Here is a 56,880-nt window from a genome sequence, read left to right as displayed (position 1 = left end):
CTCCAACGCCTGGTCCAGGGTGGAGAGCACGCCCCGGTCCGCGCAGTAGATCGGGTGCATGGGCTCCAGTGCGAGCCGGACGCCCGCGTCGCCGGCGTACATGGCCAGCTCCGCGACCCCCTCGGCGACCCGCCCCCGGGCCCCGGCCAGGTCCCGCGATCCGGTCGGTAGCCCGCCGACGACCAGCACCAACGTGTCGGTGCCGAGCGCCGCGGCCTCGTCGACCGCGCGCCGGTTGTCGTCCCGGTTGGCCGCCCGGTCGGCGGCGGTGAAGAACCCGCCACGGCAGAGCGACGACACGCGTAGCCCGGCGTCCCGCACCAGCTTCGCGCCACGCTCGACGCCGACGTCGGCCAGTGGCTCGCGCCAGACGCCGATGGCCTCGATCCCGGCGCGCGCGCACGCGTCGACGGCCTCGGCCAGCGACGCCCGGTTGATCGTCTTCTGGTTCAACGACAGGCTCATGCAGCCACCTCCAGGGTGCGACGGATCGCTGCGGCGCTGTCCGCGCAGGCGCTCATAGGCCGTGCACCGCGAGGAACGCACGCATCCGGGCGGCGGCGAGGTCCGGATCGGGCAGCAGCCCGGCCCGGTCGGCCAGCCGGAACGTCTCGACGAGGTGCGGGAGGCTGCGGTTGGTCGTCGCCCCGTTGACCATCCCGAACGCGGGCTGGTGCCCGGCCAGCCAGGCCAGGAACACGATCCCGGTCTTGTACGCCGACGTCGGTGCACCGAACAGGTGCCGGGCCAGCGGCACGGTCGGCGCGAGCGCCGCGTCGAAGCCCGCCACGTCCCCGGCGTCCAACGCCTGCAGAGCGGCCGATGCGGCCGGCGCGATCGGGTCCAGGATGCCGAGCAACGCGTGCGAGTAGCCGGACGGGTCACCCCGGATCAGCTCCGGATAGTGGAAGTCGTCCCCGGTGTAGAGCTTCACCCCAGCCGGGAGCCGCCGCCGCAACGACACCTCGTGCGAAGCGTCGAGCAGTGACACCTTCACCCCGTCCACCGCCCCCGGCGACGAGCGGATGATCTCCAGCAGCGTCTCGGTCGCGTCGTCCACCGAGGAGCTGCCCCAGTAACCGGCGAGGAACGGGTCGAACATGTCCCCGAGCCAGTGCAGTATCACCGGTCGCGCGACCTGTTTCAGCAGGCCGGAGTAGACCGAGTGATAGTCATCCGGCCCGGTGGCGACCGCGGCCAGCTGCCGCGACGCCATCAGGATCACCTGCGCGCCGGTGCTCTCGACGTAGGCGACCTGCTCCTCGTAGGCGGACACGACCTCGGCCACCGTGGTGAGCGGACCGGCGTGGTCGGTCCCGGCGCCGCACGCCAGCGGCCCGTCGGCCTCCGCTGCCGACCGGGCGATCAGCTCCCGGGTCGCCGACCAGTCGAGGCCCGCGTTGCGCTGGGCGGTGTCCATCGCGTCGGCGACGCCGAGCCCCCAGGACCACAGGTGGCGCCGGAACGCCAGGGTCGCGTCCCAGTCCAGGACGGCGGGGGAGCCGGGCGTGTTCTCGGCGAACGGATCGGCGACGACGTGGGCCGCCGCGAACACGGTCCGGGAGGCCGGCGGTGTTGCCGGAACCGACCAGGCCCCTGGCGTCCCCAGCACGTAGTTCTCCCCACCGGGGAGGCGCAGCGAGGGCATGTCAGCCGCCCAGCACGACCCGGCGGCCCTCGGCCGCCGATCGCAGGCCGGCCTCGGCGAGCGCGACGCCGCGGGCTCCGGCGGAGAAGTCGTGCGGGAACGGCGTGCCGGCGCAGACGTGCCGCAGGAAGGCCTCCCACTGCACCTTGAAACCGTTCTCGGTCACGCCGTTGTCGGGCACCTCCTGCCACTGGTCGCGGAAGCGCTCGGTGGTCGGCGCGTCCGGGTCCCAGGTCGGCATCGGAGTGGCGGCGCGGTGCTGGATCCGGCAGCGGTGCAGACCGGCTACCGCGCTGCCCTCGACGCCGTCGACCTGGAACTCGACCAGCTCGTCGCGGTTGACCCGGGTGCACCAGGAGGAGTTGATCTGCGCGATGACGCCGCCGGCGAGCTCGAAGATGCCGTAGGCGGCGTCGTCGGCGGTCGCCCGGTACTCGCCGTCGGAGTCCCAGCGGGTGGGGATGTGGGTGGCGATCCGGGCGGTCACCGCCTCGACCGGCCCGAACAGCTGCTCCAGCAGGTAGGACCAGTGGCAGAACATGTCCAGCGTGATGCCGCCGCCGTCCTCGGTCCGGTAGTTCCAACTCGGACGCTGGGCGGGCTGCCAGTCGCCTTCGAAGACCCAGTAGCCGAACTCGCCACGGACCGAGAGCACCCGGCCGAAGAACCCGGCGTCGAGTAACCGGCGCAGCTTGAGCAGGCCGGGCAGGAACAGCTTGTCCTGCACGACACCGTGCCGGACGCCGGCCTGCTCGGCGAGGTGCGTCAGGTCCAGGGCGCCGTCGAGGGTCTCGGCGAGCGGCTTCTCGGTGTAGACGTGTTTGCCCGCGGCGAGCGCGGCCTTGATCGCTTTCTCGCGGGCCTGGGTGACCTGGGCGTCGAAGTAGACGTCGCACGAGTCGAGGGCTTCGGACAGGTCGGTCGTCCACCGTTCGATGCCGTGCCGTTCGGCCAGCGTCCGGAGCTTCTGTTCGTTGCGGCCCACCAGGAGAGGCTCGGGGAGCACACGGGAGCCGTCCGGCAACAGGACGCCCCCCTCGTCCCGGATCGCCAGGATCGACCGGACCAGGTGCTGGCGATATCCCATCCGGCCGGTCACGCCGTTCATGGCGATGCCGAGCGTGCGTTGGTGCATGCTGCCTCTCTTCCGTCCGCGGCGGGCGGAGCCCGCGGGGAGAACCGCGCCCGGCGCAGGGGCCGCTCCGCACTACTGAGTGCGGGGGCGCGGAACGGCGCCGGCTGCGGTGCCGGGCTGCTGGAAATCGCTTTCCACGGTGGACCGCCCGATCGCCGGTTGTCAACCGTCGAAACCCTCGGGAAATGGACCGTTGACAGTGGGCGATGGCGGGCCTATGGTCCGTCGGCAAGCGCTTTCCCAGACCCGCCGACCGCACCGACGGCGGGCTATCCCAGCGCGCCTCCCCGTTCGTCGCGGGCACCTCCCGCGGGAAGGGACGACCACCCCCATGGCTGTCATCAACCCAGCCCGATCCGGCTCCCGGTTACGCGCTCTATTCGCGACCCTCGCTGCCGGCGCACTGCTCGCCACCGCCGCGTGTGGTGGCGGCGGCGGCGACTCCAGCGAGGACCCCGACGCGAAGGTGACCCTGCGATTCTCCTGGTGGGGAAGCGCCGACCGGGCCAAGAGCACGCAGGAAGCCCTCGACCTCTTCACGAAGAAGAACCCGAACATCACGATCAAGACCTCGTACTCGGCGTTCAAGCCGTATTGGGAGAAGCTCGCCACCGAGACCGCCGGCGGCAATGCGCCGGACGTCTTCCAGATGGACCGCGCCTACCTCCGCGAGTACGCCGACCGCAACGTGCTCGCCGAACTCGACAAGGGCGTCACCGACCAGGTCGCCGACTCGGTCAAGGAGTCCGGCGTCGTCGAGGACAAGCTCTACGCGGTCCCGATGGGACAGACGACGTTCGTCATGGTCTACGACCCGGCCGCGTACCAGAAGGCGGGCGTGAAGCCGCCGGCCAAGGGCTGGACCTGGCAGGACTACCTCAACAACGGGAAGAAGCTGACCCAGAGCTCCGGCGGCAAGGCCAGCGGCCTCACCGACCTGGGCTGGCAGTGGGAGTCGTTCGAGACCTACCTCCTGCAGAGCGACACGCAGCTCTACACCGAGGAAGGCAAGCTCGGGTTCACCAAGGACGACTTGAAGAAGTACCTGACGATGATCGACAACCTGCGCAAGCAGAAGGCGTCGACGCCGGCCAAGGTCACCGCCACGATCGACGGCTCGATCGAGAACATGCCGATGGGCAAGCGGCTCTCGTACACCGAGAACAGCTGGGACTCGACGGTCGCGTCCTACTACGAGGTGCTCGGCAAGCCGGTGGGGCTCGCACCGTATCCGACGGACACCGGCAAGCTCGGCGCCTACGCCAAGCCGTCGATGTTCCTCTCGATCTCCGAGAAGACGAAGGTGCGGAGCGCCGCCGACAAGCTCGTCGAATTCCTGGTCAACGACCCGGAAGCGGCCGCGATCCTCGGCGTCGACCGTGGGCTGCCGCCGAACACCGCCAACCGTGACAAGGTCGGCGCGACGCTGACCGGTGCGCAGAAGGCGGTCTACGAGTACGAGAAGAGCATCGAGTCCGACCTGGTTCCCGCGCCGCCGGCGCCCCCGAAGGGCAACAGTGCGCTGAAGGACTACTGGCAGCAGATGAACGAAGAGATCGCGTTCGGCAAGCTGACGGTCGACAAGGCGGTCGACGAGTTCTTCACCCGCGCCGAGCAGGAACTCTCCGCCTGATGGTGGTCGCTACCCCCGTCCGTTCCGCGTCGCCCGCCGGCGGCGCGGAACGGCCGGTGCGTCGACGCCGTCCCGGCGGCGGGATCGCGTACCTGTTCCTCTCGCCCTGGATCGCCGGCGCGCTGCTGCTGACGATCGGGCCGATGGTCGCGTCGCTCTACCTCTCGTTCACCGACTACGACCTGTTCTCCAGCCCGTCCTGGGTGGGCCTGGAGAACTATCGGCGGATGTTCACCGAGGACGGCCGGTTCCTCACCTCGGTGTGGGTCACGCTCAAGTACGTCCTGATCGCCGTTCCGCTGAAGCTGGCCCTGGCGCTCGCGGTGGCCCTGCTGCTCAATCGCCGCGGGACCCGCCGGGGTCAGGGGCTGTACCGGTCGGCGTTCTACGCGCCGTCGCTGCTCGGGGCGAGCGTGAGCATCGCGCTGGTATGGCGCACGCTGTTCGGCGACGGTGCCGCGTTCGAGCGGGGTCTGGCGGCCCTGGGCTGGGAGACCGGCGGTTGGGTCGGCCAGCCGCAGTACGCGCTGTTCACGCTGATCTTCCTGGCCGCCTGGCAGTTCGGTGCGCCGATGGTGATCTTCCTGGCCGGGCTCAAGCAGATCCCGTCCGATCTGTACGACGCGGTCGCGGTGGACGGCGCCGGACGCTGGCAGACGTTCCGCACGATCACGCTGCCGATGCTCTCCCCGGTGATCTTCTTCAACCTGGTGCTGGAGACGATCCACGCGTTCCAGGCGTTCACACCCGCCTACGTGGTGAGCGGCGGCCGCGGCGGTCCGTCGGACGCGACGCTGTTCTACACGCTCTACCTCTACCAGCGCGGCTTCACCGACTTCCGGATGGGTTACGCGTCCGCGATGGCCTGGGTGCTGCTGATCGCGATCGCGATCGTCACGGCGGTGATCTTCCGGTCCGCGCGGCTCTGGGTCTTCTACACCGATGACAAGGGGAAGTCATGACGGTGTTGGCGGTGCCTCGGCGCGCACGGCGGCTGGGGTGGCACGTGGCGTGTGTGGCGCTGCTCGCGCTGCTGCTGTACCCGATCGTCTGGCTCCTGGGGACGTCGTTCAAGCCGCCGGAGGAGGTGACGTCGAGCCTGTCGCTGCTGCCGGAGAACTGGGAGTGGTCGAACTACACCGACGCGCTGGCGGGCATCGGCGGCACCAGCTTCTGGCGGTTCCTGACGAACTCCGTCGTGGTCGCCGGTGGAGCGGTGATCGGCAACGTGATCTCGTGCTCGCTGGCGGCGTTCGCGTTCGCCCGGCTGCGGTTCCGGCTCTCCGGCCCGCTGTTCGGTTTCATGATCGCCACGATCATGCTGCCGCACCACGTCGTGATCATCCCGCAATACGCGATCTTCCAGCAGATGGGCATGGTCGACACGTTCTGGCCGCTGATCCTGCCGAAGTTCCTCGCGACCGACGCGTTCTTCGTGTTCCTCATCGTCCAGTTCATGCGGGGAATCCCCGGCGAGCTGGACGAGGCCGCCCGGATCGACGGGTGCGGGCCGATCCGCACGTTCTGGTACGTGATGCTCCCGCTGATCCGGCCGGCGCTGATCACCACGACGATCTTCACGTTCATCTGGACCTGGAACGACTTCTTCAGCCAGCTGCTCTACCTCAACAGCCCGGAGAACTACACGCTGCCGCTGGCGCTGCGTCTGTTCATCGACCAGACCGGGACGTCGCAGTACGGGCCGATGTTCGCGATGTCGGTGCTCACGCTGGTGCCGATCGGACTGTTCTTCCTGGCGTTCCAGCGGTTCCTGGTCGAGGGCGTCAGTACGTCCGGGTTGAAGGGGTGATCCCATGTTCGGGCCTCGGTTCACACTATTCGCCGACGTGCTCCTGGTCGGGGTGCTGACGTTCCTGGCCGCGCTGCCGGTGGTGACGGTGTTCGCGGCGCTCACCGCGGCCTGCCGGGTGCTGTCGTCCCGGGTCGACGACGACGCGACCGTGACCGTCGGTGGGTACCTGCGCGAGTTCGCCGGGGTGCTCCGGTCGCACCCCGGGGTGCTCGGCATTCCCTTCCTCCTCGTGCTGGACGTGGTGGCGCTGGGCGTCGGCGCGCCGGGTGCTCCGGTGCTCGCTCTGGTCCTGGGCGCGGTAGCGCTGGTGGGGCTCGCGGCGGCGGCCCGGTGGGAGCCCGGATCGTCCTGGTCGATGACCCTGCGGGACGCCGTGGCGCGCTTGCTGCGGTACCCGTCGGACGGAGCGCTGCTGCTGGCCGCGGTGGGGGTGGCCGGGGTACTGGCCTGGACCGTGCCGCTGATGATCGTCCTGGTGCCGGGTGTGCTGGCGCTGGCGACCGTGGCGATCGCCCGGCGTCGTCCGCTGATGCAGGCGGTCGCGTGACGGCGCCGGCGCGGGTCGTGCTGGCCGGGGCGCACGGGCACGGCCGGGTGCATCGGGAGAACCTGTCGCGATTGGCCGGTCTCGGCGTCGCCGAGCTGGTGGGGATCTGTGATCCGGTGCCGGTCCCGGAGGTGCCGTGGGCGCCCCGGCTCGCGGAGCTGATCGACAGGGTCGACCCGGACGTCGTTCTGATCGCGACGCCGATACACACGCACGTCGAGTTGGCGCTCACCGCGGTGCGGGCCGGGCGTGCGGTGCTGCTGGAGAAGCCACCGGCGCCGACGTTCACGGAGTTCGAGCGGTTGTGCGCCGCGGTCGACGAGGCGCGCGTTCCGTGCCAGGTCGGGTTCCAGAGCCTCGGCTCGGCCGCGGTGGACGCGGTGCGCGAGGTCGTCGCATCTGGCCGGATCGGCACCGTGCAGGGCATCGGTGGAGCCGGGACGTGGATCCGGACCGCGGCCTACTACGCCCGGGCGTCCTGGGCCGGGCGTCGCCGGCTGGGTGACGTCCCGGTGGTGGACGGCGCGCTCACCAACCCGTTCGCGCACCTCGTCGCGACCGCGCTGGCGATCGCCGACGGAACCGTGGCCGACGCCGAACCCGAGCTGTTCCACGCGTACCCGATCGAGGCCGACGACACCGCCGCGATCCGGATCCACACCGAATCGGGAGTGCCGATCACCCTGGCCGTCACGCTCTGCGCCGCGGAACACCGCACGCCGTACCTGGTCGTGCACGGCACGCGCGGCCGCGTGACGCTGTACTACACCGAAGACATCGTGGACGTGGATGGGCAGCGGCAGCGCTACGGTCGGGTCGACCTGCTCACCGACCTGATCGCCCACCTCCGCGACCCCGGGCGTCCGCTGCGGGTGCCGCTGGCATCCACCCGGGGCTTCATGCGGGTCCTGGACGCGGTTCGCCGGGCACCCGACCCGGTGGCGATACCTCCGGGATGGATCCGTGAGTCCGGGACGGGGCCGGACAGCCGGCGGCAGGTCGTCGACGTGGACGCCGCGGTGCTGGCCGCCGCGGAGACCCGGCGCACGTTCCGCGAGCAAGGGGTCCCGTGGGCGGCAGCGTGACGGGCCCGTCCGGGCGGGTAGCCGCCGGGGACGGCGAGGACCGGCCACTGTCCGTGGGCGGGCGGGAAGTGGCCCGGCACGTCCACCGTCCCGAGCTCGAGCCGTACGTCGCCCCCCGCCCGTACCTGCATCCGGTCCGGACGCTCGGCGGCACCCCGGTCACCGACGCCGCTCCGGTCGACCACCGCTGGCACCTGGGCTGCTCGGTGGCGATCCAGGACGTCGCGGGGACGAACATCTGGGGTGGCCGCACCTATCGCCGGGAGGACGGGTACCAGGATCGCGACGACCGGGGCTCGGTCCGGCACCGGGACTTCCTCGTCGACGAACCCGACCACGTGGTCACCGCGCACGACTGGATCGCCAGGGACGGACGCGTCGTCCTCACCGAAGAGCGGGACGTACGAGCCGCACCCGGCGACGGGCACTGGGTGCTCGACGTCGGCTTCGCGCTGCGGGTGGCCGGATCGGAGCCGGTCGAGCTCGGCAGCCCCGGCACCAACGGCCGCGCCGACGCCGGGTACGGCGGCTTCTTCTGGCGCCTGCCCGCGTCGGCCGCCGCGCTGGAGGTCCGATCGGCGCACGGGCAGGGCGAGGAGGGCACGCACGGCCGTCCGTCGCCGTGGCTGGCCGTGACGGCCGACGCCGGCTCACCCTCGTCCGGATATACGCTGGTCTTCCTTCCCGGGGACGCCGCGACCGCGGCCGATCCGTGGTTCGTCCGGGTGGCGGCCTACCCGGGCGTCGGCTCCGCGCTCGCGTACACCGATCCGGTGACGCTGGTACCCGGGGAGGCGCTCGCCCGGCGGGTGCGCGTGCTCGTCGCCGACGGACGCCGGTCGCCGTCCGAGATCAAGGCGCTGGCCGAGGCCGAGGCGTCGGACGGGATCGCGGGTCCGGTGAGCGGGTGGGGAGGACGGGCATGACGAGCCAGCCGGCGGCGACGCTGACCGAGGTCGCGCGCCTCGCAGGCGTCTCGGTGGCGACCGCCTCCCGGGTGCTCAACGGCAGCGAACGATCGGTCGGCGCGGATCTGCGGCACCGGGTGCTCGCCGCCGCGGCCGAGCTGGACTACGTCCCCAACCTGCACGCGCAGGCCGTCGCGCGGGGCTCCAGCAGCCTGGTCGGGTTGGTCGTGCACGACATCGCCGACCCCTACTTCTCGACGATCGCCGCCGGGGTGATGGCCGCGGCCGACGAGCGAGGCCTGATCGTCTCGCTCGGGTCGACGCTGTCCAGCGCCGAACGCGAGCTGGACCACCTCGCCCTGCTCCGGGCGCAGCGCGCGCGGGCGGTGATCCTGGCCGGTAGCCGGACCAGCAACTCAGGCCAGACCCGGCGGCTGGCCCGCGAGGTCCAGGCGTTCCGGTCCGGCGGTGGCCGGGTCGCCTGCATCAGCCAGCCGCTCCTCGGCACCGACACCGTCGAGCCGGAGAACGAGGCGGGCGCCCGTGCGCTCGCGGTCGCGCTCGCCGGGCTCGGGCACCGGCGCTTCGCCGTGCTGGCCGGCCCGGAGCCGTTGCTGACCGCGCGGGACCGGCTGGCCGGGTTCCGGGCGGGCGTCGCCGAGTCCGGTGGCACGGTCCGGCGTGTACTCACCGGACCGTTCACCCGGGACGGCGGCTACCGCGCCGCCGTCGAACTGCTGGCGTCGCCGCTCGACGTCACGTGCGTGTTCGCGGTGAACGACGTGATGGCGGTCGGGGCGATGGCGGCACTGCGCGAGCGCGGGGTCTCGGTGCCGCACGACCTGTCGGTGGCGGGGTTCGACGACATCCCGACCCTGCGCGACGTCGCGCCGTCGTTGACCACCGTGCGGCTCCCACTCGGGCAGCTCGGCCGGGACGCCGCGGAGCTCGCCCTGGCGCCGCAGCCGGCGTCGGCGCAGCGCGTGGTCTCGGTGCCGGGTGAGGTCGTCCTCCGCGACAGCACGCGGGCGCTGGTCGGCTGACCGTCGCGCACTGCGGGCGCCGTGGTTGACTCCCACTGGCGGGTCGGCGATCGTCCGCTGTTCCGGTCCCCCGGTAGCGGACGGGTCGGACGGGGTAGTGCGGGAGGGTCGGAGAGGTTGAGCGAGTCGGCTGCGGTGGATCCCGGTGCTGCGCAGATACGCCTGACGCCGCTGTCGTTCATCATCCTCGGGCTGCTCGACTTCGCCGGTGAGTCGACACCGTACGAGCTGAAGACCCTCGCCACCCGCACGGTCAACCACTTCTGGGTGGTCCAGCACGCCCAGCTCTACGCCGAGCCCGAGCGGCTCGCGGGAGCGGGTTACCTGGTACGTCGGCAGGAGACCGCCGGTCGGCGTCGCCTGTTCTACTCGCTGACCGACCGCGGCCGCGACGCGCTGGCCGCCTGGCTGGCGGTACCGACCACCGACTTCATGGAGTTACGCGATCACGGCCTCCTCCAGCTCTGCTTCGGCGCGGACCGCGGTCCGCTGGCCGAGGCGCAGCTCGAGGTGCACCGGGCGAAACTGGCGGAGTACCTCGACCTGATCGAGCGGGGTGGGCCCGGCCCCGAGGGGATGCTGCGCGTACTGCAGGCCGGTGTGGCGCACGAGCGGGAGTGGATCCGCTTCTGGACCGAGCACGGCACCTCTTCGTAGAACCCTTGTTCGATGTGGTGGGTCGGGACTACAGTCGTGCCATCCACGACAGTCAAACTTGGATGGTCAGTGATGGACGATCAGGATGCGTCCGAACCGCTGGACGCTGCGTGGTTACGCGAGGTGTGCCTCGCCGCGGGCGCCGACGACGTCGGTTTCGTGGCCCTGGACACCCCTGGGCTCGAGGGCGAGCGGGACTACGTGCTGGAGGCGTTGCCGAGCACCCGCTCGTTGATCGCGGTCTGTGTGCGGCTTGCCAGGGAGAACTTCCGCAGCCGCGCCACCAGCAACGTCAATACCGAGATGGACACCGCGATCCCGGTGCTCGACCGGATCGGCCACCGGATCAGCGTCGCCCTGCAGGACCGCGGCTACCGCACGCTGTACCCGTCGGTGACGTTCCCGGTGGAGTCGCACCGGCTGCCGTCGCGCGGCTGGGCGGTGTCGTACAAGCCGGTCGCGGTCGCCGCCGGGCTCGGCCACATGGGCATTCACCGCTGCGTCATCCATCCGAAGTTCGGCAGCTTCATCGGGCTCGGCGCGGTGCTCACCGAGGCCGTGATCACCCCGTACTCCCGGCCGCTGGAGTGGAACCCGTGCCTGGGCTGCAACCTGTGCGTGACGGCGTGCCCGGTCGGCGCGATCCACAACGACGGCAGCTTCGACTTCGGCGCCTGCTACACCCACACCTACAGCCAGTTCGTGAACAACTTCGCCGACTGGGTCGAGGACATCGCGGACAGCGCGGACGTCGAGGACTACCGGGAGCGGGTGACGCAGGGCGAGACCGTCGGGAAGTGGCACCGCCAGTACCGGTCGGGCTACTGCGTCTCGGTCTGCCCGGCCGGCGAGGACGTCATCGGCCCGTTCCTCGCCGACCGTCGGCAACACCTGCGGGACGTCGTCCGGCCGCTGCAGGAGAAGCCGGAGTACGTGTACGTCACCGAGGGATCCAGCGCCGAGGCGCACGCCCGGAAACGCTTCCCGCACAAGGTCGTCCGGTACGTGGAGAGCGGTATTCAGCCGCCGGACGGCATCGACGCGGCACCGCAGCCGAGATGAGCGCCCCCAACCGGAACTGGCCCGCGTTCCACGTGCCGGTCGACCGGTCCGGAGGGGTGCGCGCCCATCCGACCGCGATCACGGTGCGGGCGCGCAAAGCCGAAGACCCGGGAACGCTCGACGCGGCCTGGCTGCGGGAGCTGTGCACGGCCGCGGGCGCCGACGACGTGGGGTTCGTGGCCCTGGACACGCCCGGACTCGAGGGCGAGCGCGACTACGTGCTGGAGGCGATGCCCGGTACCCGATCGCTGATCGCGCTGTGTGTGCGCACGAGCCGCGACAACCTGCGCAGCCGGTCGGTCAGCGTCGGTAACCGGGACGTCGCCACCACCTCGGAAATCCTCCACGAGGCCGCCCGGCACATCTGCCTGGAGCTGCAGCGCCGAGGCGTACGCGCCCTCTACCCGGCGACCGGCTTCCCGATGGAGGTGCAGCGCTATCCCGGCCGGAGCTGGGTGGTCTCCCACAAGCTGGTCGCGGTCGCCGCCGGGCTCGGCCACCTCGGCGTGCACCGCAACCTCATCCACCCGCGCTTCGGCAACTTCCTCGTCCTCGGCACGATCCTGCTCGACGCGCCGGTCACCGAGTACTCCCGGCCGCTCGGGTGGAACCCCTGCGTCGGCTGCAACCTGTGCGTCGTCGCCTGCCCGGTGGGCGCGATCCACGCCGACGGCAGCTTCGACGTCGACGCCTGCTCGACGCACAACAACAACCACGATCTCTCCAGCTTCGCGGGCTGGGTGGAGGACATCGCGGACAGCAGGGACGCGGCCGACTACCGCCGCCGGGTGACCCCCGGCGAGACGATCTCGCGGTGGCAGAGCCTGTCGTTCAGCCCGCAGTACCGCTCCGGGTACTGCGTCGCGGTGTGCCCGGCCGGTACGGACGTGATCGGGCCGTTCCTCGCCGACCAGGAGCAGCACGAGCGCGAGTTCCTCGTCCCGCTGCAGGAGAAGCCGGAGTACGTCTACGTCGAGCCGGAGTCCGACGCCGAGCACTACGTCCAGGAGCACTTCCCGCACAAGACGATCCGGCACGCGCGCCGGTCGGACGTCCCGGCGCCGGAGTTGGACGCGGCGCCCGCGCCGGAGTCGGAATGAACCGGCTCGACGGGGGCCTGCCGGTCTACGAGTTCTTCACCGACCGGGACAGCGGGGCGCGGCTGGAGCTCCATCCGTGGTTCTATGCCGGCGGCCGGCAGTATCTGGGCTACACCCGCGTGCTCCCTCCGCACACCGGCAAGGCACCGGCCCATGTGCACCCGGGCGTGGCGCAGCATTCGTTGCTGCTGGACGGCGCCGGGGCGCGCTATCGCCGCGCAGGGCGCGGCGGCGTGCTCCGCGCGGGCGAGAAGCTGGTGATCGGGCCCGGCGTGCGGCACACCGACCCGTACAACGACGGCGATCAGCCGATCACCGTACGGTCGCTCTTCTCTCCGGGGCCGGTCGCGCTGCTCTCCTACGGCCGGACGCTCGGCCGAGCCATCCGGGACGGCGAGGTCAACGGTCAGCAGGAACTCCCGCTGCCGCACCTGCTGCTCATGCTCGCCGAGACGGGGTCGGTGACGTTCGCCGCCGGTGTTCCGGTCGTCCTGCAGCGGCGGGTGCTGCTCCCGTTAGCCGCGGCCGTCGTCCGCCGTCGGGGTTATCGCCCCGCGCCAGGACTGCGCAGCCCGAGCGGCCGTCGCTAACGTCGGTGGTACCCGAACCGATCGGAGAACGCCATGCCCAACACCGAGACGGAGAAGCTCGAGGTCGAGGAGGCACCGGCGAACAGCTGCGTCTTCTGCGCGATCGTGGCGGGAGAGAGCCCGGCGAGCGTCGTCCACGCCGACGAGCACGTGACGGCGTTCATGGACCTGCGCCCGGTGACCCCCGGCCACCTGCTCGTCATCCCGCGGATGCACGCCGTCGGGCTGGAAGACCTGCCGGAGGAACTCGGCACGAGGATGTGGGTCACGGCGCAGCGGCTGGCGCGGGCACTACGCCGCTCGGGCATCCGGTGCGAGGGCGTCAACCTCTTCCTCGCCGACGGTGAGGCCGCGTTCCAGGAGGTCTTCCACGTGCACCTGCACGTCGTCCCGCGGTTCCCGGGGGACGGCTTCCGGATCGACGCGGAGTGGCGCGTCCGTGAGCGGCACGAGCTGGACGCCGCCGCGGATCGCATCCGGCGGGCCCTGAGCTGAGCCCGCGGACCCACGCCGCTCCGACGTCAGGCGCGGAGCTCGGCGAGCACACCCGCGTGGTCGGACGGCCACACGCCGCCCTCCAGCCGGTCGCCGAACACCGCCGCCGACGCCACGCTGCCCCGTCCGTCGGCCGAGGGAGCGCCGACCAGGACGTAGTCGATGCGGGCGCTGGGCTCCAGGCTCGCCGCGACGTGCGGGTTCCCGCGGTCCCACGTCCAGCCGGTCGCGGCCGGATCGGCGTAGCGCCAGGCGTCGATCAGGACCAGCCCCGGTACGGTCGGCGCGGTCTTGTGTCCCCCCAGCAGGCGCACTTCGTCGGAGTCGGGCTCGGCGTTGAGGTCACCGGTGACCACCGGGGGGTGGCTCTGCTCGGTGCGCGCCGCCACGAACCGTGCGATCGCCGCGACCTGCGCGCAGCGGACGGCCGACTGCGCCGGGGCCGAGTTGAGCTGAGTGGTGAAGAACGGCACCGGGCCGCCGGGGGCGTCGATCCGGGCGTGCAGCACCGTGCGTCCGTCGGCCGGGGCGTCACCCGCCGGTAGCACCTGGTGTGCGGACTCCACGATCGGCCAGCGGCTGAGCACGGCGTTGCCGACGGCGACGCGGTCGTCCCCGAGCCGGCGATGCCAGCGGCCCGGCGCGGGCGAGGCGACGAACGTCCAGTGCAGACCGAGGTCGGCGGCGAGCGCTTCGGCCTGGTTGCGGCCCGGCTCCGCCCAGACCTCCTGCAGTCCGACGATGTCCGCCCGCAGATCGGCCAGTACCGCCCCGATCGCCCGGTGCCGGGCCTCCCAGTCGCCGAACCGCCACCACAGGTTCCAGGTCGCCACCCGCACCGTCGTTCCGCTGGGCGTCCCACTGGTTCTCATGGGGCACGCTAACCACTCGTCGCCGGGTGCCTTGTCCGAACCGGCCACACGATCGCGGCGGGTCCGGTAGAACGTGTTCCAATCTGCCGAAGGAGTCAGCATGACGACCTACGACATTGCCGGCCAGACCGTGACGATGCCCGTGCAGGTCCGGGACGCGTCCGCCGGCACGGTGCTCTTCGAGGTGGACGCTGCGGGAGCGGCGGCGCTGCTGCCGACCGACGCGTTCGAGATCGTCGAGACGTCACCGGGCAAGGCCCACCTCGCGGTCGTGCTCGTGGACTACCGGGACAACGATCTCGGGGCCTACCACGAGGTCGGGCTGACCCTGTTCGTCCGGCCCCGCTCCGGTGGGGAGGACGGCACGTTCATCACCCGGCTGCCCGTCGACCAGTCCTTCACCTGCGAAGCCGGGCAGAAGATCTGGGGCTTCCCCAAGACCGTCGAGCGGATCGACGTCGAGAACACGGCGACGTCGAGCACCTGGACGCTCCGGATGGACGGCGAACTGGCCCTCACCCTGCGCCTCCCGCGCGGCGGCGCCGACGAGATGCCGCCGGCGCCGATGATCGCGTACTCCCTGATCGACGGCGTACCGCACGCCACCTCCTTCACCCAGGGTGGGGAGGGTTCGCAGATCGTCTTCGGCGGCGACGGTGTCGAGCTGACGCTCGGCTCGCACCCGGTCGGGCGCGAGCTCGCCGGCCTCGGCCTGCCGGGTGCGCCGGTCGTGCTCAGCACGTGGACCGAGACCATGCGGGCGACGTTCGAGGAAGCGCTGCCGCTCAAGCCGGAGTAACGATCGCGGGTCGGCGCCGCGGGGCAGCGTCACCGGGTCAGGGCTCGCGGGCGCCGTAGAGACGCAGGATGCTGCGGCGCAGCGCCGCCGCTGCCTGCGGCGTGGCCAGGCGGCCCGCGGCGGCCTCGTTCCCGGCTGCGTGGCCGAGCGCGATCGTCGCGGAGACCAGCCAGGTCGGGCTGAGCGTGTCGTCGAACTCGCCGGCGGCCTGGCCACGCCGGATCAGCCGTACCAGACGTTCGGCGATCGGGGCGTGCTGGCGGTCGGACTCCGCCTGCTCGACGGCGGTCGCCGACGGGTGCCGGAGGAGCGGGTAGCGGTCGAACAGCCGCCAAGTGACGTCGAGCCAGCGCAGCAGCGCCTCGGTGACGGTGGCGCCGTCCTTGGTGCCGCCGTCCTCGGTGGCTCCGTCCTCGGTCGCCGCGTCGAGGGCGGCGACGGCTTCGCCGGTGATGCGCTCGATGACCGCGGCCACCAGCTGAGGCCGGGACGGGTAGTGGGCGTAGACCGTCTGGCGCGTGACGCGGGCCGCGGCGGCGACCTGTTCCACCTTCGCGTCCGGGTGCCGCCCGAGCACCTCGACGGCGGCGTCGAGCACCGCGGCGGCGCTGCGCTCGGCGTCGGAACGTCGGCGGCGCCGACGATCACCGGTTATCTCTGACACCTTGTCCAACTTATCGCACCGGCCTTATCGTGGACACGCTGTCAAAGATAACTGGATCCCGGGAGGCCCTGTGACGCCCCGTACCGATCTGACCGGCTATCTGACCCGCTATCCCCACGAGGCAGGGTTGGGCGACGAGGACCCGGCGACCGTGCTGGACCGCTACCACACCCCGGACTTCGAGCTGGTCAACGACGGTGTGCTGCTGGACCGCCAGCGCCTGCTGGACCACGTCCGCCCGGCCCGGAAGCGGGCCGCCGGGCTCCGGGTCGAGGTGGAGCAGGCGCTCGTGGACGGTGACCACGTCGCCGCCCGGTACCGGCTGGTCGCGGAGATGCGCAAGGGTGGCACCGTCACCTCGGAGATCTACATGTTCGGGGAGCTGGCGGCTGACGGCCGGCTGCGGCGGGCGGTCCAAGCGACCCGGGCGATCCCGTCCGAGTAGGACGGGATCGGGTCGCCCCGGCGGCGAGTCTTCAGGCAGCGGTGCGACGACCGTGCAGGATCAGTGCGCGGACCAGGCAGGCCAGTGCTCCCAGCGACGCGACCGTGCGGATGACGTTCCAGGTGTTCCAGCGGTCCTCGTAGGCGGCGCGGATCGCGGCTGGGTCGGCGATCGCGGTGGGGTCGCCGGCGGCGGCGAGCTCGTCGTTGAGCGGCACGTTGATGCCCATCGTCATCGCGAAGGCGGCGCCGTAGAGCAGGAACGCGCCGAGGATCCAGGGCAGCACCGGCCGTGCGTCCCGGCGGAGGTGCAGGGCCGCGGCGACGGCGGTCAGCGCGAGGGCACCGAAGAAGCTCGGCGCGAACCACCAGTTCCGGACCGTCGCGTTGATCCACTGCATGGAGCTGATGAACGTGCGGTCGTCGACGCGTGCCAGGCCCACCATGACCGAGCTGGCGTAGGCGTAGAAGAACCCGGCGATCAGCCCGGTGGTCAAGGTCGCCGCGATCAGCGACCAGCCGCGGGCCAGTCGGCGGGCCCTCCCCGGTGTGGCGGGCTGTGCGACGGGGACGGCGGGGGCGGTGAGCGTCATGGAGGTGCCTTTCCGGGGGAGTCGCTAGAATCGAACCAGCGAGTACGTTTAAAACCGTACCCGACGGTTCGAATAAAGGCGAGGCCCGAGGAGAACACCGATGACCGCACCACCCCGCCGCGGTCGGCCGCGGGCCGGCGAACAGGCCGCCCGCCGCCAGGCCGCCCTGGACGCCGCGCTCGCCGAGCTCCTCGAGAGTGGGGTGGAGGGCCTGACGATGCAGGCGGTCGCGGCTCGCGCCGGCTCGTCCAAGGAGAGCCTCTACAGCTGGTTCGGCAACCGGCACGGACTGCTGGCCGCGTTGATCGAGCGGCAGGCCGAGCAGACCAACGCAGCGGTCGCCGCGGCGCTCGGCTCTCCCGCCGATCCGCGCGCGACCCTCACCGCGCTCGCCGAGAACCTGCTCCGGCTCCTGCTCGGCGAGGTTTCGGTGGCGCTCAACCGCGCCGCCATGGGCTCCACCGACCTGGCGGCCCTGCTGCTGCGCCACGGTCGCCACACCACCGGTCCTCTGGTCGAGGCCTACCTGGCGGACCTGTCCGCCCGCAGACTTCTACGCGTCCCCGACCCCGGGGAGGCCTTCCAGCTCCTCTACGGACTGACCGTCCGTGACCTGCAGATCCGCGTGCTGCTCGGCGAGGTCCCGCCCCCGGACGCCGCACTCCGCGCCTTCGCCACCACCGCCGTCGACCGCTTCCTCACCCTGCTGGCCCGCGAACCGCATGACACGTAAGTGTGGTGTGGGCGCTCGCCCACACCACACGTAGATGTCACGGCCGCGCGCACGTCTCCCGCGGGGAGCCTCCTAGCTGGCCTGCTGGCGGCGCACCATCTCGGTGATCCAGATAGGGGCGAACGGCGACGTGCAGTTCGGGGGAGTCGGGTAGTCCTTGAGCACCTCCAGGCGCTCACCGATCTCCAGGGCGCGTGCGCGGTGCTCGGGGTGGTCGATCCCGATCTGAGCCAGGCAGTTGTTCATCGCCCACTGCAGGCGGTCCGGGGCGCCTTTCATCTGCGCCTCGATGACGTCGAGCAGCCCAGCGAGGTCGAGGCCCTCGGGCTTCTTGACGACGCGCTCGGTGGTCAGCGACCAGCCGGCGCTCGCGACGACGGGGTCCGGGTCGGCGAACCAGGCCACGCGCAGCTCTTCGGAGTGCGGGCTCTTCTTCACGACGTAGTTCACGAGCCAGTCGTGCACCTTCGGAGTGCGGGCCTCGCGCAGCATGGCGTCCAACTCGTTCCGGTCGAACGCCTTCGGGCGGCAGATCAGGAGCGCCAGCAGTCGCGCCGCGGTGTCGGACGTCGTCCACAGCTCGCGCGCGAGGTCCTGCTGCGTCTTCAGCCGCTTCGCGACGGCGCGTAGCGCGCTGAGGTTCACGCCGTGATCGTCCCCGTGCCGCGCGTTGACCTCGCGGATCTTCGGGTCCTCGAGTGCAGCCAGCTCGGCCATCACCTGGGCCACCGTCGTCTCGGTCACTGCAGCGTCCCCTCTCCCGTGGGTGGCTCGCGGATCGCCTCCCCGGCAACTATTTCAGTCCACACTTATTTAAGTCCAGCCTGAAGTTGGCAGCGGGGTTCTCCCGGGCGGTCGTGGAGGTACCGGCGTTGCTGCGGGCGACGATGGCGGCGTGCAGCCACTGGCTGAACCCGAGACTGCCGGCGAGCCTCCCGCGCCGGCGGCGACGGTAAGCGGTGGTCGGCGAGATCAGCGGCGGCGGTAGGCGGTGCGGGGGAGGTGGTAGGCGAGGTCCACCGCGGTCTCCGCCGCTTCCTCCTCGTCGAGGCGGTGCTCGGCGACCACTCGGGCGAGGTACCCGGCGTCGATCCGGCGGGCCAGGTCGTGCCGCGCCGGGATCGAGGCGAACGCCCGCGTGTCGTCCACGAAGCCGGACGTGTTGGCGAAGCCGGCGGTCTCGGTGGCTGCGTCCCGGAAGCGCCGCATGCCGTCCGGTGAGTCGAGGAACCACCAGGGCGCGCCGAGCCGCACCGACGGATAGGCGCCGGCCAGCGGTGCCAGCTCCCGGGAGTAGACGGTCTCGTCGACCGTGAAGAGGATCAGCCGCAACCCCGGGTCGTGGCCGAAGGCCTGCAGCAGCGGCCGGAGCGCGCGCGTGAACTCGGCGGCGACCGGGATGTCGAAGCCGCGGTCGGGCCCGTGCGCCGCCGCGATCGCGTCCGAGTGATCGCGCAGCACGCCGGGGTGCAGCTGCATCACCAGGCCGTCCGCGCAGGACATCCGTGCGGACTCGAAGAGCAGGTGGGCGGCGAACGCGCGTCCCTGGGCTGGGGTCGCCCGGCCGTCCCGGCCGGCGCGGTAGATCGACTCCGCCTCGTCGTCGGAGAGCGGCTGGGTGTCGGCGGTGTCGTGGCCGTGGTCGGTGGCGAGCGCCCCGGCGTCTACGAAGGCACGTCGGCGGCGGCGCAGCGCCTCGAGGTAGCCGACGTAGCCGGAGGTGTCGACGTCGGCGAGGCGCCCCAGCAGCTCTACATCGGCCCGCCAGCCGGGACGGTCGGGGCGGACGACGGCGTCCGGCCGGAACGTCGGAATGATGCGGCCGCGGTAGCCGGCGGCGGCCAGCTTCTCGTGCGCGGCGAGGTCCGAGGTGGCAGGGTCGGTGGTCGCGAGCAGCTCGATGCCGAATCGGTCGAGCAGCGCGAGCGGCCGGTACTCGCGCTGCGCGAGCGCCGTGGCGATCCGGTCGTACAGCCGATCGGCGCTGGTGGCCGCGGGCTTCTCGTCCACGCCGAAGACCTCGACGAGCTCGTGCTCCAGCCAGTAGCGCGACGGGGTGCCCCGGTAGAGGTGCCAGTTCTCGCAGAACAGCCGCCAGATCGCCCGCGGATCGGTCTCGACCGGAGCATCCGGATCGGCGGACGGTATGCCGATCCGAGCCGCGGGGATGCCCTGGGACATCAGCATCCGTGTCACGTAATGGTCCGGGACGACCAGCAACTGGGCCGGGTCGCCGAACGGGGCGTCGGCCGCCAGTACCGCGGCGTCGACGTGTCCGTGCATGCAGACCAGCGGCAGGTCGGCGGTGCGCCGGTACAGGCGCCGGGCGATCGCCCGGACGCCGGGCTCCGCCGGCAGTGCGCGGTCGGGATGCAGCTCGAGTCGATCCATCGGGATCTCCCTCCGCGGTCGGTCCGTGGGAACGATTGCATGCGCGATCGCCCGACCGCAAGAACTGTCGCGCGATGCTCGTGCGAGGTAGCGTGCAAAGGATTGCAGAGCCGACGACGGGAGCAGACGCGGATGGCGGTCACGTTGGCGGACGTCGCCCGAGCCGCAGAGGTGTCCACCTCGACGGTGTCCCGCGCGCTGACCCAGCCCGAGCGCGTCGACGAGCGCACCCGGGCGCGCATCCTCGACACCGCCCGCCGGCTCGGCTACCGGCCCAACCGCGCCGCGCGCAGCCTGATCACCGGCCGGACGGGCAACCTCGGCGTGATCGTGCCGGACCTGACCAACCCGTTCTTCCCCGACGTCGTCGCCGGGATCCAAGCGCGGGCGCACCAGCGCGCGCTGACGACGCTCCTGGCCGACACCGGCGACGACCCGGACGCCGAGCGCGACTTGATCGCCACCCTCGCCCCGCAGGTCGACGGCCTGGTGCTCTGTGGCGCCCGGCTTCCCGTCGACGACCTCGCGGACGCGGTGAGCGGCTCCGCCGTGGTGCTGGTCAACCGCAGCGAACCGGGCCTGGCGTCGGTGGCCGTCGACAACGCCGGCGGCGCGCGCCAGGCCGTCGAGCATCTGCACGCGCTGGGACACCGGCGGATCGGGCTCGTCGCCGGACCCGCCACCAGCCACTCCGCCCGCGAGCGGTCCGACGGGGCCCGGCGTGCGGCCGCGGCGCTCGGCGTCGATCTCGTCGAGGTGGGAACGGTGGCACCGACGTTCGACGGCGGACGTGGCGTGGCCGACGCGGTCCTGCGGGCAGACGTGTCGGCCGTCGTCGCGTACAACGACGCGATCACGATCGGGCTGCTGCACCGCCTGCACGGCTACGGCGTCCGGATCCCCGCGGAGCTGTCCGTCGTCGGCTTCGACGACATCCAGATCGCGCAGATGGCGCACCCGCCGCTGACCACCGTGCGCTTCCCCCGGCGGGAGGCCGGGCGCCTCGCCGTCGACCGGCTCCTGGACCTGCTCGCGGGGGAACGCGACCCCGGCGACGAACCCGAGCCGCTCCCCACCGAACTCGTGGTGCGGGCCTCGACGGCCGTGCACCGGTCCCGCACTACCTGACGGAGGTGCACGATGCCCACTCGCCTGCTCCGCCTGCACGCCGACGACGACGTGGCGATCGCGCTGGACGCCCTGCCCGCCGGAACGGCCACCGACGGTCTGGTCGCCGCCGCCGACGTCCCCCGGGGACACAAGATCGCCCTGCGCGACCTGCCCGCGGGCGCCCCGGTGCACAAGTACGGCCACGTGATCGGCGTCGCCACGCAGCCGATCGCTGCCGGGCAGCACGTGCACACGCACAACGTCGGCATGCCACCGCACGGCTCCGGGGCCTCCGGTGGCGAGCCGGTGGCGCCGCCGCCGGTGCCCGCCGATCTTCCGCGGACGTTCGCCGGCATCGTCCGTCCGGACGGACGGATCGCCACCCGCAACTACGTCGCGGTGCTGACCACCGTGAACTGCTCGGCGACGGTCGCCAAGCTCATCGTGCGCCGCACCGAGGACGAGATCGCCGCGCTCCACCCGGAGGAAGTCGACGGCGTCGTCGCGCTCACCCACGGCACCGGATGCGGAATGGCCGACAGTGGCCCCGGCTGGGACGTGCTGCGCCGGACGCTCACCGGCTACGCGCGCCACCCCAACATCGGCGGCGTGGTCGTCGTCGGGCTGGGGTGCGAGGTCAACGAGGTCGCCGGACTGGTCGACGAGATCGACGTGCCGGTCACCTCCTACACGATCCAGGACGCCGGCGGCACAGCGGCGGCGGTCGACCGGGGAATCGAGCTGGTGCGCGCGACGGCCGACCGGCTGCGCGGCACCACCCGGACGCCGGTCGGCGTCGAGCACCTGGTGCTCGGGCTGCAGTGCGGTGGCTCCGACGCGTGGTCGGCGCTGACCGCGAACCCGGCGCTCGGCGTCGCCAGCGACTACCTGGTCGGGTTAGGGGGCACCAGCCTCCTCGGCGAGACCCCGGAGATCTACGGCGCCGAGCAGATGCTCGCAGCCCGCGCGGTCGACGACGGCGTCCGGGCCCGGCTCCTCGATCGGATCGCCTGGTGGGAGCGGTACACCGCGAGCCAGGGGACGACGCTGGACGGCAACCCGTCGCCCGGCAACAAGGCCGGCGGCATCACGACGATCCTGGAGAAGTCGATGGGCGCGGTCGCGAAGGGCGGCTCCAGCCCGCTGGCCGAGGTGATCGATTACGCGGCCGCGCCGAGCCGATCCGGCCTGGTCTTCATGGACACTCCCGGCTACGACCCGGTGTCGGCGACCGGGATGATCGCCGGCGGCGCCCACCTGATCGCGTTCACCACCGGCCGCGGCTCGGCGTTCGGATCGCGGCCGGTGCCGACCGTGAAGCTGGCCAGCAACTCCGACCTGGCCCGGCGGATGAGCGGCGACATCGACCTGGACTGCTCCGGTGTCGTGGAGAGCGGCCGGCCGCTGACCGAGGTCGGTGCGGAGATCTACCGGCGGCTGATCGCGGTGGCCTCCGGCGAGCGGTCGGTCAGCGAGCAGCTCGGCGTCGGCGGTGAAGAGCTGGTGCCGTGGCAGGTCGGAGCGGTCCTGTGACGCTCCCGAGGCTGGACCGGGCCGCGCTGGACGAGCTCCGGGCAGGCGACCGGCTGTCCGTACCGGCCGCCCGGACCGTCGACTGTTCGGTCGGCATCGTCCACCTCGGACTGGGCGCGTTCTCCCGCGCCCATCAGGCGGTCTACACCGAGGACGCGATGCTGGCCGCCGGCGGCGCGGAGTGGGGCATCTGCGGCGTCACCCAGCGCTCGGCGGACGTCCACGACCGGCTGGCGGCCCAGGACGGCGTCTACGGTGTGCTCACCCGGGGCGACGGACGCGCGACGCTGCGGATCGTCGGCGTCGTCCGGGAAGTACTCGACGGCGGGGCGCAGACCGAGGCGCTGCTCGACCGGCTCGCCGACCCCCGGATCGCAGTGGTGACCGCGACCGTCACCGAGAAGGGTTACCGCCGGGCCGCCGGAGGCGGCCTGGACACCCGCGATCCGGAGGTCCGTGCCGACCTCGCAGGAGGGGCCGACCTGGCCGGACGTCCGCCGGTCACGGTGATCGGCCGGCTGGTCCGTGGATTGGCGCGCCGGGCCCACGCGGACGCGGGGCCGCTCACCGTGGTGTGCTGCGACAACCTGCCGTCCAACGGCACGGCGGTGCAGCGGCTCGTGCACGACTTCTGCGACGCGCTGCCGGGCGCCGAGGGCGGGCCGCTGGCGGAGTGGATCCGCGCCTCGGTGACGTTCCCGAGCTCGATGGTCGACCGGATCGTGCCGACCACCACCGACGACGACCGGCGGGACGCCGCGGCGCTCAGCGGCCGGTACGACGCCGGTCTGGTGGTGGCCGAGCCGTTCTCCCAGTGGGTGGTCGAAGACCGGTTCGCGGGCGCCCGCCCGTGCTGGGAGCGCGCTGGTGTGCAGCTCACGGACGACGTGGGCCCGTTCGAGGTGATGAAGCTGCGGCTGCTCAACGGCGTCCACTCCACGCTGGCCTACCTGGGTGCGCTGCGCGGTCACCGCACGATCGCCGAGGCGGTCCGCGACGACGAACTCCGGGCGATCGCCGAGGCGATGATCCGGCAGGACCTGATCCCGACCGTGGAGCCGCCGGACGGCGTCGACCTGGGCGGGTACGGCCACCAGGTGCTCGCCCGCTTCGCCGACCCGGCGCTGCGGCACACCTGCGTCCAGGTCGCGATGGACGGGACGCAGAAGCTGCCGCAGCGGCTGCTCTCCGCGGTGTCCGAGTCGCTGGCGGCCGGGCGGCACCCGCGGTACGCGACGCTCGGAGTCGCCGCGTGGATGGCGTACGTGGCGCGCGGCCGGGACGTCAAGGGTCGCGCGCTGCCACTGGACGATCCGCTCGCCGCGACCCTCGGCGACGTCCGGGGCCGGACCGACGCGGACGGCGTGGTCGACGCGCTCCTACGGCTGGACGCCGTCTTCGGGCCGGACCTGGTGGATCACACGGCGTGGCGGCGAGAGCTCACCGTCGACGTGCAGACCCTGCTCACCGGTGCGGTGCCGACCGTGCCCTGACCGGCCCCGCGGCCGGTCGGGCGCGGCCGGCCGCGCGCCCGGACAACCGGCAGATCGCCTGGGTCAGCGGGCCACGCCCCGGAACGCCGCGTCCTCGTCGGCGCGGTGACGGCCGTAGACGACGCCGAGGAACCGCTCGACCGCCTCCGCGCAGGCGTGCGCCCGCACCGAGCTGAACAGCTCGAACGCGTGCTGCGCGCCGGGGAACTCGGCGTACGCCACCGGCGACGTCGACGTCGCGCGCAGGTCCCGGGCGAACCTGCGTGCGGACTCGACCGGCACCAGCGAGTCGTTGCGGCCGTGCAGCGCGAACATCGGGGGAGCGTCGGGCCGGATCGAGAACTGCGGAGAGGCCTCGCGGAAGATCTGCGGCGCCTCGGCGAACGTCGCTTTGACCACGCGCCGCTCGAGCAGGCGCAGCAGACCGGTGTCCCGCTCGTCGGCCCAGTTGTAGACGCCGTAGAACGGCACCGCCGCCGCGACGGTCGTGTCGACGTCCTCGAAACCGGGCTGCCAGCGCCGGTCGGGCGCGGTCAGCGCGTGCAGCGCGGTGAGGTGCCCACCGGCCGAGCCGCCGGTGATCGCGACGAACTCCGGGTCACCGCCGTACTCGGCGATGTGCTCCTTGACCCACGCCATCGCGCGCTTGACGTCGATGATCATCTCCGGCCAGGTGGACCGGGGACCGAGCCGGTAGTTCACCGCGACGCACACCCAGCCGCGCTCGGTCAGGTGGCTGAGCAGCGGCAGCGCCTGTTCCTGCTTGCTGCCGAGCGTCCACGCGCCGCCGTGCACCTGCACCAGCACCGGCGCGGCCGAGCCCGCGGGCAGGTCGGTGCGGCGCCAGATGTCGAGGTGGTTGCGGAGACCGGCCGGCCCGTAGGGGATGTCCGCGTCGTGGGCGTACCGCTTCCGGACCTGGAGCATTCGGAGGACGCCCGGCCGCGGGCTCAGCGGAGCATCCGGCTCCGGCCACTTCGGGTGCCGCACCGCGCTGCGGTAGTCCGGGCCGAGCGCCTCGGTCAGCGCGCGGTCGAGGATCTCCTCGGTCGGCCCCGACTCGGCGGCGACCCGGACGAGCCCCGCGGCCGCGGCGGCGGAGAGCGCGAGCCCGACCCGGCCGGTCCGGGAACGCGCTCCGCCTGCGGCGAGCGCCAGCAGCGCCGGCGTGATCGTGGTGGCCGCGGCGGCCCGGGTCAGCTCGCTGGTCAGCGCACCGGCGGCGAACGAGGGGATGGCGAGCGGTCCCCGCCTGGCTACCGGCCGTAACGCGTTCGCGGTGTTGACCGCGGCCGCTACCCCGTGCAGCAGCGCGGCCGCGCCCACCAGCCGGTCGGTTCGAGCTCCGGTCATTCGCGTGCCTCCGTCGGCAGTGGACGTCCGCCGCTGGACGTCGGCTGTTCGGTTCGACCGCACGCTAACCGACCGTGACCCGTTCTGAACGGTGTTCGGTATTAGTCGAGAGGGCTCGGCCCCGGTCGACCGTCACCACGGATCAGGCGGTGAGCAGCGCGATCCCGGCGACGAGCAGGGCGATCGCCTTCACGACCTCCAGCGCGACGTACTCCAGGTGGGGCCGGGAGCGCGGTCCGTCGGTGTTCCCGGCCAGTACCCGGGCGGTGCGCCGGTGCAGCCGCGGCCGAACGACCGCCAGCTGGCCGGCGAGCGCTCCCAGCGCGCCCAGCGACGCGATCGTGGCGACCGTGTCGTACTCCGCCGCGGTACCGACCGCGGCCAGCACCGCCGCACCCAGGACCAGCTCGGCGACGTTCAACGCGCGGAAGACCAGCCGCCCGATGGCCAGTCCGATCGGGAGCGTGACGCCGGGCGCACGGAACTTCAGTGGCGCCTCCAGGAACGAGATCGCCAGCACCATGCCGAACCACACGAACGTCGCCGCGACGCCGAGCGCGGCCATCGGTGAACCCATGGATCGAGCATGCACCGCGCGCGTCCGCGCGGCTCCGGGGGCCCCGGCTCAGACCTCGCAGGCTGCCCGGCCGCGGTCGCCGGTGGGGAGGCGCACGACCACCGTGGTTCCGCCGGACGGCGGTGCGGTGACGCTGATCGTCCCGCCGTGCGCCTCGGTCAGCGCCCGGGTGATGCTCAACCCCAGGCCGGTGCCCGGGATGCCGCGGTAGCGCGCGGTGCTGGCCCGGTAGAAGCGGCGGAACAGCTGGTGCAGCTCCTCGGCGGGGATGCCGATGCCCTCGTCCCGCACGGTGAACTCGGCCACCCCCGCCTCGCTGGTCAGCCGGGCGTAGACGTTGCCGCCGTCCGGGCTGTACTTCACCGCGTTGGTCACGAGGTTGTCGGCGATCTGCCGCAGCCGGTGGGGGTCACCGTCGAGGAGCACGGTGGCGGGGAGGTCGGCGTGCAACGTCACCCCGTTCGTCCGCGCGGCCGGTGCGACGGCCTCCAGCGCGTCGGTGACCACCGGAACGAGGTCCATCGGCTCGAGATGGACGGAGACGGAGCCGGACTCCAGCGCGGTGAGGTCGAGCAGGTCGTCGATGATGGCGCGGAGGATCCCGGTGTTGCGGTTGATCACCTCGAGCAACTGGCGGTCGGTCGCCGGCCAGGACTCGGCCGACATGGCGAGCAGCTCGGCGTAGCTGGCGATCGACGTCAGCGGCGTGCGCATCTCGTGTCCGACCAGCGCGAGGAAGTCGTCCTTCGTGCGGGCGAGTTCGAGCGCGAGGTCGTCGGCCCGGCGGCGTTCGAGGAACCGCCCGACCTGGTCGGCGACGCCGGTGAGCAGCCCGATCAGCCGCTGACCGTCGTACTCGCGGTGATCGGCGTTGCACGTCAGGACGCCGATCGTCGTCTGCCCGCTCTTCACCGGTACGGCGAGGGCCGCGCGCAGACCCCGGTCGGTGGCGCGGCGCAACCGCGTCCGCACGTCGCGGGTGACGGGCACCGGCGGGTCGAGCAGGTCCGGGATCCACAGCGCTCGGCCGGTATCCCAGACCTTTCCGGTGAAGCCCCAACCGCGTCGGATCTCCGGAGGGAAGAGGCCGTCCATGTCCAGCCCGGGCCGGGTCCAACACCCGGCCGGACGCAGGACGTCGGCCACGTCGTCCACCAGCCACAGGATGGCGTGCGGCCAGCCCAGCGCGCCGGCAACGGCGCTGGTCAGGGCGGGGCCGACCTCCTCGGCCGAGGTGGCCACCGCCATCGCGTGCGCGACCCGGAGCTCGCACTCGCGGAAGCGTTCCGAGCGGTACCGCTCGGTGACGTCCTGCAGCACCGCGACCGCGCCGAGCCGATCCCCGCCATCGGAGACGACCGGTCGGGCGTTGGTCTCGAAGTACCGGGGCTGGTCGTCCGGTACCCGGTAGAGGATCTGCGCGCCGGTGACCGTCTCACCGGTCAGCGCACGGAACAGCGGGCTCTCCGGCAGCGGCATCGGCGCTCCGTCGGGACGGCAGAGGCGGTCGACGATCTCGCCCTGCGCCGTGCGGAAGTCACCCAGCTCCATGTCCTGCGGCAGCCCCTGCATCTCCCGCAGCGCCTGGTTGACCAGTACCAGCTGGCCCTCGTGGTCGCACGCTACGACGCCGGCCTGCATGCTCTCCAGGATCGCCGCGTTGAACCGGCCGCTCCGGGCAGCCTTCTGCTCCGCCGCGATCTGCGCGCTGGCGTCGGTGGCGAACGTGCACACCAGCGCGCCCGCGGCGCTCTGGACGACGGTGAGCCGGATCCACACCGGGAACCGCAGTCCGGACCGGTGGCGAACGCTGACCAGTCGCGGCGTGTGCCAGGCGTCGGGATCGGCCAGGATCTGCGGCAGCATCTCGGCCGCGGTGTGCCCCTCGTAGAGCGGCGGCCCCAGCTCGTCGACGTGACGGCCGTGCGTCTCGCCCGCGGTCCAGCCGAACAGTTCCTCGGCTGCCCGGTTCCACCCGACGACGAACCCGGAGCCGGTCGTGGCGACGAAGGCCTCCAGGATGCCGTCGAGCACCGAGGAACTCTCCAGCGCAGCGACGGCGGCGGTCGCGGCCCCGACCTCGTCGAGTGGGAGCGGTCCGAGCAGGTGGGCGATCTCCACCAGCGTCGACAGCTGCCCGTCCGACCACTCCCGGCGTTCGACGTCCAGCACGCACAGCGCGCCGACCGGGGTGTCGGTGGCATCCCGCAGTGGCACCGCGAGCAGCGCCTTCGCACCGCTCGCGGTCAGCAGCGGGTGGTCGCAGAGAGCCGTGTCCGTACCGAGGTCCGGGCATCGGATCGGGTGATCGGCGGCGAGAACGACGCCGGTCACCGTGATACCGCGGAACCCGGCGGTATCCGGTTCTCCCGTGGAGAGACCGTGGGTCAGGAGGACGTACTCCTCGTCGCGCTGGGTCGCCAGCGTCATCATCGCCATCGGCGCGTCCATCAGCACCGCGGCGAGCCGCACCACGGCGTCGATCGGCATCTGGTGCACCGGCGACAAGCGGCGCGCCCAGGTGACGGCCGAGGCATCCTTGGCCCGTTCACCAGTGACCTCGTCTACTGCCACAAAACGCTCCAACGGTGGGTCGCCCAAGAGCGCAATCAGCCACTCCTAGTAATTATATCCCTGTTAGTCCGGTTTTTGCTGCTCAGGCTCACCGCCATCGCACCGCATCCACGCAGGTCGTCGGATCGTCGGTGTCGCCGGACGGTCGCCGCGCCTAGAGTCACCGGCCGGCGTGCCCGTGTTGCACGCCGGCCGGATGTTCACTGCTGCCTATCCGCGCGCCACCGCCGCGAGCAGCGAGAACGCCTTCTCGTAGGCGCCGGTGATCTGGGCGTGGTCGGCGTCGGCCAGCTTCGCCTCCCAGCTGACCGGCGCCCGCCCCGTTGCGGCCCTGGCCTGCGCGGCGTCGCGGACGACCGACAGGACGGCGTCCCGGAGCTTCGCCGACTCTCCGGACGTCACCGCGCGTTCGGCGAGCGCGAGCGTCCGGGCGTCGGTGCGCAGCGTGCCGTCGGGCTGCCAGTGCTCCGGGGCCAGCAGCTCCCGGGCGCCCACCGTGGTGAGCCGCTCACGGCCGGGATCGGCGCGCAGGCCCCACCCGTACGGGTAGAGCGGCCGGTAGGTCCGGTCACCGACGTTCACCGGGACCTGGTTCTCGGCCCGCGGCCAGCTCATCGACAGGCGGCCGGTGAACGGACGGCGTCCGAACAGCACGTCGGCGACGCCGGTGCCCTCGCTGCCGGGCAGCCAGGACGCAACCAGCGCGTCGATGCGCCCGAGCTGGTCGGTGATCACCTGCGGACGGCCGGACACGACCAGCACGACGCAGGTGGGCACCGCGGCGCAGACCTTCGCCACCACGGCCCGGTCGGCGGCCCGGAGCGTCAGTGACTTCGCCTCCCGCTGCTCCGGCGTGCCGTTCTCCCACGTCGGCCCGCCGACGTCCCCGAAACCCTCGGCGTACGGGGTCTCGCCGACGACGACCACGCCGACGTCCGAGCCCGCGGTCGGCGCCGACGCGTCCGCGCTGTGCACCACCCGCGCCTGCGGGGCCACCTGGCGGATGCCCTGCAGGATCGTGGTGCCGGGGATGCTCCGCCCGGGGCGGCCCTGCCAATCCATCGTCCAGCCACCGGCCTGGTTGCCGATGTTGTCGGCGTTGCGGCCGGCGACGTAGATCCGGGCGTCGGGCTTCAGCGGGAGCGCACGGCCGGTGTTCTTCAGCAGCACCTGGGACGCCGCCGCGGCCTGGCGCGCGACGGCCCGGTGAGCGCCGCTGCCGACCTCGTCGACGCGGTCGTCGGGGGCATAGGGCTGCTCGAACAGCCCGAACGCGAACTTCGCCCGCAGGATCCGCCGGACGGCGTCGTCGATCCGGGCCTGGCTCACCCGGCCGGCGGTGACCTCGGCCCGGAGCAGCCGCTCGAAGTCCGGGGCGTTGTTCGGCTCCATGAACATGTCGGTTCCGGCGTTCACACCGACGCGGACCTGGGCCGCGGTCGGACGCGGTGCGTCGGCGGGCACCGACGGGTCCGGCAGCTGGTGAATGCCCTCCCAGTCGGAGATGACGAAGCCGTCGAAGCCCATCCGGCCCTTCAGCTCGCCGGTGATCAGCTCCCGGTGCGCGTGCATCTTCACCGGGTTGCCGATGCCGTCCTCGGTCCAGTCGACGCTGGAGAACGACGGCATCACGGTCGCGGCGCGGTGCTTGCGGATCGCGACCACGTAGGGCGCGAGGTCGATCCGGGCGAAGTCGCGCCGGCTGGTGACGGTCACACCCTGGTCGATCGTGTAGGTGTTCGTGGTGGACGAACCGAACTCGGTGTCGCCGTCGCCCGCGTAGTGCTTGACGGTCGCCAGCACCCGATCGGGTGCGCCGATCCGGCGGCCCTGCAGGCCGTCGACCGAGGTCTCCATCGCGATCACCAGCGCGGGGTCCTCGCTGAAGCTCTCGTAGGTCCGGCCCCAGCGCTCGTCCCTGGCTACACAGATGCAGGGGGCGAAGTTCCACGGGATGCCGGTGGCACGGACCTCGGCCGCGGTCACCTCGTTGACTCGCTCCACCAGGGCCGGATCGCGCGTCGAGCCGAGCCCGACGTTGTGCGGGAAGATCGTCGCGCCGTACACGTTGCCGTGCCCGTGCACCGCGTCGACGCCGTAGAGCAGCGGGATCTGCAGCGGCGTACTCCGCGCGTACTGCTGGAACGTGTTGACCATCCGCAGCCAGGCGGCGGGGGTGTTCGGGGCGGGCGCTGACCCGCCGCCGGAGAGGACCGAGCCGAGCCGCCACTGCGCGATCCGGGTGGGGGCGCTCGCCACCGCGGCCCGCTCGGCCTGCGTCATCTGGCCGATCTTGTCGTCGAGCGTCATCCGGCCGAGCAGATCGGCGATCCGGCGATCGACCGGTAACCGGGGATCGAGGTAGGGGAGGCCGTGCCCGTCGACGACCAGGACGGGCTGGGTCGCGACCGAGACGCCGGAGGTCGTCGCGCGGAGCGTCACCGGAACCGTCTCGGCGGTCTCCGGGGTGTCGTCCCCGCGGGTGATGATCGGGATGCGCTGAACGCCGCCGGACGCGGTGCCGGCCGGGAACGTGAGGGTGCCGGACGCGGCGTCGTAGTCGCTGCCGGCGCTCGCGGTGCCGTTGCCGGTCGCGTAGCGCACCGCGACGGCCCGGCCCAGGGGGCGCCGGTCGGACGTGGTCACCGCGACGGCCAGCGAGGCCGACTGGCCTTCGGTCACCGTGCGGAGGGCGTGCACGGCGGTGACCGTGGCCCGCTGCGCGGGCGCCGCCGACGCGACTCTCGTGCCGAGCAGGGACGCGACCAGCAGGCTCACGGAGAGGAGCGCCAGTAGACGTCGCCGTCGCAGGAACGCTGTGGATCGGTTGCTTCGTCGCACGCCGTCCTCCTCGGTCGTGTGGTGACCGGTCCCGGCGGGCCGGCCGGACCGGGCCTCGCGCCGACGATTGTCGCGATTCAGCGCAGTGTGCGCAATGGACCGTTTTTATCGTTTACGCCAGGAGCGCGTAGTCGCCGAGATGCGGGATCGTTTGGAGGATTCCTACAAGACTTTGCCGGTGCCCTCCGTTCGTCAGCACCTTGGAGCCTGCACTCGGAATCGAGCAAGGTAGAGGTCAGCTGTGTCAGCGATGGGGAGGCTCAACCGGTGTTCAGGCGTGTCGCGATCGTCAACCGTGGAGAGGCCGCGATGCGGCTCATCCACGCTGTCCGGGACCTTTCGGCCGAAACCGGGGTGCGGATCGAGACGATCGCCCTGTACACCGACGCCGACCGCACCGCGACGTTCGTCCGGGAAGCGGACGTGGCCTACCTGCTCGGCCCGGCGTCGGCGCGCCCGTACCTCGACCTCGCCGTGCTGGAGCGCGCCCTGGTCGAGACCGGTGCGGACGCCGCCTGGGTCGGCTGGGGCTTCGTCGCCGAGGATCCGGCGTTCGCCGAGCTGTGCGAGCGGATCGGCGTCACGTTCGTCGGGCCGAGTGCCGACGCGATGCGCACGCTCGGCGACAAGATCGGCGCCAAGCTGCTCGCCGAGAAGGTCGGCGTCCCGGTCGCGCCGTGGAGCCGCGGTGCCGTCGCGACGCTGGAGGACGCCCTTCGGGCCGGCGACGAGATCGGCTACCCGCTGATGCTCAAGGCGACTGCGGGCGGTGGCGGCCGGGGGATCCGTCGCGTGGACTCCGCCGCCGACCTCGCCGACGCCTACGAGCGCACCAGCTCCGAGGCGCTCCGCGCGTTCGGCTCCGGCGTGGTGTTCCTGGAGCGCCTGGTGACCGGCGCCCGCCACGTCGAAGTGCAGGTCATCGCCGACGGCCGGGACACCGCGTGGGCACTGGGCGTCCGGGACTGCTCGGTGCAGCGGCGCAACCAGAAGATCATCGAGGAGTCCGCGTCGCCGGTGCTCGCGCCGGAGCAGACCGCCGAGCTGAAAGCGTCCGCCGAGCGGCTCGCGGTGGCGGTCGGCTACCGCGGCGCCTGCACGGTCGAGTTCCTCTACCACCCCGGCGACAAGCTGTTCGCGTTCCTCGAGGTCAACACCCGGCTGCAGGTCGAGCACCCGATCACCGAGCTCACCACCGGCACCGACCTGGTCCGGCTGCAGCTGCACGTCGCCGGCGGTGGCACGCTGGACGGCGTCCCGCCGGCCGAGTCCGGGCACGCGATCGAGGCCCGCCTGAACGCCGAGGACCCCGACCGCGACTTCGCGCCGGCCCCCGGGCGGATCGCGCGCCTGGCGCTGCCCACCGGCCCCGGCATCCGGGTGGACACCGGCGTCAGCGAGGGCGACACGATCCCGGCGGACTTCGACTCGATGATCGCGAAGATCATCGCGTACGGCAGCGACCGCGAGCAGGCACTCGGCCGGCTGCGCCGGGCGATGGCCGACACGACCGTGATCATCGAGGGCGGCGCCACCAACAAGAGCTTCGTGCTCGACCTGCTCGACCAGCCCGAGGTGATCGACGCCAGCGCCGACACCGGCTGGATCGACCGCGTCCGCGCCGAGGGACGCCTGGTGAGCCACCGGCATTCCGCGGTCGCCCTGGCCGCCGCCGCGATCGAGGCCTACCGGGACGAGGAGGCGGTCAGCCGCGGACAGCTGCTGGCCACCGCGCACGGCGGACGTCCGCAGGTGCAGCACGACGCGGGCCGACCGCTGGACCTCAAGCTCCGCGGCGCCGGCTACCGGGTGAGCGTGGCCCGGGTCGGCGACGCCCGGTTCCGCGTCGGCTTCGGCGGCGGTGGCGCGTCGGTCGACGTCGAGGTCGAGCGGTTCGACGCGCACAGCGGGCAGATCCTCGTCAACGGCGAGCGGTTCCGGCTGGTCTCCGCCACCCACGGGCCGATCCACCTGGTGGAGGTCGACGGCGTCACCCACCGGATCAGCCGTGACGAGGGCGGCGTCGTTCGCTCGCCGGCGCCGGCGCTGGTGGTCGCCACCCCGGTCGCGGTCGGTGACGAGGTGGACTCCGGCGCACCGATCCTGGTGCTGGAGAGCATGAAGATGGAGACGGTGCTCCGCGCACCGTTCCGCGCCCGGGTCCGCGAGTGCCCAGTGTCGGTGGGCAGCCAGGTCGGTACCGGGGCGCCGCTGCTGCGGCTGGAGCCGCTGGCCGACGGGGACGCCGAGGTGGCGGAGGCGACCGACGGGACGGCCGAGCTGGACCTGCCTGCCCAGGCCGCGGCCGTCTCCCCGGACGAGCGGGTCGCCCGCGGGCTGCGGGACCTGCGCAGCATGCTGCTCGGCTTCGACGTCGACCCCTACGACCCCAAGCAGACGCTGGTCGAGTACCTGAGCGCCCGGGCCGACCTGGACGGGCGGCTGCCCGCGGGCGAGCTGGACCTGTTCACGGTCTTCGCCGACCTGTCCGAGCTCAGCCGCAACAAGCCGCGCGGCGAGCTGGACGTCGAGCCGGGCAGCCCGGTGCACAGCCCGCGCGAGTTCTTCCACAGCTACCTGCAGAGCCTCGACGTCGAGCGGGCGGGCGTCACCGCGAGCTTCCAGGCCAAGCTGACCAAGGCGCTGGCCCACTACGGCGTCACCGGGCTCGACCGCACGCCGGAGCTGGAGGCCGCGGTCTTCCGCATCTTCCTGGCCCAGCAGCGCACCAGCGCCGACGTCTCGGTCGTGTCCGAGTTGCTGCGCCGGTGGCTGTCCGGGCCACCGCCGGTCGAGGCGCTCCGCGAACGCGCCGGTCTCGTCCTCGAGCACCTGATCGAGGCCACGCAGGTGCGGTTCCCCGCCGTGTCCGACCTGGCGCGTGGTGTGGTGTTCCGCTGGTTCGCTCAGCCGATCATGCGCCGCAACCGCGCCGAGGTCTACGCCGCGGTCCGCGACGACCTGCGGTACCTCGACCACTACCCGGACGCTCCGGATCGCGCCGAGCGGATCCAGCGGATGGTCGCGACCGCGGAGCCGCTGGTCCGGCTGATCGGTCAGCGGATCGGTCGTCCGGGGCGGGACCACGCACCGCTGCTCGAAGTGCTGACCCGCCGCTACTACGGCAACCGGGGGCTGGCCGAGATCACCACCCGGGACGTCGAGGACTGCCGGTTCGTGACGGCCGAGCGCACCGACCCCGCCGGGACGACGCTGGTGGTCGCCACCGCCGTCGACATCTCGTCGCTGCCGCACGCGCTCCGCGCCGTGGCCACGGTCGCCGACGGCGTCGCCGAGGACGGGCTGGTCGCCGACCTCTACGTCACGTGGGACGACCAGCCGGACGTCGACGAGATGGCGGTGCGGCTCGGGCGGCTCCTCGCCGAGCATCCCCAGCCTGCGGGTGTCCGCCGGATCACCACGACCGTCGCCGGAACCCGGATGCACCACCACTTCACGTTCCGGCGCGACGGCGATCGTCTCACCGAGGAACGGCTGATCCGCGGGCTGCACCCGCAGATCGCCCTGCGACTGCAGCTGCAGCGGCTGCGCCAGTTCGAGCTGACCAGGCTGCCCTCGGCGGACGAGGAGATCTACCTGTTCAAGGCGGTGGCGCGCAGCAACCCGGCCGACGAGCGGCTGATCGCGATGGGCCAGGTCCGCGACCTGACACCGCTGCGGGAGGCCGACGGGCGGCTGGTCGCGCTGCCCGCGGTCGAGGACGCCGTCACCGCCGGCTTGGACGCGATCCGCACGGTGCAGGCGCAGCGTCCGCAAAACAAGCGCTTCGACACCAACCGCATCATGCTCTACGTCTGGCCGCCGACCGACCTCTCGCCGGACGAGCTGGAGGCGCTGGTCCAGCGGGTGCTGCCGACGACGGCCGGCGCAGGGCTGGAAGAGGTCGAGTTCGTGGGCCGCCAGCGCACCCCCGCCGGCGACCTGGAGGAGCTGTCGGTGCGGATCGGGTTCGACCCCGGGCGCGGCGTCCGCCTGGTCGTCGGGGAGCCGTCCACCGAGCCGCTGCGTCCGCTGGACGACTACCGCCAGAAGGTGCTGCGTGCGGCCCGGCGCGGCACCGTCTACCCGTACGAGCTGACCGGCCTGCTGGGCGAGTTCGTCGAGTACGACCTAGAGCCGTCCGGCGCCTTGGCGCCGGTGGACCGGCCGAAGGGTCGCAATTCGGCGGCGATCGTGGTGGGCGTCGTGACGACCCCGACCGAGCGTTACCCCGAGGGCGTCACCCGGGTCGTGCTCCTCGGCGACCCCACCAAGGCGCTGGGTGCGCTCTCCGAGCCGGAGTGCTCCCGCGTGATCGCCGCGCTCGACCTCGCCGAGCGGATGTGCGTCCCGCTGGAGTGGTACGCGCTGTCGGCCGGCGCACGGATCTCGATGAGCTCGGGCACCGAGAACATGGACTGGGTCGCGGCCGCGCTCAAGCGCATCGTCGAGTTCACCCAGGCCGGTGGCGAGATCAACATCGTCGTCGCCGGCATCACGGTCGGCGCACAGCCGTACTGGAACGCCGAGGCCACGATGCTCATGCACACCAAGGGCGTCCTGGTGATGACGCCGGACTCGGCGATGGTGCTCACCGGGAAGCAGTCGCTGGACTTCTCCGGCGGTGTGTCGGCCGAGGACAACTTCGGCATCGGAGGCTACGACCGCGTCATGGGCCCGAACGGCCAGGCGCAGTACTGGGCGCCGAACCTCCCGGCCGCCCGCGACGTCCTGATGAAGCACTACGACCACACCTACGTCGTGCCGGGGGAGAGCGCGCCGCGGCGGGCCTCCACCGTCGACCCGGCCGACCGGGACATCTCGGCCTTCCCCCATGCCGTCGTGGGGAGTGACTTCCGGACGGTCGGCGAGATCTTCTCGATCGAGCACAACCCGGACCGGAAGAAGCCGTTCGACATCCGCACGGTGATGCGGGCGGTCTCCGATCAGGACCACCCGGTGCTGGAGCGGTGGGCCGGAATGGCCGACGCCGAGACGGCGTGCGTGCAGGACGTGCACATCGGAGGCTGGCCGGTCTGCCTGATCGGGATCGAGTCGCGGTCGGTGCCGCGGCGCGGCTTCCCGCCCACCGACGGACCAGACACCTACACCGCGGGGACGCTGTTCCCGCGCTCGTCGAAGAAGACCGCGCGGGCGATCAACGCGGCGTCCGGCAACCGACCACTGGTCGTACTGGCGAACCTGTCCGGCTTCGACGGCTCCCCGGAGTCGATGCGCAAGCTGCAGCTGGAGTACGGCGCCGAGATCGGCCGGGCGATCGTCAACTTCGACGGCCCGATCGTGTTCTGCGTGATCTCCCGGTACCACGGCGGCGCGTTCGTGGTGTTCTCCAAGGCGCTCAACCCGAACATGACCGTGCTCGCGCTGGAGGGCTCGTTCGCGTCGGTGCTCGGCGGTGCGCCGGCGGCGGCCGTGGTCTTCTCCGGCGACGTGAACAACCGCACCGCGACCGACCCGCGAGTGGCCGAGCTGCAGAGCCAGGTCTCGGCCGCGACCGGGGTCGAGCGGGCGGCGCTCAACGCGCGGCTGGCCGAGGTGCAGACGGGGGTCCGCGCGGAGAAAGTCGGCGAGGTCGCCGCCGAGTTCGACCGGGTGCACAGCATCCAGCGGGCGGTCGAGGTCGGCTCGGTGGACGCGATCGTCCGCGCCGCCGAGCTGCGGCCGCGGATCATCGAGGCGATCGAGCGGCGGATGAACGTGCGCTGATCGCTTGCGCCGCCCGCGCCTGCGCGGAGGATGGCGGGCATGGATCGCAGCGCCGCGCAGTCCCGGCTCGCCCACCTGATGGACGGCTACCTGGCCACGCAGCTGCTTTACGTCGCGGCGTCGCTCGATCTGCCGGAGGCCCTGGCGGACGGCCCGCGGACCGCGGACGAGCTCGCCGAGGTCGTCGACGCCGACCCGGCCGCGCTCGCCCGCGTGCTGCGCGGCCTCGCGGCCGAGGACGTGCTCGACGAGGACGGTGACGGGCGGTTCGCGCTCACCGAGCTGGGGACGCTGCTGCGGGACTCGCTCCGCGGGCCGGCGGTCGTGCGCGGCGGGCTGTACTTCCGCGCCGCCGCCGGTCTGCTGGACGCCGTCCGGCGGGGCGGGACCGCGTTCGCGCACGTCTACGGCGAGCCGTTCTTCGACTACCTGGATCAGAACCCGGACGCCGGATCCGCGTTCCAGGACTCGATGGCCGGGCGGTCCACCCGGGAGGCCGCCCAGGTCGTCGCCGCGTACGACTTCGCGCGAGTGCGCCGGGTGGTCGACGTGGGCGGCGGACGCGGCGTCCTGCTGGCGGCGATCCTGGGCGCGGCGCCGCACCTGTCCGCGGTGCTGCTCGACCGGCCGGCCGTGGCCGAGCAGGCTCGCGACCGGCTGACGTCGGCCGGCCTCGCTGACCGGTGCGACGTGGTCGGCGGCGATTTCTTCGCATCGGTGCCGGCTGGAGCGGACACCTACCTGCTGTCCCGGGTCCTCCACGATTGGGACGACGAGTCGGCGGTGCGGATCCTGGCCGCCTGCCGACGGGCCGTACCGGACGGCGGGAGGCTGCTCGTCGTCGACAGCGTGCTGCCGCGGTTCGCCCGCGAGCAGCCGGCGGCGATCCGGATGGACCTGCACATGCTGCTGCTGCTCGGTGCCCGGGAACGGACCGCAGCGGAGTTCGAGCGGCTGCTGGAGCGGTCCGGGTGGCTGCTGCGGCGGATCGTGCCGACCGGAGCGCCGGACGCTCTCAGCCTGCTGGAGGCCGTTCCGGTCCCGGCGGCCGGTGCGGATCGGGATCACGTCGGGGGTAGGGCGTCGGGAGGCCTTTCCGAGGGGCGGTGACCGGCCGACCATCGAGGCACCCCGCCCGGACGATCCGTCGCCGGCCACGACACGAAGGACGCCGATGACCATTACCGACAGCGCCCTGGCCGAGCCGCATCGCCTTGCCGAGGTCGAGCGCTACCGCTGGGACGAGCCCCGGCTGATCGCCGAGCTGGACGGCCTGGCCGCGCGCAGCGCAGCCTGGACCGGTCTGCCGATCAGCCTGATGACCCTGCTCACCGCCGACCACCAGATCAGCATCGGCCTGCACGGTGCGCCGGACTCGATCATGCTCGGCGGCGACGTCGTGAGCCGGTACGCGCTGCCCCTGCACTGGGCGTTCTGCGCGCCGATGGTCACGACCGGCCACTCGTACGTGGTTGCCGACCTGAGCCTCGACCCGGTCCACGCCGACAACCCGTTCGTCACCGAGTTGGGCCTGCGCAGCTACGTCGGTGTGCCGCTGATCAGCCCCACCGGCCAGATCCTCGGCGGCCACTGCGTGCTCGGCCCCGCGCCGCACGACGTCCGCGTGACCGACGTGCTCACGCTCGAGCTGGGCGCCGCCCGGACCGTCGCGCTCCTGGAAGCCCACCGCGCGACCCTGGTCTAATCCGCTCCGCGGCAGTTGACCTGAAGTCGAGTTGAGGTTTTACCGTCGGTGGCGTGGAGCGAACTGCGGTTGCCGAACCGGTCAACGAGCGGATGAAAGCGGCGTTCCGTCGGTATCCGACGGGCGTCGCGATCCTCAGCGCACGCGGCCCGGACGGGCCGGTGGGACTGACCGCCTCCAGCGTGGCCTCGGTGTCGGTGACGCCGCCCGCAGTGTCGTTCTCGCTGATGGCAACGCCGACCGCGCGCCTCCTGCTCGCGGCGCCGAGCATCGTCGTGCACTTGCTGGGGTCGAAGCACGCCGGCCTCGCGGACGACTTCGCGCGCTCGGATGGGCGTCGCTTCGCGCCGGAACAGGGCTGGGACGCGCTGCCGTCGGGGGAGCCGGTGCTGCCCGACGCCCTCGGCGCGCTGCGCGTCGCCCCGCTGCACCGCGTTCCGGTCGGCGACGCGACGCTCGTCGTCGCCGAAGTCCTGGAGGTCTTCCACGGCCCGGACGACGGTCGGCTCGTCTACCACCGCAGGTCGTTCGTGGTCGGCTGAACGGGGCCGGTGCCCCGCGCTCGTCGAGAGCGCGGGGCACCGGGGTTGGGTCTGCGGCTATCGGGCGCAGACCGAGCTGGTGATCGTGCCGTTCGAGCTGGGGGCCGACATCCGCGCCTCGACCGTGCGCAGGTCGGGGCTCACGGTCAGGTACCGCAGCCAGGTCAGGCCGTTCTCGGTCAGGCCGGCGCCGCCGCCCGGACCGTGGACGAAGGTGCCGGTCGGGCAGTCGTCGCTGACCAGGATGCCCTGAGTGAGCGAACCGTCGGGCGCAGCGCCCGGCACGGCGTTCGGCAGCGTGCAGATCGCGTACGAGTTCAGCGTCCAGCTGCCGGAGAAGCCGGTGGCGTCCTCGCGGGCCGCGGCGCGGGAGATGTCCCGCGGGCCCGACGTGCGGTACAGCTGCAGGCCGATCTCACCGGTCGAGGTGCCGCTCGTGGTCACCCGGGCACCGGAGCCGATGGCCCGGTCCGTTCCGGGGCAGTTGGTCGCTGCGGTTTTGAACGTCGCGCTGGCGGCAGCGGTGTCCGGTTCGGCGAAGATCCGGTAGCCGGCCGGGGCCGGGCCGCAGACCGCGAACGACCGGACCGACCAGCTGCCGGAGAAGCCCGCGGGTGCTTCGGCCCGGACCTCCCACTTGAACGCCCCGTTCTCCTGCACCGGGAACGAGCCGACGAGCTTCACCGGGTCGGCGGCGAACGGCCCGACGATCTCCGCGCCGCCGCCGAGCACGACCGTGCCCGGCGGGCAGATCGCCTTCGCGGTCTTCGCGGCGAGCGTGCTGGTCGCCGACTCGCCCACGGTGCGCTCGAGAGCGGGTGGCGCGAGGGCCTGGGCCGGCGAGGTCGCGAGCACTTGAACGCCCAGCCCGGCACTCGCCAGCGCCGCCGTGGCGACGATTCGGGTGAGTGTCTTACGCATGATTCCTCCGTGTGGTGTCCCGTTCCCCGTCCTCCTGGCCTTCCGGCCCGGAGGCGGTGGCCGTGATGGCCCGCCGGGGTGCACCCATACTGAGGAGTAACTTCTGCTGCGCTCTGCGCAGAAATCCACACAACGCGACCCCGCCTGCCTGCGGATTCAATTCCCTTGACGGATTCGATCTACGGAAACCGTCGCGTCTTCGGTGACGAGATCGCTGGTGGGCGCACCTGCACGCCGGTCCTGCGGGAACCGTGCCGCGCCGTCGCATCTGGCCGGTGTCGGGAATTGGATAGGCGGCGACGCTAGGAGGCGACGCCCAGGACGCGGTTCGCGTCGATCGAGCTGCGCAGGCGGGCCTCGGTCCGCGCCTGGCGCGCCGTCGTCCACCGCACGGTGGCCGGAAGATAGAGCACCGCCAGGCCCAGGAGGACGATCCCACTCACCAGGGTCCGCGCGTCGTCGCCGGCGACCCCGAGGACCACCGCGAGCACGCCGAACGCCGGAAAGAAGATCCGACCGGCGACGTAGACCCAGCGCGGCGGGTCGGTGAGCCACCGTGCCCGGCGATTCGAGGACGCGACTTCCTCGCCGAACCGGACCGCCGGCGGGGCGAGAACCCGGTCGGTCACCGGCGTGCCCTCCCGGACCGAGCGCCGGATCTCCCGCCGGTCGGCGGCCGAGAGCGCCGACCGGTGGTCCGCCCAGGCACGTCGCTCCTGCCCGGCGCGGATCGCCCGGTGCACGATCGTGCCCAGGATCAGGCCGACCAGCACGGCGACGAGAAACGGAAGAACGGCGGACATCAGCATCAGCACCTTCGGATAGTGGAAGCGGTGGACTTCAGGATCGGGTGAGTCGGACGGATCGACGCTCACCACGCCGACGGGGGCAGCGTCGGGCTCCGAACAGGTCGTCGGCGCAGAGCGGCCCACTGATGCCGAGACGAGGACGTTGCCGACATCTGCCATGCTCGGAGCCGTGACGACCGGCCGCTCCACCAGGCTTCGCACGCGTCTCGTCCTCCTGGTGGTCGGGCTCGGCGTGCTCGCTGCGATCGTCGCGGTCGCGACGATCGTCGTGCCGCTCCTGCGGCCCCCCGGCCCGCGCCCGGCGTTCCAGCTGCCGGTCGCCTGCGGGGAGACCTGGCAGCTCGGCACCTACCCCGGCCACGACGACTTCGACGTCGACCTGTTCCCGACCGAGGGAAAGGCGTGGGGGCGGCCGGTGCTCGCGTCCTACGGCGGCACGGTCGCCATCGCCGGGATCAACGGCACGCTGGGTGGCCGGACGCCCGAAAACCCGGACGGCCCGCGCGGCCAGGGCGGCGGCTACTGGGTGACGATCGACCACGGCCGCAAGTGGGAGACCCAGTACCTGCACCTGCTCGAACCGCCGATGGTCCGGGAGGGAGATCGGGTCGAGCGCGGACAGCAGATCGGGCGGGTGGGGAGCACCGGGAACTCCGGTGCACCGCACCTGCACTACGAACAGCGTCGCGGCTGGGAGAAGGTCGAGACGTACTTCGACAGCGTGCCGTCCGGCATCACGACCGACGACCGCGAGTACACGACGACCCGGAAGAGCAACAACTGCTGACGCCGTGGCCGGGTCACCCGTCGTCGGTGATCCGCACGGTCTCGACCCACTGCGGTGGGCGGTACCGCCGGTGCCCCGGAGGGATGGGCGGGCCGAACAACCCGGCGACGATCCGGCTCGGGGGAGCGGTCGCCGGCCACGGCGTGTAGCCGTCGGTCAGCACGACGACGACGTCCGGCCGTGGTGCGTCGGACAGTGCCCGGCGGATACCCGCCCGAAGGTCGGTCCCGCCTCCGCCGCGTAGCGTGACCTGCTCGGCCGCGCACACCTCCTGGGCGGTCTGCGTCGTCGCGTCGCAGCTGTAGACCCGGATCCGGTTCCCGCTCGCGCCGGCCGCCTTGATGATCCCGGTGGTTTCGGCGAGCGCCAGCCCCAAGTCCTGGTCGCTCACCGACCCCGACGTGTCGACGACGATCGCGACCGTCGGCGCGGGCGCCACCAGGCCCGGCAACACGACCGTGCCGGCCAGCGCCGCGCCCCGCCGTCCCGGTCGCCGGAAGCTGTAGTCGACCTGCCCACCGATCTGCCGCAGCCCGGCCCCGACCGCGGAGCGGAGCACCCGCCGCCAGTCCACCCGCGCGGCGCCGCCGCCGGTCGCCCAGCGGCGCCAGCCCAGCGGAACCGAACCGCGTCCGCGTCGGATCTGCTCGGCGACCCGGTGCCGGACCGAGGCGACCGCGGTCCCGGAGAGCGGATCCGCGCCGTCGGGTCCCAGCTCCCACGGCGCCGGTACGCCGTGGGCGCCCGACCCGCACTCCGTCCACACCAGACGTCCGCGTAGCGCGTAGCGCGGGAGCCGCTCGGCGTACTCCTCGAACAGCAGCGCGGGCGGTAGCCGGAACCGCTCGGGCGTCACTGCGCCGTCCGGCAGCCGGATGCCGTCGTCCAGAGCGGTGAGCAGGTCGTCGTTGATCTCGCAGTCCATCGCGAGGTTCAGCCGGAGCCCTTCGCCCGCCCCGGAGCCCCGCCCGCGGGAGGCCGTCAGCCGATCGGCCCGGCCGTGGTGGTCGCGGAGCAGGTGGGACACCTCGTGCAGCCAGACGCCCGCGAGCTCGTCGACCGGAGTGGCGGCGACGAATGCGGGGGCGGCGTAACAGCGCCACCAACGGTCGACGGCCATCGTCAGCACCGACGGATCGGAGACCACCGCCATCGCGTACAAGGCCTCGGCCAGGTACGGGCGCGCGGCCGCCGCCCGGTGCCGGGCGGCGAGCAGTTTCGTCACGTCCATCGCGGTCACGCCCGGGCGAGGAGGTCGAGGACCGGCTGCAACCGGTCGATCGTCTCCGGCAGGGGCCAGTCCGGATCCCGGAGCGCCGCCAGTTCGGACGCGGGCACGACCAGCGCGTCGGCCGGAGCGGTGGCCGTCACGCGGGCGAGCACGGCCCACCCGGCCTCCCACCGAGGGCGGGTGCACCGGCGCCGCACCGCCTCGACCATCGCGGTGAGCACCGCGTTCACCAGGTCACCGCGGTGCGGCGGGGCGAAACCGTCCGGGTCGCGCAGCACGTCCTCCGGATCGGGCAGGTCGGCGCGGTCCAGGTAGGCCATCAGCTCCAGCCCGGCCCCGTCGCCGAGCGTCCCGCGCAGCAGCACCGAGAGCGTCTCGTCGAGACGACCGATGTCGCCGCCCTCGGCGGCGAACGTGAACGCCATCAGGCGCAGCGCCATCTCCCAGGTGCGCGGCGACGGCCAGGCGCCGCCGCGCGCCTCGGTGCGGGTCGGCAGGCGGTGCGCGTAGTCGGGCCGGGCGGTGAGGAACCCGCACACTCCGGCCCTGGCGCGCCGGACCGCCTGCTCCAGTGCGTCCGGCCGCAACCGGGGCGGTCGCAGCCGCGGCCAGGTGCCGCCGAGCCCGCGGACGACGATCCGCGGGTCGTGCTGCCAGTGCAGGTGGACGAAGCGGTTGGCGAGTGGTGCGGCGAGCTGCCATCCGCCGGCCGCGGTGTCCGGCGGGTTCGCGGCCGCGACGACGCGGACCGCAGGCGGCAGCGGCAGGCTGCCCACCCGGCGCTCCAGCACGACCCGTAGCAGCGCGGCCTGGACCGCCGGTGGTGCCGAGGACAGCTCGTCGAGGAAGAGCAGGCCGCTCCCGGCCCGGTGCAGGCGGACGGCCCAGTCCGGTGGTGCCATCGGCACGCCGTTGCGGTCCGGGTCCGGGCCGACGATCGGCAGGCCGGCGAAGTCGGAGGGTTCGTGGACGCTGGCGATCACGGTCTCCAGACCGACGCCGAAGTCGGCGGCCAGCTGCTCGATCGTGCTCGACTTGCCGATGCCGGGCTGACCCCAGAGCAGGACGGGGAGGTTGGCGGCGGCGGCCAGGGCGAGTGCTTCGAGTGCGGAGTCCCGGTCCGGGACGGTGGTGCGGGCGCGGGTGAGGTCGATGAGGTGGTCGGCGAGGTGCAGTGTCATGGCTTCACCTGGGAGTGTCGGGCCCCCTTTCGGAGCGGACGGCGGGGGTGCGGTGGTACGGCAACGAGCGGTGGCAAGCCCGCGAGTCGGAGCCGGTAACGCGCGGTCCCCTCGCGAAGCCGGGCGAGCGGTTCCGGCGCGACCGACTCGATGCTCGCTGCGGGGCCGAGCCGTGCGATGACCAGCGCTCGGGCGTCCGCGATCCGGCCGTGCTGCAGGTACCGGTCGACGTCCCGGGCGGTCGCCGGGTCGGAGAAGCGGTCCTCGATCGCACGGACACAGCCGCCGAGCGGCCCACCGAGCCGGGCCAGCGCGCGCTCCCGCGCGATCTGCTCCGGCGAGTGGTCGACCGCCCGCCAGGACCCGTCGTGCAGTTGGACGATGTGCAGCCGCCCGCCGCAGGCAACGCGCAGCTGGGTCGGGTCCGCGGGCGGAGTCTCCGGCGAGCGATACCCGAGCCGGGCGAGTTCGGCCTCGACCGGCCGGGCCCAGGCCGCTTCCGGCAGCACCGGGAGACCGGCGGCCCGTCCGGCGGCCACGACGGTCGCGGTGACCGACGGTCCCGGCAACCCGGACAGCACGACGGCCCGGTTGCGGCCGGGGAAGAACGCGACCTGCTCGGCGCCTGGGCGACACCGCCGGGCCTCCGCGCGCAGATTGGGCAGGTCGACCGGTACGGCCGCCAGCCGGCGCCACGTCGCGGCGGGCTCCCGCAGCCGAATGCCGGCCGCAGCCCACGCCGCGTGCACGTCACCGGCGTCCTGCAGTGCGGTGATCTCCGGGCAGTGCGGGCGGTCGGGCGCTGCGTGCCGGCTGTCCCAGCGATGCCGGTGCCGGTCCAATCGGTGCCGGCGGCCGGCGGTGGGACGCAGCGCGAGCTGGATTCGTTCGCCCGCTGCCAGCGCGTCCGGCGGCGTCAATGCGGCCAGCGTCGTCGGGCCGTAGGTGGCGAGGGTGACGACGAGCCCGGCGCGCAGGCGTCCGGCTCCGTGGACCTGGCGGGGGAGGTGCCGCCGGAGCACGTCCGGCGCGAGATGGTGCAGGTCGTCGGTGAGGGAGGCGTGCACGTCGGAACCGTGCACGCGTCGGACGTCGGAGAGGTCGAACCGGACGTCGACCGCCGCGGCGCGGCAGGCGCCGCGCCAATCATCGGCGGCGCGACGCGCGGCCACCTGCGTGGCGAGAGAGTTCGGGACGCCGTACCGGAGGCCGACGGTCAGAGACTCTGCCTGCTCCGGGGAGAGGATCGCGGAGTGCTCCGCGCCGGGTGCGCTCATGCGCCGACCAGCGGAGCAGCCTCCGTTCCTGAGGTGAAGGGAGTAGCCATAGGACGGTCATGGTGACAGACGCGCGGCGGCCGGGCAACCACCGGCCGGCCATCGGTCACGGGCCCGCCGCGATGACCTCGCGCACGACCTCCTCCGGAGGCTGCGGGTCGAAGCTGGTCAGTGCCCAGGTGGCACCGGCGTCCGCCCACGGCCGGATCTCGGCTCCCGGGGCGACTTCCACGACGAGGTCGAAGCCATCGTCGTCCCCGCGCTCCCGGCGGATCTCCGTGGCGAGCACCGCCAGCTCGTCGGGGCCGGGGAGGTCGATCGGGAAGAGCCCGTCCCAGCGCATGGCACGTCGGACCGGACGCCGATGCGGCCAGTTGGCCGCGACCCAGACCGGAATCCGCGGACGCTGGACCGGGCGGGGCTCGAACTCACCGGCCCAGTACCCGTCGAGCCGATCGAGGCTCTCGTCCAGGAGGCGGGCCCGCTCGCGCGCGTCGACGACCTCCCCGTACGGCACGAAGTCGGCCGGATTCCCCAGCCCCACACCCATCGTCAGGCGTCCGTTGCTGATCCGGTCCAGCGTCACCGTCTCCCTGGCGACCTTCTGCGCCCGTCGGCGGGCCAGCGGAGTGACCATCGGTCCGAGCCGGAGCGTCTCCGTGGCCAGGGCGATCGCGCTCAGCGCCACCCACGGGTCCGCGACGGCCCGGCCCGGAGGCGGATAGGCGATGCGATCCCAGAGGAAGAACCCGTCCCAGCCGCTCGACTCCGCGGCGGCGGCGAGCGCCACCAGGAGCCGCGGATCGGCCAGCCGGTCGAACGGCGCCAGGTACAGCCCACGCTTGATCGCTCGCCACCCCTCGCGGTCCGGTCTTCGCGTCAGCCTAACGAGCCACGGACGACGTCGCCGCGGGCGACTACCATCCGTGCGTGCCGACGATCAGTCACAATCCCGAAGGCCTGTTCCCCCCGTACCGCAGCTACAGTCACGCCACCGAGATCCGGGGCGACGCGCGATTGCTCGTGATCAGCGGCTTGAACGGCTACCTCGCCGACGGGCGAACGATGCCGGAGCCCTTCGAAGAGCAGGGCGAAATCATCTGGCAGCACATCGGCACGATTCTGCGCTCGGCCGACATGGACTATCGCCATCTGGTCTCGCTCCGGACCTACCTGGCTGATCCGAGCTACGACGAAGCGAACGTGCGGTTGCGGGTGAAGTACCTCGGCGACCACCGTCCGTCTTCGACGGTGGTGTGCTGCCAGTTGCTGGATCCGGCCTGGAAGCTGGAGGTCGAGGCGATGGCCGCGGCGTAGTCGCGGTGCCGTGGATGCCCGCGGCCGGTCCGAGTGCTCGCTGGCGGGGCCGTGGGACCGTTACCGTGCTTGCGTGGCCGGCTTCGTTGAGCAACTGCCCGCGTTGTTGGGAGTCGTCGTCGGGGCCGCGGGATCTCTCGCGGTGACGACGATCGGTGACCGTGCCCGGTTCCGACGGGAGCAGGACAGCCGCTCCCGGGAACGCTGGCTCGCCGCCTACAGCGGCTACGCGCTGGCGATGAAGGCCAACGTCAACGCGATGCTCCGTTTCGCCGCGCACGTCGGCGCCGATCCGCGTCCGCACCCCCATCCACTCCCGCCCGAGGACGCCGAACCTCTGCTCGCTGACTCGGTCGAGGCTCGCGACCAGGCGTGGGAAACGCTGCTGTTGCTCGGATCGGCCGAGGTGATCGCCGCGGCGCAGGGCTGGTTCGGCACGGTCGCCGCGCTGGAGCGTTCCGTCCGCGACCCGATCCGCGGCCCGGCGGTCTGGGACGAGTTGGTGACCCAGCAGTTCACCGCACGCGTGGCGTTCTACGCCGCGGCGCGCCGTGACCTCGGCTTCCCGCCGGTCGATCCGGGGTCGCCACCCTCAGCCACTCAGCTCGCGATGCCCTGACTCCGTCGCGGCGGCGAGTCGGGCCGCCAGCGTCCGGACGTGGTCCACCAGCTCCGGTGGTTCGTGCACCTGGAAGTCGAAACCCTTGGTGGTGACGTAGATGGCCAGTTCGTCGAGCGAGTTGGATCCCGCCCGGAGCGTGCAGCTGTGTTCGTCGATCGGCTCCAGGGTCCCGGTGGTGGGAGCGATCCGTTCGGCCGCGATCTCGACGCTGACGTGCAGGGTGAACCGGGCCTGGTAGCGGTAGGCGGAGGTGGAGATCGCTCGCGAGGTGTAGGCGCTGAGGTCGGGCTCCGGCGGGGTGCGCGGGGCGAAGCGGGGGCCGGTGGGCGTGCGCGGTTCGAGGCGGTCCACCCGGTAGGTGCGCCACTCCTGGCGGTCGTCGTCCCAGCCGATGAGGTACCACCGCCGGCCCGCGTGCACCAGGCGGTGCGGCTCGGTCGTACGGATGCTGGTCGTTCCGTCGTGGGTGCGGTAGTCGAAGCGCAGGCGCAGCGAGTCGCGGCAGGCGGCGGCGATGGCGGTCAGCGTCCCCGGGTCGACGGTGGGCCCTGCGTTGGGCATCGGCACCGTCATCGATTGCAGCGCGTTGATCCGGTGGCGCAGCCGGGACGGCAGCAGTTGTTCGAGTTTCGCCAGCGCTCGCACCGAGGTCTCCTCGATGCCGGTGATCGAGCCACCAGCGGCGGTGCGCAAGCCCATCGCGATCGCGACGGCTTCGTCGTCGTCGAGCAGCAGCGGCGGCAGCGCCGTCCCGGCGCCCAGCTGGTACCCGGCGGTGCCCGCGGTGGCCAGCACGGGGTAGCCGAGGGCCCGCAGCCGCTCGATGTCGCGCCGCACGGTCCGGGGAGTGATCGACAATCGCTCGGCCAGTTCGGCGCCGGACCAGTCGCGCCGAGCCTGCAGGAGCGAGAGCAGCCGCAGCAGTCGTGCGGAGGTTTCCCACATACTCGGGAGTCTGCCAGTCAGCTAGGACCGAACCTGACCTAACCCGCTTCTAGGGTTGGAAGCATGGAGAACACCAACGGGATCCGGCCCTACACCATCGACATTCCGCAGGCAGACCTGGACGACCTGCGCGACCGGCTCGCTCGGACGCGGTGGGCGGCAGACCTGCCCGGTGTGGGGTGGAGCCGCGGGGTGCCGGTGAGCTACCTGAAAGGACTGGCCTCGTACTGGCGCGACGGCTACGACTGGCGCGTCCACGAGCGGGAGCTCAACAGGTACCCGCAGTTCACCACCGAGATCGACGGGCAGAACATCCACTTCCTGCACGTGCGCTCACCCGAGCCGGATGCGTTGCCGCTCATCCTGACCCACGGCTGGCCCGGCTCCATCGTGGAGTTCCTTCACGTCATCGGCCCGCTGACCGACCCCGGGGCGCACGGCGGCGACGCGGCCGACGCATTCCACCTGGTGATTCCCTCGATTCCCGGCAGCGGATTCTCCGGGCCGACGGTCGAGGCCGGCTGGGACACCAACCGGGTGGCCAGGGCGTTCGCGGAGTTGATGGACCGGCTCGGCTACGACCGCTACGGCGCGCAGGGCGGCGACACCGGCGCGGTCATCTCCCCGGGACTCGGCCGGCTCAACCCCGACAAGGTCGTCGGTGTGCACGCCAACGGGCTGTCCGCGTTCACCGAAGTCGACCCGGACGACATCGCTGAGCTGACCGACGCCGAGCGCGCGCGGCTGGCGCACCTGGAGTACCTCCGCACCGAGCAGTCCGGCTACGCGATGATCCAGATCAGCCGACCGCAGACGCTCGCGCACGGACTGCACGACTCACCGGTCGGGCAGCTGGCCTGGATCGTGGAGAAGTTCAAGGAGTGGACCGATCCGGCCGCCGACCTGCCCGAGGACGCGGTGGACCGCGACCTGCTGCTCACCAACGTGATGCTGTACTGGCTGACCGGCACCGCCGGATCCTCGGCCAACAGCTACTACGAGACCGCGCATGCCGGAGCGTGGGGCGCGAGTGAGCGTTCCACGGTGCCGACCGGTGTCGCGGTGTTCCCCGGTGACGTGTCGATCCGGCGCACCGTCGAGGGGGAGCACAACGTCGTGCATTGGAGCGAGTTCGACCGTGGTGGCCACTTCGCCGCGATGGAGGCGCCGGATCTGTTCGTCGGTGACGTCCGCGAGTTCTTCAGCAAGGTGCGCTGAGCCCGACTGCGGCACCGGTATTGGCGGGCCGGTGCCGCGTGCGGGTGTCGCTGGTTGACGTGAGGACACGGCGGCGCCGTGGTGCTGACCGATTTGCCGAGTAGTAGGCGTCTGGCCACGTCTTGTGCGCCGGTAGGGCGCCATTCCGCGCGAACCCATCCGCTCTTGCCGAGAGTCGGATGTTCTGCCCAGAGCAATCAGTCGAAACGGAGGCGACCTGTCGTGCCGAGGTGAGTGCGTTTCTGATGGGCCACCAATTCGGAACTCGACGATTCCCGGAAATCCGCGCTGGTCGCTGTTCACGGCGGCCGACGACAGCGAAGCCCGAACGGGACGCTTACCGGAGGACAACTCGTTGCTGTTTGAGCGACGCGAAACAGCAACGAGTTGCGCGCGAGCACATCCGGGGATCGAGGCCGAGGCACGACCTCTCGTGCCGCGATGCTTTGCCGCACCAGTTCCAGGCGCTTCCGACGCGACCTGGGAGCATTCTCGGGTCAACGGATCGCGATGACTGGCGTGGCGTCGACGTCGGCGGGCCTAGCGGTCCGAGCGGTGCCCGAAAAGCTGGTGAGGAGCTGGCGCGGCGGGGTTTCAGCGCACGGTGGCCTCGGGCCAGTCCTCCCAGTCGAGCGGGTCGGCGACCAGCGTGATCGACTCGGCGACCGCCCGGCACCTCTTCGTGGCTGCGACGACGCTCCCTGCGGTCTTCGGCCGGTCATTGCAACTGATCTCGAACTGCACGGTGGGCTGCCGGATCCGCAGCCGGGCGAACTCCCCGTCCTGTTTCGTCTGCCCGGGCCGATTGCTGATCACGGTGTTCGGCTCGAAGTCAAGCGTCATAGTGTTCGACGCGGTGCCGATACCGATGATCGAGCCGGTGGCCGAGTCTTGGAACGTCATGTCATACGCGCGGAGCTCCTCCCGACGAGTCCCGAAGCCGTTCTGCAGCGCCCGGTAGGAGGGCGGGAGGTCGACCGTGTAGGGCAGACGCAGCGCAGTCTCGGTGACGTGGGCGGACTTGGCGATCCGCACCGCGATGTCCAGCGCGTCCGGCTGGTCGTCGAGGGTGACGCGGCCCTCCGCGCCCGGCGCCCACTGCCAACGCAGCTCGCGCCGCTTCGTTCCCGCGCTGTACCACCGACTCGGCTCGCCGTTGATCTCCGGACCTTCGACGGACGTCGCGCCCATTTTCGGCGTGAACTCCAGATCGAAGTCGGTGGTGTGGCCGCGCGCCGCCAGCCGCACCCAGTACTCCATCTCCCCATCCCTGTGCGACGCGGTGAACGACGCCTCGGTGCGGCTGACGCCCTGGGTGAGGTAGGGCAGCTCGGTCGGTAGCCAGTTGACCCGGATCGCATTCCGGAGCGGGTCGAACGCGGTGGGCGCGGTGGTCAGATTAGGCCCCTGGGAAGGACCGACGGGTCGGGCCAGTGGCTGTGTCCGATCGGCGCCGGTCGCCACCAACGCCACCGCCGAGGTCAGGACGAGCACGCTGACGGCGGCCGCCGCAGCGGCCCAGCGCCGGTGGCGGCGGCGCTTGCGCTCCGCGCGGCGGACGATCTTGCCCAGGTCGACGACGGCCGGCACCGGCGCGTCGGCGGACACCTGGTGAAAGAGGAGTCGGGTGGTCGTCTCGTCCATCGTCAGCTCCTCGTCCTCAGCCCGGATTGCGGCGCGGCCTCGAAATCGGGTAGCGCGCGGCGCAGCGTCGCCAGTCCTTTCGACGTCTGGCTCTTGACCGTCCCCGGGGAGCACCCCAGCGTCTCGGCGACCTCGTCGACCGAGAGATCGGAGAAGTAGCGCAGCACGAGCACCGCGCGCTGCCTCGGAGCCAGCCGCGCGAGTGCGCCGCGGACCGCCACCGCCGACACGGTGTCGGGCCCGGTCGCTGCGGCCGAGTCCGGCAGCCGATCGACCAGCACCACCCGCCGCGCCCACGGTGTCCGACGCTCGCTCAGGAAGACACGCACCAGGATCGTGCGCGCGTACGCGTCGGTGTTGCGAGCGTCGTCCGCCTTCTCCCACTTCAGGTACAGCCGTTCCAAGGCGTCCTGGACCAGATCGTCAGCCCGAGTTCGGTCCTGGCAGAGCATGTAGGCCAAGCGTTGGAACATGCCTAAGCGGGCTTCGACGTACCTCTGGTACGCATCGCCCGGCTTCTCACGCACGCCGCTTCCTCCGGTCCCCGACGGGCAGGTCCCGACTAAGACGGACGGCCGCAGGCATCCGGTTGCCCCAGATCGAAGATCATTGGCCACCCCCGGCTCCGACCCTCCTCGTACATCGGCACCGCGATCCGCGGCCGGGCCAATGGGGAGAGCGGCTTGGACCACCGGTCGGCGGTAGCCGAGATTCGCGGCCCGCCACGCCGACCCGCGAGCGACCATGCGCTACGACCCACCCCGCAAGAACCTCGACCGGCACCGCTTCTACCGCGACCAGTGCCGGATCTCGGACGCGATCATCGCCGCGACCCTGCTCACCCGACCGCCGCACTTTCGACGGCCGGGCGAACGTCCGATCATGCCGCGATGGGTTAATCACTCATCTGGGCGGCTCGGCGCGGTCAGTGGCTAGGACGGTGACGGTCGGCGGCTCGTGCGATCTGGGCCATTGCGAGACGATTCACGCCCAGCAGTCCAAAGACAGTGATCACCCCACCGGCACCGCTCAGCAGCGTTCGGGAGAGCCCATCTCCCACCATGTAACCGGCGACGAAGAGCGCGACGCCCACTAGAGACAGAAGCCATCGAGGCCAACGATTCCACCACCGCTCTAGGTTCGCTCGCGACCAACGCTCAGCGACGGCTGCCACTTCCGGGTCGGGGTGCACCTCCCCGCCATTCGACCGCCTCACGACCTCGGCTCGCACGCTCGCCGGCAGTTGCCGCCACGCGCGATTCGCTGCACGTCGCTCAATCCGATCAAACGTTCCTCCGTTGCCCACCGCATCATGGTGCGTCCTTGACCGGCGGCAAGCACGGAACACAGCGAGTGTCGGACAGCCGCCCGGTCGTAACGGTGAGTTATCGGGCGGCGTGCGTAGAGCTATTAGGGCGGACGCCCCCTGCCGCCGGTCGCGCGTCGCGTCAGCGTCGGTAGGCGTGCAGCGCCCGGTGCCAGGCAGGCAGCCCTTCGTGGGGCCTCCTAGCCTGGACGCGTGATCACGACCCTGGCCGTGCAGAATTACCGGTCGCTGCGGCGCATGGTGGTGGGCCTGGGCTGCCTGACGGTCGTGACGGGGGCCAACGGCAGCGGTAAGTCGAGCCTGTACCGGGCTCTTCGGCTGCTGGCGGACTGCGCCCGCAACGGCGCGGTCGCCGCGCTGGCCCGCGAAGGTGGCCTGGCCTCCACGCTGTGGGCGGGGCCGGAGACCCGCGGCCCGGTCGGCCTGCGGCTGGGCTTCGCCGGTGACGAGTTCGGCTATGCGATTGATTTCGGCCTGCCCCTGCCCTCTGGCTCCGCGTTTGCCCTGGATCCGGAGATCAAACGCGAAGTGATCTGGTCGGGCCCGTTTTTGCGGCCGGCCGCCCTGCTGGCCGACCGCGCGAACACCGCGCTACGTCTCCGGGACGGAGGTTCCTGGCGGTCAGTGCCTGGTGCGCTGGCCCTCTACGACAGCATGCTCAGCGAGTACACCGACCCGCAGCACGCGCCGGAGATCCTCACGCTTCGGGAGCGGATCCGGTCGTGGCGCTTCTATGACCATCTGCGTACCGACGCCGACGCGCCGGCTCGGCAGGCGCAGATCGGCACCCGGACACCGGTGCTCGGCCCGGACGGTGCGGATCTGGCCGCGGCGCTTCAGACGATCCAGGAGATCGGGGACAAAGACGCGCTGGAGGCCGCGATCGGCGAAGCGTTCCCCGGTAGTGGACTGGCGATCGGTGCCGACGGTGGGCGGTTCGAGTTGCGGCTCGGTCAACCAGGCCTTCTTCGGCCATTGGGCGCGGCGGAGTTGTCGGATGGCACGCTGCGGTACCTGATGTGGGCCGCGGCGCTGCTGAGCCCACGTCCGCCCGCGCTCCTGGTGCTCAACGAGCCGGAAGCCAGCCTGCACCCTGACCTGCTGCGGCCGCTGGCCGGGCTGATCGTCACCGGCGCGACCCGTACCCAAGTTCTGGTGATCAGCCACTCCCGCGCCCTGCTGAACGCGTTGGACGCCAGCACGACCCAGCTGACCAGGGTCGAATTGATCAAAGACCTCGGAGAAACCTGCATCGAGGGACAGGGCCGGCTCGACGAGCCGCCGTGGCACTGGCCCGCCCGGTAGACCTGACGACTCCTTACGGCACGGCGATCGGAAATCGTCTCCTGATCTGCAGCGACACCCGCAACTTTCACAAGTAGCCGCTGTCAGCGCACAGCGTCGATGGCGCCCGGCCCCCGAGCCGGTCTCGTGGAGTCCGGCTCGCTGACGGCGACGTCATACGGCTGTATTGACGGGCCGGGATACAGCCATCCGACGTCGACCGAAGGGATATCGATCGCGTTCGCAAACGTCCGATGCCGCACCTAGGCTGTTCGAATCTCGCGCCCGGTGACCGTCAGTGACCGACAATCAGCTGGCCGGACAACGGTGGGACCACAGCTCCGACACGCTGAGCGCTGCTGTTTCTCATCGATCTTTCTCGGTGCCACGCCGATCAAGCGACTGTCGAAATTCGCCTGCAAGCGCTGCCAGCTCGCATCGACAGAGCCACAGCCGAACGTACCGAAACGATCGACCCGACCGTACGCAGCAGTCAGTCGGTCAGGAAGCGTATGGGGCTGCTGCACGGATCTGTGACATCTGAGATCGCTTGGCCGTGGGCCGGGCTGGAAGGATGTCGCTGTGCCGAAGCCGTATCCCCGTGAGTTCCGTGAGGACGTCGTCCGGGTCGCCCGGAATCGAGTCCGGGTGTGACCCTCGCCCAGGTCGCGCGGGACTTCGGGGTCCATGAGATGACGCTGTCGAAGTGGATGCGTCAGGCCGACGTCGAGGACGGCGTGAAGCCCGGCGTCACCACCGATCAGGCCGCGGAGCTGCGTGAGCTGCGGCGCCGCAACCGGCTGCTGGAGCGCAACATCGTGCGCGACGAAGACTTCACCTGCGCGCTCTGCGAGAGCGCACTACCCGCGCAATGGAACTTCGCAACGAAGTGAGCTATTGCCGCCAACGCCATCCTCAAGCCGCGCATGAGGGCGCCCCTGAGGCCAGCTTGGTCCGCAGCCGCGCGCGGCGTCGTTGGTTGCTCCTGCGTGGCGCGGATCGATCGGCCGGATGGATACGCGAGCCCCTCGCTTAGGCTCCCGTGCGTGAGACCCGAGCCGATCCTCTGCATCAGCCCCTATGCAGACGTATACCCCTCGGAGTCATACGAGGACTTCGAGGCGGAGGAACACATCCTGGCCCGCGGTGTCGGGGCTACTCCGCTGCTCTGGCTGGCGATGTTCCGACTCGACGACGTGCGCAGAATCTCCGACGGACTGGACTTGGGCGGCAGCCAGAACCGAAACGCGGCTGCCACCGTGCTCACCTCCCGGCAGCGCGCGCTCACCAATCTCTATGCTTCCGTGCCGGTGCTCGACCACAGGTTCTCCGCCTCGCTGTCCGAATCCGCTGAGCTGCTGCGCGAGGCCGTGCGCTGGCTGTCTGGCGACACGGTCACCATCGAATGGTGGATGGACGACTGCGCGGACACGGCGATGTTCGTCTCCGAGGCGGAGTTGACGAAGGCCCTGAAGGTTTTCGAGTCCGATCAGTCGGTCAGTACGGACGACGTCGATACACTGCTGCGGCTCACCGGCCTCGACAACGAGGAACCGCGCGCGCTGACGCGGCTCTTATCGCAGTCGGTGCCGGTCCACCGCACGCCCCAGGGCGACTTGAGCCGCATTCTCGGCCGATCCCACATGCGGATGGTTCCTTGGGAGGTGCCGTTCTGACGCTCGGTGCTGCCAACGCACTGTTCTGCCGCAGGCAGCGCATGGCCGCGACTGTCGTCCGACGCCGTCGGAGTGATGCCAGCCAGACGTGCCGCTGTCTGCGACAGTTCCGAGTTGGTGCCGGCAACCCGATCGGGTGCTCGCAGCACGAGTTCGAGCCGCTCTGCCGACAGCGTCGGCGGAGCGCCATCGTGCAGGGACTGAAGGACATCCGCGCAGGGGCCCTGCGGCCGTCAGTGCGCTTCGCCGTCGAGGACTACGCCCGGCCGACCACACGCTGTGCACCGCTGAAGATCCCACCATGCTTGAGTCTCGTCGGCTCCGGCGTAGCAGGCGTCTTGGAAATCGCTGCCGCACGAGCACTCCGTGCCGGCCACGGTTCGATGGAAGTGATGGCCGATGTGCCCGTCCCGGTCAGGTCGTAGGAATCGACGCCTCTGGGCGATTCCCTCCTCCGCCCGGCGGTTAGCACGAGCCGCCATCCGAGCTTCCCATCCGTCAGTCATTCCGCCAATGTAGTGACCTTCCGCTCGCATCTCTCGCGCTTAGTTGCTCCTGCGGTCATCACTCCATCACTCAGCATCCATATTTACCGTGCGTCGAACACGGACCAAAGCACTGTCATGCCGCTGAGAGTTAGCTGCCTGGAACGAGTTGGACGACGCCAACCCGTCTCCCAGACCCCGCACTCTTCCCACTCGGCGTCGGGATCATCGAGGACGTCCGTGGCGGCGCCGATCAATTCAGCGGCCGAGTCTGCGGCGAGCCAGCGAACGAGAATGTTCCGCTCAGCCAGGTAACAGGTCAGAGCGGGTTCGTCGGCGAGCACCAGCGCGAGGGCTTGCGGACCGTTGCTGATCACCCCAAGCCCATCCTCCACCTGGCAAGCACGGTCGTAGTCATCGAGGATCGTGCCGTCGCCGATCAGCGTGCCGCCCCATTGGTCAATCGCCGGGTCTTGCCCCTTGATCCTG

The 56,880-nt window shown here is 71.8% G+C and carries 52 protein-coding genes (1 of these 52 only partly in view); 30 read left to right on the top strand and 22 right to left on the bottom strand.

Annotation, left to right across the window (positions count from 1 at the left end; all coding sequences use genetic code 11):
• The 3 genes in view from ABEB28_RS25435 to ABEB28_RS25425 are tightly spaced (at most 52 nt apart) and all read right to left on the bottom strand, a layout consistent with a single transcriptional unit that may run on beyond the window.
• Window positions 1-465, bottom strand: partial view of a sugar phosphate isomerase/epimerase family protein gene (locus ABEB28_RS25435; RefSeq protein ID WP_345730719.1) — the 5' portion only. It extends 342 nt beyond the left edge of the window; only the first 465 of its 807 coding nucleotides appear in the window; it begins with the start codon at window positions 463-465; its stop codon lies off the left edge, out of view.
• A 52-nt stretch (window positions 466-517) separates the two neighbouring features.
• Window positions 518-1,648 (bottom strand): dihydrodipicolinate synthase family protein, encoded by a 1,131-nt coding sequence (locus ABEB28_RS25430; RefSeq protein WP_345730718.1) that lies wholly within the window; start codon window positions 1,646-1,648, stop codon window positions 518-520.
• Between the two features lies 1 nt (window position 1,649).
• Window positions 1,650-2,783 (bottom strand): Gfo/Idh/MocA family protein, encoded by a 1,134-nt coding sequence (locus ABEB28_RS25425; RefSeq protein ID WP_345730717.1) that lies wholly within the window; start codon window positions 2,781-2,783, stop codon window positions 1,650-1,652.
• A gap of 331 nt (window positions 2,784-3,114) precedes the next feature.
• Here ABEB28_RS25425 and ABEB28_RS25420 point away from each other — a divergent pair, with 331 nt between their 5' ends.
• The 12 genes from ABEB28_RS25420 to ABEB28_RS25365 all read left to right on the top strand — a co-directional run bounded on the left by ABEB28_RS25420 (window position 3,115) and on the right by ABEB28_RS25365 (window position 13,716).
• The gene (locus ABEB28_RS25420) at window positions 3,115-4,416 is read left to right on the top strand and encodes an ABC transporter substrate-binding protein (protein WP_345730716.1); all 1,302 of its coding nucleotides are present in this window, start codon (window positions 3,115-3,117) and stop codon (window positions 4,414-4,416) included.
• Window positions 4,416-5,378, top strand: a complete 963-nt coding sequence (locus ABEB28_RS25415; RefSeq protein ID WP_345730715.1) for a carbohydrate ABC transporter permease — start codon at window positions 4,416-4,418, stop codon at window positions 5,376-5,378. The genes ABEB28_RS25420 and ABEB28_RS25415 overlap by 1 nt, the downstream gene beginning before the upstream one ends.
• Window positions 5,375-6,226 carry a carbohydrate ABC transporter permease gene (locus tag ABEB28_RS25410; RefSeq protein WP_345730714.1) on the top strand — a complete coding sequence of 284 codons (852 nt, stop codon included), beginning with the start codon at window positions 5,375-5,377 and terminating at the stop codon, window positions 6,224-6,226. The genes ABEB28_RS25415 and ABEB28_RS25410 overlap by 4 nt, the downstream gene beginning before the upstream one ends.
• A gap of 4 nt (window positions 6,227-6,230) precedes the next feature.
• The gene (locus ABEB28_RS25405) at window positions 6,231-6,776 is read left to right on the top strand and encodes a hypothetical protein (protein WP_345730713.1); all 546 of its coding nucleotides are present in this window, start codon (window positions 6,231-6,233) and stop codon (window positions 6,774-6,776) included.
• Window positions 6,773-7,861 (top strand): Gfo/Idh/MocA family protein, encoded by a 1,089-nt coding sequence (locus ABEB28_RS25400; RefSeq protein ID WP_345730712.1) that lies wholly within the window; start codon window positions 6,773-6,775, stop codon window positions 7,859-7,861. The genes ABEB28_RS25405 and ABEB28_RS25400 overlap by 4 nt, the downstream gene beginning before the upstream one ends.
• A complete protein-coding gene (locus ABEB28_RS25395; RefSeq protein ID WP_345730711.1) occupies window positions 7,858-8,787 on the top strand; it encodes a DUF6807 domain-containing protein in 930 nt (309 codons plus the stop codon). Before ABEB28_RS25400 ends, ABEB28_RS25395 begins: the two co-directional genes overlap by 4 nt.
• Window positions 8,784-9,812: a LacI family DNA-binding transcriptional regulator gene (locus ABEB28_RS25390; protein ID WP_345730710.1), complete on the top strand. Its 1,029-nt coding sequence runs from the start codon at window positions 8,784-8,786 to the stop codon at window positions 9,810-9,812. The genes ABEB28_RS25395 and ABEB28_RS25390 overlap by 4 nt, the downstream gene beginning before the upstream one ends.
• 117 nt (window positions 9,813-9,929) lie before the next feature.
• A complete protein-coding gene (locus tag ABEB28_RS25385) occupies window positions 9,930-10,469 on the top strand; it encodes a helix-turn-helix transcriptional regulator (RefSeq protein WP_345730709.1) in 540 nt (179 codons plus the stop codon).
• A 72-nt stretch (window positions 10,470-10,541) separates the two neighbouring features.
• Entirely contained in the window at window positions 10,542-11,531 is a 990-nt protein-coding gene (locus ABEB28_RS25380) for a 4Fe-4S binding protein (RefSeq protein WP_345730708.1), read from the top strand.
• Window positions 11,528-12,631: a 4Fe-4S binding protein gene (locus tag ABEB28_RS25375; protein ID WP_345730707.1), complete on the top strand. Its 1,104-nt coding sequence runs from the start codon at window positions 11,528-11,530 to the stop codon at window positions 12,629-12,631. The genes ABEB28_RS25380 and ABEB28_RS25375 overlap by 4 nt, the downstream gene beginning before the upstream one ends.
• On the top strand, window positions 12,628-13,221 hold the full coding sequence (locus tag ABEB28_RS25370) for a cupin domain-containing protein (protein ID WP_345730706.1): 594 nt from the start codon (window positions 12,628-12,630) through the stop codon (window positions 13,219-13,221). Before ABEB28_RS25375 ends, ABEB28_RS25370 begins: the two co-directional genes overlap by 4 nt.
• 33 nt (window positions 13,222-13,254) lie before the next feature.
• On the top strand, window positions 13,255-13,716 hold the full coding sequence (locus ABEB28_RS25365; protein WP_345730705.1) for an HIT family protein: 462 nt from the start codon (window positions 13,255-13,257) through the stop codon (window positions 13,714-13,716).
• A gap of 26 nt (window positions 13,717-13,742) precedes the next feature.
• Here ABEB28_RS25365 and ABEB28_RS25360 read toward each other — a convergent pair whose 3' ends face one another.
• Window positions 13,743-14,588, bottom strand: a complete 846-nt coding sequence (locus ABEB28_RS25360) for an endonuclease/exonuclease/phosphatase family protein (protein ID WP_345730704.1) — start codon at window positions 14,586-14,588, stop codon at window positions 13,743-13,745.
• A 100-nt stretch (window positions 14,589-14,688) separates the two neighbouring features.
• Between ABEB28_RS25360 and ABEB28_RS25355 the strand changes: the two genes are divergently transcribed.
• Window positions 14,689-15,387: an acetoacetate decarboxylase family protein gene (locus ABEB28_RS25355; protein ID WP_345730703.1), complete on the top strand. Its 699-nt coding sequence runs from the start codon at window positions 14,689-14,691 to the stop codon at window positions 15,385-15,387.
• Window positions 15,388-15,424: 37 nt separating this feature from the next.
• Here ABEB28_RS25355 and ABEB28_RS25350 read toward each other — a convergent pair whose 3' ends face one another.
• Window positions 15,425-16,051, bottom strand: coding sequence for a TetR/AcrR family transcriptional regulator (locus ABEB28_RS25350; RefSeq protein WP_345730702.1), 627 nt, complete (start codon window positions 16,049-16,051; stop codon window positions 15,425-15,427).
• Between the two features lie 70 nt (window positions 16,052-16,121).
• On the opposite strand from ABEB28_RS25350, the gene ABEB28_RS25345 reads away from it, so the two are divergent.
• Window positions 16,122-16,496 carry a nuclear transport factor 2 family protein gene (locus ABEB28_RS25345; protein ID WP_345730701.1) on the top strand — a complete coding sequence of 125 codons (375 nt, stop codon included), beginning with the start codon at window positions 16,122-16,124 and terminating at the stop codon, window positions 16,494-16,496.
• A 31-nt stretch (window positions 16,497-16,527) separates the two neighbouring features.
• On the opposite strand, the gene ABEB28_RS25340 is transcribed toward ABEB28_RS25345, so the two are convergent.
• Window positions 16,528-17,088, bottom strand: coding sequence for an anthrone oxygenase family protein (locus ABEB28_RS25340; protein WP_345730700.1), 561 nt, complete (start codon window positions 17,086-17,088; stop codon window positions 16,528-16,530).
• 100 nt (window positions 17,089-17,188) lie between these two features.
• Between ABEB28_RS25340 and ABEB28_RS25335 the strand changes: the two genes are divergently transcribed.
• Window positions 17,189-17,821, top strand: coding sequence for a TetR/AcrR family transcriptional regulator (locus ABEB28_RS25335; RefSeq protein ID WP_345730699.1), 633 nt, complete (start codon window positions 17,189-17,191; stop codon window positions 17,819-17,821).
• Between the two features lie 72 nt (window positions 17,822-17,893).
• Here the strand turns inward: ABEB28_RS25335 and ABEB28_RS25330 are convergent, their stop codons facing one another.
• Both ABEB28_RS25330 and uxaC read right to left on the bottom strand, forming a co-directional pair.
• The gene (locus ABEB28_RS25330; RefSeq protein WP_345730698.1) at window positions 17,894-18,565 is read right to left on the bottom strand and encodes a DNA alkylation repair protein; all 672 of its coding nucleotides are present in this window, start codon (window positions 18,563-18,565) and stop codon (window positions 17,894-17,896) included.
• Window positions 18,566-18,793: 228 nt separating this feature from the next.
• Complete coding sequence (uxaC, locus tag ABEB28_RS25325; RefSeq protein WP_345730697.1) at window positions 18,794-20,212, bottom strand: glucuronate isomerase; 1,419 nt, start codon at window positions 20,210-20,212, stop codon at window positions 18,794-18,796.
• A 132-nt stretch (window positions 20,213-20,344) separates the two neighbouring features.
• Here uxaC and ABEB28_RS25320 point away from each other — a divergent pair, with 132 nt between their 5' ends.
• The 3 genes from ABEB28_RS25320 to ABEB28_RS25310 are packed head-to-tail and all read left to right on the top strand — an operon-like array spanning window position 20,345 to window position 24,348.
• The gene (locus ABEB28_RS25320) at window positions 20,345-21,340 is read left to right on the top strand and encodes a LacI family DNA-binding transcriptional regulator (RefSeq protein WP_345730696.1); all 996 of its coding nucleotides are present in this window, start codon (window positions 20,345-20,347) and stop codon (window positions 21,338-21,340) included.
• A 12-nt stretch (window positions 21,341-21,352) separates the two neighbouring features.
• Window positions 21,353-22,855: a UxaA family hydrolase gene (locus tag ABEB28_RS25315; protein ID WP_345730695.1), complete on the top strand. Its 1,503-nt coding sequence runs from the start codon at window positions 21,353-21,355 to the stop codon at window positions 22,853-22,855.
• Window positions 22,852-24,348 (top strand): mannitol dehydrogenase family protein, encoded by a 1,497-nt coding sequence (locus ABEB28_RS25310; protein WP_345730694.1) that lies wholly within the window; start codon window positions 22,852-22,854, stop codon window positions 24,346-24,348. Before ABEB28_RS25315 ends, ABEB28_RS25310 begins: the two co-directional genes overlap by 4 nt.
• Before the next feature lie 63 nt (window positions 24,349-24,411).
• Here the strand turns inward: ABEB28_RS25310 and ABEB28_RS25305 are convergent, their stop codons facing one another.
• The 4 genes from ABEB28_RS25305 to ABEB28_RS25290 all read right to left on the bottom strand — a co-directional run bounded on the left by ABEB28_RS25305 (window position 24,412) and on the right by ABEB28_RS25290 (window position 31,693).
• Window positions 24,412-25,674 carry an alpha/beta hydrolase fold domain-containing protein gene (locus ABEB28_RS25305; protein ID WP_425558994.1) on the bottom strand — a complete coding sequence of 421 codons (1,263 nt, stop codon included), beginning with the start codon at window positions 25,672-25,674 and terminating at the stop codon, window positions 24,412-24,414.
• A 169-nt stretch (window positions 25,675-25,843) separates the two neighbouring features.
• Window positions 25,844-26,278 carry a hypothetical protein gene (locus tag ABEB28_RS25300; RefSeq protein WP_345730692.1) on the bottom strand — a complete coding sequence of 145 codons (435 nt, stop codon included), beginning with the start codon at window positions 26,276-26,278 and terminating at the stop codon, window positions 25,844-25,846.
• 48 nt (window positions 26,279-26,326) lie between these two features.
• A complete protein-coding gene (locus ABEB28_RS25295) occupies window positions 26,327-28,852 on the bottom strand; it encodes a sensor histidine kinase (protein ID WP_345730691.1) in 2,526 nt (841 codons plus the stop codon).
• A gap of 210 nt (window positions 28,853-29,062) precedes the next feature.
• A complete protein-coding gene (locus ABEB28_RS25290; RefSeq protein ID WP_345730690.1) occupies window positions 29,063-31,693 on the bottom strand; it encodes a glycoside hydrolase family 3 N-terminal domain-containing protein in 2,631 nt (876 codons plus the stop codon).
• A gap of 267 nt (window positions 31,694-31,960) precedes the next feature.
• Here ABEB28_RS25290 and ABEB28_RS25285 point away from each other — a divergent pair, with 267 nt between their 5' ends.
• From ABEB28_RS25285 to ABEB28_RS25270, 4 genes are all read left to right on the top strand, one after another.
• Window positions 31,961-37,420: an ATP-binding protein gene (locus ABEB28_RS25285; protein WP_345730689.1), complete on the top strand. Its 5,460-nt coding sequence runs from the start codon at window positions 31,961-31,963 to the stop codon at window positions 37,418-37,420.
• 39 nt (window positions 37,421-37,459) lie between these two features.
• A complete protein-coding gene (locus ABEB28_RS25280; protein ID WP_345730688.1) occupies window positions 37,460-38,530 on the top strand; it encodes a methyltransferase in 1,071 nt (356 codons plus the stop codon).
• Between the two features lie 64 nt (window positions 38,531-38,594).
• Window positions 38,595-39,125 (top strand): GAF domain-containing protein, encoded by a 531-nt coding sequence (locus tag ABEB28_RS25275; RefSeq protein WP_345730687.1) that lies wholly within the window; start codon window positions 38,595-38,597, stop codon window positions 39,123-39,125.
• 53 nt (window positions 39,126-39,178) lie between these two features.
• Window positions 39,179-39,667 (top strand): flavin reductase family protein, encoded by a 489-nt coding sequence (locus ABEB28_RS25270; RefSeq protein WP_345730686.1) that lies wholly within the window; start codon window positions 39,179-39,181, stop codon window positions 39,665-39,667.
• A gap of 57 nt (window positions 39,668-39,724) precedes the next feature.
• On the opposite strand, the gene ABEB28_RS25265 is transcribed toward ABEB28_RS25270, so the two are convergent.
• On the bottom strand, window positions 39,725-40,588 hold the full coding sequence (locus ABEB28_RS25265; RefSeq protein WP_345730685.1) for a hypothetical protein: 864 nt from the start codon (window positions 40,586-40,588) through the stop codon (window positions 39,725-39,727).
• A gap of 302 nt (window positions 40,589-40,890) precedes the next feature.
• Complete coding sequence (locus ABEB28_RS25260) at window positions 40,891-41,463, bottom strand: hypothetical protein (protein ID WP_345730684.1); 573 nt, start codon at window positions 41,461-41,463, stop codon at window positions 40,891-40,893.
• Between the two features lie 91 nt (window positions 41,464-41,554).
• Here ABEB28_RS25260 and ABEB28_RS25255 point away from each other — a divergent pair, with 91 nt between their 5' ends.
• Window positions 41,555-42,184 (top strand): M23 family metallopeptidase, encoded by a 630-nt coding sequence (locus ABEB28_RS25255; protein ID WP_345730736.1) that lies wholly within the window; start codon window positions 41,555-41,557, stop codon window positions 42,182-42,184.
• 13 nt (window positions 42,185-42,197) lie between these two features.
• On the opposite strand, the gene ABEB28_RS25250 is transcribed toward ABEB28_RS25255, so the two are convergent.
• The 4 genes from ABEB28_RS25250 to ABEB28_RS25235 all read right to left on the bottom strand — a co-directional run bounded on the left by ABEB28_RS25250 (window position 42,198) and on the right by ABEB28_RS25235 (window position 46,684).
• Window positions 42,198-43,415 carry a vWA domain-containing protein gene (locus tag ABEB28_RS25250; RefSeq protein ID WP_345730683.1) on the bottom strand — a complete coding sequence of 406 codons (1,218 nt, stop codon included), beginning with the start codon at window positions 43,413-43,415 and terminating at the stop codon, window positions 42,198-42,200.
• Between the two features lie 5 nt (window positions 43,416-43,420).
• On the bottom strand, window positions 43,421-44,596 hold the full coding sequence (locus ABEB28_RS25245; RefSeq protein ID WP_345730682.1) for a sigma 54-interacting transcriptional regulator: 1,176 nt from the start codon (window positions 44,594-44,596) through the stop codon (window positions 43,421-43,423).
• Window positions 44,593-45,873 carry a hypothetical protein gene (locus tag ABEB28_RS25240; protein ID WP_345730681.1) on the bottom strand — a complete coding sequence of 427 codons (1,281 nt, stop codon included), beginning with the start codon at window positions 45,871-45,873 and terminating at the stop codon, window positions 44,593-44,595. Before ABEB28_RS25240 ends, ABEB28_RS25245 begins: the two co-directional genes overlap by 4 nt.
• Window positions 45,874-45,979: 106 nt before the next feature.
• Entirely contained in the window at window positions 45,980-46,684 is a 705-nt protein-coding gene (locus ABEB28_RS25235) for an LLM class flavin-dependent oxidoreductase (protein WP_345730735.1), read from the bottom strand.
• 119 nt (window positions 46,685-46,803) lie between these two features.
• On the opposite strand from ABEB28_RS25235, the gene ABEB28_RS25230 reads away from it, so the two are divergent.
• The gene (locus ABEB28_RS25230) at window positions 46,804-47,190 is read left to right on the top strand and encodes a RidA family protein (protein WP_345730680.1); all 387 of its coding nucleotides are present in this window, start codon (window positions 46,804-46,806) and stop codon (window positions 47,188-47,190) included.
• A 73-nt stretch (window positions 47,191-47,263) separates the two neighbouring features.
• A complete protein-coding gene (locus tag ABEB28_RS25225) occupies window positions 47,264-47,809 on the top strand; it encodes a hypothetical protein (protein WP_345730679.1) in 546 nt (181 codons plus the stop codon).
• On the opposite strand, the gene ABEB28_RS25220 is transcribed toward ABEB28_RS25225, so the two are convergent.
• Entirely contained in the window at window positions 47,783-48,757 is a 975-nt protein-coding gene (locus ABEB28_RS25220; RefSeq protein ID WP_345730678.1) for a helix-turn-helix transcriptional regulator, read from the bottom strand. The genes ABEB28_RS25225 and ABEB28_RS25220 overlap by 27 nt on opposite strands.
• A gap of 63 nt (window positions 48,758-48,820) precedes the next feature.
• On the opposite strand from ABEB28_RS25220, the gene ABEB28_RS25215 reads away from it, so the two are divergent.
• Window positions 48,821-49,975, top strand: coding sequence for an epoxide hydrolase family protein (locus ABEB28_RS25215; protein ID WP_345730677.1), 1,155 nt, complete (start codon window positions 48,821-48,823; stop codon window positions 49,973-49,975).
• 594 nt (window positions 49,976-50,569) lie between these two features.
• Here ABEB28_RS25215 and ABEB28_RS25210 read toward each other — a convergent pair.
• Together ABEB28_RS25210 and ABEB28_RS25205 are read right to left on the bottom strand one after the other, a co-directional pair.
• The gene (locus ABEB28_RS25210; RefSeq protein ID WP_345730676.1) at window positions 50,570-51,619 is read right to left on the bottom strand and encodes a hypothetical protein; all 1,050 of its coding nucleotides are present in this window, start codon (window positions 51,617-51,619) and stop codon (window positions 50,570-50,572) included.
• 2 nt (window positions 51,620-51,621) lie between these two features.
• Window positions 51,622-52,146, bottom strand: a complete 525-nt coding sequence (locus tag ABEB28_RS25205) for a SigE family RNA polymerase sigma factor (protein ID WP_345730675.1) — start codon at window positions 52,144-52,146, stop codon at window positions 51,622-51,624.
• Window positions 52,147-52,363: 217 nt separating this feature from the next.
• Between ABEB28_RS25205 and ABEB28_RS25200 the strand changes: the two genes are divergently transcribed.
• From ABEB28_RS25200 to ABEB28_RS25185, 4 genes are all read left to right on the top strand, one after another.
• Window positions 52,364-52,555: a hypothetical protein gene (locus tag ABEB28_RS25200; RefSeq protein ID WP_345730674.1), complete on the top strand. Its 192-nt coding sequence runs from the start codon at window positions 52,364-52,366 to the stop codon at window positions 52,553-52,555.
• Between the two features lie 583 nt (window positions 52,556-53,138).
• Window positions 53,139-54,251, top strand: coding sequence for an AAA family ATPase (locus ABEB28_RS25195; protein ID WP_345730673.1), 1,113 nt, complete (start codon window positions 53,139-53,141; stop codon window positions 54,249-54,251).
• Window positions 54,252-54,880: 629 nt separating this feature from the next.
• Complete coding sequence (locus ABEB28_RS25190) at window positions 54,881-55,123, top strand: transposase (RefSeq protein WP_345730672.1); 243 nt, start codon at window positions 54,881-54,883, stop codon at window positions 55,121-55,123.
• Window positions 55,124-55,276: 153 nt separating this feature from the next.
• Window positions 55,277-55,906 (top strand): hypothetical protein, encoded by a 630-nt coding sequence (locus ABEB28_RS25185; RefSeq protein ID WP_345730671.1) that lies wholly within the window; start codon window positions 55,277-55,279, stop codon window positions 55,904-55,906.
• A gap of 589 nt (window positions 55,907-56,495) precedes the next feature.
• Here ABEB28_RS25185 and ABEB28_RS25180 read toward each other — a convergent pair.
• On the bottom strand, window positions 56,496-56,880 hold a 385-nt coding region (locus ABEB28_RS25180), incomplete at its 5' end, for an Imm21 family immunity protein (RefSeq protein WP_345730670.1).

Source organism: Cryptosporangium minutisporangium (assembly GCF_039536245.1).
Taxonomy (GTDB): Bacteria; Actinomycetota; Actinomycetes; order Mycobacteriales; family Cryptosporangiaceae; genus Cryptosporangium; species Cryptosporangium minutisporangium.
The sequence above is the reverse complement of the archived record's forward strand: the minus strand, read 5'-3'. Positions and strand labels throughout refer to the sequence as shown.

Excerpts from the sequence above, each read along its gene's own strand:
- ABEB28_RS25355 (WP_345730703.1), top strand. The coding sequence starts at position 14,689 with ATGACGACCTACGACATTGCCGGCCAGACCGTGACGATGCCCGTGCAG.
- ABEB28_RS25430 (WP_345730718.1), bottom strand. The coding sequence starts at position 1,648 with ATGCCCTCGCTGCGCCTCCCCGGTGGGGAGAACTACGTGCTGGGGACG.
- ABEB28_RS25340 (WP_345730700.1), bottom strand. The coding sequence starts at position 17,088 with ATGACGCTCACCGCCCCCGCCGTCCCCGTCGCACAGCCCGCCACACCG.
- ABEB28_RS25320 (WP_345730696.1), top strand. The coding sequence starts at position 20,345 with ATGGCGGTCACGTTGGCGGACGTCGCCCGAGCCGCAGAGGTGTCCACC.
- ABEB28_RS25365 (WP_345730705.1), top strand. The coding sequence starts at position 13,255 with ATGCCCAACACCGAGACGGAGAAGCTCGAGGTCGAGGAGGCACCGGCG.
- ABEB28_RS25415 (WP_345730715.1), top strand. The coding sequence starts at position 4,416 with ATGGTGGTCGCTACCCCCGTCCGTTCCGCGTCGCCCGCCGGCGGCGCG.
- ABEB28_RS25200 (WP_345730674.1), top strand. The coding sequence starts at position 52,364 with ATGCGCTACGACCCACCCCGCAAGAACCTCGACCGGCACCGCTTCTAC.
- ABEB28_RS25335 (WP_345730699.1), top strand. The coding sequence starts at position 17,189 with ATGACCGCACCACCCCGCCGCGGTCGGCCGCGGGCCGGCGAACAGGCC.
- uxaC (WP_345730697.1), bottom strand. The coding sequence starts at position 20,212 with ATGGATCGACTCGAGCTGCATCCCGACCGCGCACTGCCGGCGGAGCCC.
- ABEB28_RS25425 (WP_345730717.1), bottom strand. The coding sequence starts at position 2,783 with ATGCACCAACGCACGCTCGGCATCGCCATGAACGGCGTGACCGGCCGG.
- ABEB28_RS25375 (WP_345730707.1), top strand. The coding sequence starts at position 11,528 with ATGAGCGCCCCCAACCGGAACTGGCCCGCGTTCCACGTGCCGGTCGAC.
- ABEB28_RS25255 (WP_345730736.1), top strand. The coding sequence starts at position 41,555 with ATGCTCGGAGCCGTGACGACCGGCCGCTCCACCAGGCTTCGCACGCGT.
- ABEB28_RS25360 (WP_345730704.1), bottom strand. The coding sequence starts at position 14,588 with ATGAGAACCAGTGGGACGCCCAGCGGAACGACGGTGCGGGTGGCGACC.
- ABEB28_RS25245 (WP_345730682.1), bottom strand. The coding sequence starts at position 44,596 with ATGACACTGCACCTCGCCGACCACCTCATCGACCTCACCCGCGCCCGC.
- ABEB28_RS25315 (WP_345730695.1), top strand. The coding sequence starts at position 21,353 with ATGCCCACTCGCCTGCTCCGCCTGCACGCCGACGACGACGTGGCGATC.
- ABEB28_RS25420 (WP_345730716.1), top strand. The coding sequence starts at position 3,115 with ATGGCTGTCATCAACCCAGCCCGATCCGGCTCCCGGTTACGCGCTCTA.
- ABEB28_RS25300 (WP_345730692.1), bottom strand. The coding sequence starts at position 26,278 with ATGGGTTCACCGATGGCCGCGCTCGGCGTCGCGGCGACGTTCGTGTGG.
- ABEB28_RS25250 (WP_345730683.1), bottom strand. The coding sequence starts at position 43,415 with ATGGACGTGACGAAACTGCTCGCCGCCCGGCACCGGGCGGCGGCCGCG.
- ABEB28_RS25280 (WP_345730688.1), top strand. The coding sequence starts at position 37,460 with ATGGATCGCAGCGCCGCGCAGTCCCGGCTCGCCCACCTGATGGACGGC.
- ABEB28_RS25390 (WP_345730710.1), top strand. The coding sequence starts at position 8,784 with ATGACGAGCCAGCCGGCGGCGACGCTGACCGAGGTCGCGCGCCTCGCA.
- ABEB28_RS25215 (WP_345730677.1), top strand. The coding sequence starts at position 48,821 with ATGGAGAACACCAACGGGATCCGGCCCTACACCATCGACATTCCGCAG.
- ABEB28_RS25410 (WP_345730714.1), top strand. The coding sequence starts at position 5,375 with ATGACGGTGTTGGCGGTGCCTCGGCGCGCACGGCGGCTGGGGTGGCAC.
- ABEB28_RS25405 (WP_345730713.1), top strand. The coding sequence starts at position 6,231 with ATGTTCGGGCCTCGGTTCACACTATTCGCCGACGTGCTCCTGGTCGGG.
- ABEB28_RS25220 (WP_345730678.1), bottom strand. The coding sequence starts at position 48,757 with ATGTGGGAAACCTCCGCACGACTGCTGCGGCTGCTCTCGCTCCTGCAG.
- ABEB28_RS25275 (WP_345730687.1), top strand. The coding sequence starts at position 38,595 with ATGACCATTACCGACAGCGCCCTGGCCGAGCCGCATCGCCTTGCCGAG.
- ABEB28_RS25370 (WP_345730706.1), top strand. The coding sequence starts at position 12,628 with ATGAACCGGCTCGACGGGGGCCTGCCGGTCTACGAGTTCTTCACCGAC.
- ABEB28_RS25380 (WP_345730708.1), top strand. The coding sequence starts at position 10,542 with ATGGACGATCAGGATGCGTCCGAACCGCTGGACGCTGCGTGGTTACGC.
- ABEB28_RS25210 (WP_345730676.1), bottom strand. The coding sequence starts at position 51,619 with ATGGACGAGACGACCACCCGACTCCTCTTTCACCAGGTGTCCGCCGAC.
- ABEB28_RS25265 (WP_345730685.1), bottom strand. The coding sequence starts at position 40,588 with ATGCGTAAGACACTCACCCGAATCGTCGCCACGGCGGCGCTGGCGAGT.
- ABEB28_RS25240 (WP_345730681.1), bottom strand. The coding sequence starts at position 45,873 with ATGAGCGCACCCGGCGCGGAGCACTCCGCGATCCTCTCCCCGGAGCAG.